Origin of the sequence: Mesorhizobium sp. M1A.F.Ca.IN.022.06.1.1, from assembly GCF_003952605.1 — a bacterium.
Lineage (GTDB): Bacteria > Pseudomonadota > Alphaproteobacteria > Rhizobiales > Rhizobiaceae > Mesorhizobium.
Window position 1 is genome coordinate 3,395,152 of the sequence record NZ_CP034455.1, and the last position, 56,476, is coordinate 3,451,627.

51 protein-coding genes and 1 tRNA gene (2 of these 52 running past the window's edge) are annotated in these 56,476 nt (G+C 64.3%); 26 read left to right on the forward strand and 26 right to left on the reverse strand.

Annotated features, from left to right (window positions below; translation table 11 throughout):
• Positions 1–197, forward strand: the end of a protein-coding gene (locus tag EJ078_RS16210) for a hypothetical protein (protein ID WP_208720736.1). The gene continues 298 nt to the left of window position 1, outside the view; only the last 197 of its 495 coding nucleotides appear in the window; the start codon falls outside the window, past its left edge; the stop codon is at positions 195–197.
• Positions 198–251: 54 nt separating this feature from the next.
• Here EJ078_RS16210 and EJ078_RS16215 read toward each other — a convergent pair whose 3' ends face one another.
• Entirely contained in the window at positions 252–431 is a 180-nt protein-coding gene (locus EJ078_RS16215) for a hypothetical protein (RefSeq protein WP_127216927.1), read from the reverse strand.
• 276 nt (positions 432–707) lie between these two features.
• Between EJ078_RS16215 and EJ078_RS16220 the strand changes: the two genes are divergently transcribed.
• Entirely contained in the window at positions 708–1,043 is a 336-nt protein-coding gene (locus tag EJ078_RS16220; RefSeq protein WP_127216928.1) for a hypothetical protein, read from the forward strand.
• A 37-nt stretch (positions 1,044–1,080) separates the two neighbouring features.
• On the opposite strand, the gene EJ078_RS16225 is transcribed toward EJ078_RS16220, so the two are convergent.
• Positions 1,081–1,156: transfer RNA gene (locus EJ078_RS16225), tRNA-Ala, on the reverse strand.
• A 140-nt stretch (positions 1,157–1,296) separates the two neighbouring features.
• Here EJ078_RS16225 and EJ078_RS16230 point away from each other — a divergent pair.
• Positions 1,297–1,587: a YggT family protein gene (locus tag EJ078_RS16230; protein WP_067002157.1), complete on the forward strand. Its 291-nt coding sequence runs from the start codon at positions 1,297–1,299 to the stop codon at positions 1,585–1,587.
• A 9-nt stretch (positions 1,588–1,596) separates the two neighbouring features.
• Positions 1,597–1,908 (forward strand): DUF167 family protein, encoded by a 312-nt coding sequence (locus tag EJ078_RS16235; RefSeq protein ID WP_127403780.1) that lies wholly within the window; start codon positions 1,597–1,599, stop codon positions 1,906–1,908.
• Between the two features lie 107 nt (positions 1,909–2,015).
• Here EJ078_RS16235 and EJ078_RS16240 read toward each other — a convergent pair whose 3' ends face one another.
• From EJ078_RS16240 to EJ078_RS16250, 3 genes are read right to left on the reverse strand one after another with little or no spacing between them, the layout of a single operon-like run.
• The gene (locus tag EJ078_RS16240; RefSeq protein WP_067001412.1) at positions 2,016–2,897 is read right to left on the reverse strand and encodes a MurR/RpiR family transcriptional regulator; all 882 of its coding nucleotides are present in this window, start codon (positions 2,895–2,897) and stop codon (positions 2,016–2,018) included.
• Between the two features lie 9 nt (positions 2,898–2,906).
• A complete protein-coding gene (ugpC, locus tag EJ078_RS16245; RefSeq protein ID WP_208720737.1) occupies positions 2,907–3,974 on the reverse strand; it encodes a sn-glycerol-3-phosphate ABC transporter ATP-binding protein UgpC in 1,068 nt (355 codons plus the stop codon).
• Positions 3,975–3,976: 2 nt separating this feature from the next.
• Entirely contained in the window at positions 3,977–4,747 is a 771-nt protein-coding gene (locus tag EJ078_RS16250; RefSeq protein ID WP_095799691.1) for an SDR family oxidoreductase, read from the reverse strand.
• 170 nt (positions 4,748–4,917) lie between these two features.
• Between EJ078_RS16250 and EJ078_RS16255 the strand changes: the two genes are divergently transcribed.
• The 4 genes from EJ078_RS16255 to EJ078_RS16270 all read left to right on the forward strand — a co-directional run bounded on the left by EJ078_RS16255 (position 4,918) and on the right by EJ078_RS16270 (position 9,752).
• Complete coding sequence (locus EJ078_RS16255; RefSeq protein ID WP_127215912.1) at positions 4,918–6,147, forward strand: sugar ABC transporter substrate-binding protein; 1,230 nt, start codon at positions 4,918–4,920, stop codon at positions 6,145–6,147.
• Positions 6,148–6,452: 305 nt separating this feature from the next.
• Positions 6,453–7,322 (forward strand): sugar ABC transporter permease, encoded by an 870-nt coding sequence (locus EJ078_RS16260; RefSeq protein WP_127215915.1) that lies wholly within the window; start codon positions 6,453–6,455, stop codon positions 7,320–7,322.
• Positions 7,319–8,146, forward strand: a complete 828-nt coding sequence (locus EJ078_RS16265; RefSeq protein WP_128294548.1) for a carbohydrate ABC transporter permease — start codon at positions 7,319–7,321, stop codon at positions 8,144–8,146. Before EJ078_RS16260 ends, EJ078_RS16265 begins: the two co-directional genes overlap by 4 nt.
• Before the next feature lie 79 nt (positions 8,147–8,225).
• The gene (locus tag EJ078_RS16270) at positions 8,226–9,752 is read left to right on the forward strand and encodes a M81 family metallopeptidase (protein ID WP_127215913.1); all 1,527 of its coding nucleotides are present in this window, start codon (positions 8,226–8,228) and stop codon (positions 9,750–9,752) included.
• A 109-nt stretch (positions 9,753–9,861) separates the two neighbouring features.
• Here EJ078_RS16270 and EJ078_RS16275 read toward each other — a convergent pair whose 3' ends face one another.
• The 6 genes from EJ078_RS16275 to EJ078_RS16300 all read right to left on the reverse strand — a co-directional run bounded on the left by EJ078_RS16275 (position 9,862) and on the right by EJ078_RS16300 (position 15,120).
• Entirely contained in the window at positions 9,862–11,916 is a 2,055-nt protein-coding gene (locus EJ078_RS16275; RefSeq protein ID WP_127215916.1) for a M3 family metallopeptidase, read from the reverse strand.
• Positions 11,917–11,998: 82 nt separating this feature from the next.
• Positions 11,999–12,415 carry a hypothetical protein gene (locus EJ078_RS16280; protein WP_095799694.1) on the reverse strand — a complete coding sequence of 139 codons (417 nt, stop codon included), beginning with the start codon at positions 12,413–12,415 and terminating at the stop codon, positions 11,999–12,001.
• A gap of 10 nt (positions 12,416–12,425) precedes the next feature.
• A complete protein-coding gene (locus EJ078_RS16285) occupies positions 12,426–13,067 on the reverse strand; it encodes a carbonic anhydrase (protein ID WP_067001427.1) in 642 nt (213 codons plus the stop codon).
• 140 nt (positions 13,068–13,207) lie between these two features.
• Positions 13,208–13,975 (reverse strand): DUF429 domain-containing protein, encoded by a 768-nt coding sequence (locus tag EJ078_RS16290; RefSeq protein WP_127215914.1) that lies wholly within the window; start codon positions 13,973–13,975, stop codon positions 13,208–13,210.
• Positions 13,972–14,856 carry a pyridoxal kinase PdxY gene (gene pdxY / locus EJ078_RS16295; RefSeq protein ID WP_095827482.1) on the reverse strand — a complete coding sequence of 295 codons (885 nt, stop codon included), beginning with the start codon at positions 14,854–14,856 and terminating at the stop codon, positions 13,972–13,974. Before pdxY ends, EJ078_RS16290 begins: the two co-directional genes overlap by 4 nt.
• 12 nt (positions 14,857–14,868) lie before the next feature.
• The gene (locus tag EJ078_RS16300; RefSeq protein WP_067001435.1) at positions 14,869–15,120 is read right to left on the reverse strand and encodes a hypothetical protein; all 252 of its coding nucleotides are present in this window, start codon (positions 15,118–15,120) and stop codon (positions 14,869–14,871) included.
• A 155-nt stretch (positions 15,121–15,275) separates the two neighbouring features.
• Here EJ078_RS16300 and EJ078_RS16305 point away from each other — a divergent pair, with 155 nt between their 5' ends.
• The 5 genes from EJ078_RS16305 (at position 15,276) to ppa (ending at position 18,998) form a co-directional block, all read left to right on the forward strand.
• Positions 15,276–15,920, forward strand: coding sequence for a LemA family protein (locus EJ078_RS16305; protein WP_095779831.1), 645 nt, complete (start codon positions 15,276–15,278; stop codon positions 15,918–15,920).
• Positions 15,921–16,149: 229 nt separating this feature from the next.
• Positions 16,150–16,947: a YgcG family protein gene (locus tag EJ078_RS16310; protein ID WP_245458847.1), complete on the forward strand. Its 798-nt coding sequence runs from the start codon at positions 16,150–16,152 to the stop codon at positions 16,945–16,947.
• Positions 16,948–16,953: 6 nt separating this feature from the next.
• A complete protein-coding gene (locus tag EJ078_RS16315) occupies positions 16,954–17,592 on the forward strand; it encodes a TPM domain-containing protein (RefSeq protein ID WP_127215291.1) in 639 nt (212 codons plus the stop codon).
• A 150-nt stretch (positions 17,593–17,742) separates the two neighbouring features.
• Complete coding sequence (locus EJ078_RS16320) at positions 17,743–18,249, forward strand: GNAT family N-acetyltransferase (RefSeq protein ID WP_067324917.1); 507 nt, start codon at positions 17,743–17,745, stop codon at positions 18,247–18,249.
• A 215-nt stretch (positions 18,250–18,464) separates the two neighbouring features.
• Positions 18,465–18,998: an inorganic diphosphatase gene (ppa, locus tag EJ078_RS16325; protein WP_067001447.1), complete on the forward strand. Its 534-nt coding sequence runs from the start codon at positions 18,465–18,467 to the stop codon at positions 18,996–18,998.
• A gap of 282 nt (positions 18,999–19,280) precedes the next feature.
• Here ppa and EJ078_RS16330 read toward each other — a convergent pair whose 3' ends face one another.
• Both EJ078_RS16330 and EJ078_RS16335 read right to left on the reverse strand, forming a co-directional pair.
• Complete coding sequence (locus tag EJ078_RS16330) at positions 19,281–19,871, reverse strand: hypothetical protein (RefSeq protein ID WP_127324608.1); 591 nt, start codon at positions 19,869–19,871, stop codon at positions 19,281–19,283.
• Between the two features lie 213 nt (positions 19,872–20,084).
• The gene (locus EJ078_RS16335; protein ID WP_095824171.1) at positions 20,085–20,702 is read right to left on the reverse strand and encodes a TetR/AcrR family transcriptional regulator; all 618 of its coding nucleotides are present in this window, start codon (positions 20,700–20,702) and stop codon (positions 20,085–20,087) included.
• A gap of 78 nt (positions 20,703–20,780) precedes the next feature.
• Here EJ078_RS16335 and EJ078_RS16340 point away from each other — a divergent pair, with 78 nt between their 5' ends.
• Both EJ078_RS16340 and EJ078_RS16345 read left to right on the forward strand, forming a co-directional pair.
• The gene (locus tag EJ078_RS16340) at positions 20,781–22,064 is read left to right on the forward strand and encodes an MFS transporter (RefSeq protein WP_127324609.1); all 1,284 of its coding nucleotides are present in this window, start codon (positions 20,781–20,783) and stop codon (positions 22,062–22,064) included.
• Between the two features lie 136 nt (positions 22,065–22,200).
• Entirely contained in the window at positions 22,201–23,775 is a 1,575-nt protein-coding gene (locus tag EJ078_RS16345) for an alkaline phosphatase (RefSeq protein WP_127215288.1), read from the forward strand.
• A gap of 98 nt (positions 23,776–23,873) precedes the next feature.
• Here the strand turns inward: EJ078_RS16345 and EJ078_RS16350 are convergent, their stop codons facing one another.
• The gene (locus tag EJ078_RS16350) at positions 23,874–24,158 is read right to left on the reverse strand and encodes a hypothetical protein (protein WP_245457033.1); all 285 of its coding nucleotides are present in this window, start codon (positions 24,156–24,158) and stop codon (positions 23,874–23,876) included.
• Between the two features lie 194 nt (positions 24,159–24,352).
• Here EJ078_RS16350 and typA point away from each other — a divergent pair, with 194 nt between their 5' ends.
• Positions 24,353–26,182: a translational GTPase TypA gene (gene typA / locus EJ078_RS16355; protein ID WP_067001463.1), complete on the forward strand. Its 1,830-nt coding sequence runs from the start codon at positions 24,353–24,355 to the stop codon at positions 26,180–26,182.
• Between the two features lie 56 nt (positions 26,183–26,238).
• On the opposite strand, the gene EJ078_RS16360 is transcribed toward typA, so the two are convergent.
• From EJ078_RS16360 to EJ078_RS16370, 3 genes are all read right to left on the reverse strand, one after another.
• Positions 26,239–26,865 carry a DUF1062 domain-containing protein gene (locus EJ078_RS16360; RefSeq protein ID WP_067324929.1) on the reverse strand — a complete coding sequence of 209 codons (627 nt, stop codon included), beginning with the start codon at positions 26,863–26,865 and terminating at the stop codon, positions 26,239–26,241.
• A gap of 362 nt (positions 26,866–27,227) precedes the next feature.
• On the reverse strand, positions 27,228–27,551 hold the full coding sequence (locus EJ078_RS16365; RefSeq protein WP_127215287.1) for a hypothetical protein: 324 nt from the start codon (positions 27,549–27,551) through the stop codon (positions 27,228–27,230).
• 218 nt (positions 27,552–27,769) lie between these two features.
• Positions 27,770–28,333, reverse strand: coding sequence for a peroxidase-related enzyme (locus EJ078_RS16370; protein WP_067001468.1), 564 nt, complete (start codon positions 28,331–28,333; stop codon positions 27,770–27,772).
• Positions 28,334–28,458: 125 nt separating this feature from the next.
• Here EJ078_RS16370 and EJ078_RS16375 point away from each other — a divergent pair, with 125 nt between their 5' ends.
• Together EJ078_RS16375 and EJ078_RS16380 are read left to right on the forward strand one after the other, a co-directional pair.
• A complete protein-coding gene (locus EJ078_RS16375; RefSeq protein ID WP_127215286.1) occupies positions 28,459–33,255 on the forward strand; it encodes an NAD-glutamate dehydrogenase in 4,797 nt (1,598 codons plus the stop codon).
• 247 nt (positions 33,256–33,502) lie between these two features.
• Positions 33,503–34,879 (forward strand): MFS transporter, encoded by a 1,377-nt coding sequence (locus EJ078_RS16380; RefSeq protein WP_127215285.1) that lies wholly within the window; start codon positions 33,503–33,505, stop codon positions 34,877–34,879.
• Between the two features lie 177 nt (positions 34,880–35,056).
• Here EJ078_RS16380 and purH read toward each other — a convergent pair whose 3' ends face one another.
• From purH to htpX, 4 genes are all read right to left on the reverse strand, one after another.
• Complete coding sequence (purH, locus tag EJ078_RS16385) at positions 35,057–36,673, reverse strand: bifunctional phosphoribosylaminoimidazolecarboxamide formyltransferase/IMP cyclohydrolase (RefSeq protein ID WP_208720738.1); 1,617 nt, start codon at positions 36,671–36,673, stop codon at positions 35,057–35,059.
• Between the two features lie 96 nt (positions 36,674–36,769).
• On the reverse strand, positions 36,770–38,494 hold the full coding sequence (locus EJ078_RS16390; protein WP_067324937.1) for a heparinase II/III family protein: 1,725 nt from the start codon (positions 38,492–38,494) through the stop codon (positions 36,770–36,772).
• A gap of 147 nt (positions 38,495–38,641) precedes the next feature.
• Complete coding sequence (locus tag EJ078_RS16395) at positions 38,642–40,027, reverse strand: RsmB/NOP family class I SAM-dependent RNA methyltransferase (RefSeq protein ID WP_245458849.1); 1,386 nt, start codon at positions 40,025–40,027, stop codon at positions 38,642–38,644.
• Positions 40,018–41,031, reverse strand: a complete 1,014-nt coding sequence (htpX, locus tag EJ078_RS16400; protein ID WP_127247289.1) for a zinc metalloprotease HtpX — start codon at positions 41,029–41,031, stop codon at positions 40,018–40,020. The genes EJ078_RS16395 and htpX overlap by 10 nt, the downstream gene beginning before the upstream one ends.
• Positions 41,032–41,136: 105 nt before the next feature.
• On the opposite strand from htpX, the gene EJ078_RS16405 reads away from it, so the two are divergent.
• Positions 41,137–41,346, forward strand: coding sequence for a DUF1674 domain-containing protein (locus EJ078_RS16405; protein ID WP_067324941.1), 210 nt, complete (start codon positions 41,137–41,139; stop codon positions 41,344–41,346).
• Between the two features lie 102 nt (positions 41,347–41,448).
• On the opposite strand, the gene EJ078_RS16410 is transcribed toward EJ078_RS16405, so the two are convergent.
• Positions 41,449–42,114 carry an HAD-IA family hydrolase gene (locus EJ078_RS16410; RefSeq protein WP_127403766.1) on the reverse strand — a complete coding sequence of 222 codons (666 nt, stop codon included), beginning with the start codon at positions 42,112–42,114 and terminating at the stop codon, positions 41,449–41,451.
• Positions 42,115–42,302: 188 nt separating this feature from the next.
• Between EJ078_RS16410 and EJ078_RS16415 the strand changes: the two genes are divergently transcribed.
• The 3 genes from EJ078_RS16415 to EJ078_RS16425 all read left to right on the forward strand — a co-directional run bounded on the left by EJ078_RS16415 (position 42,303) and on the right by EJ078_RS16425 (position 46,521).
• Positions 42,303–43,172 (forward strand): transglutaminase family protein, encoded by an 870-nt coding sequence (locus EJ078_RS16415; protein ID WP_127403765.1) that lies wholly within the window; start codon positions 42,303–42,305, stop codon positions 43,170–43,172.
• A 301-nt stretch (positions 43,173–43,473) separates the two neighbouring features.
• Positions 43,474–44,847: a pilus assembly protein gene (locus tag EJ078_RS16420; RefSeq protein WP_127403764.1), complete on the forward strand. Its 1,374-nt coding sequence runs from the start codon at positions 43,474–43,476 to the stop codon at positions 44,845–44,847.
• A 405-nt stretch (positions 44,848–45,252) separates the two neighbouring features.
• Positions 45,253–46,521 (forward strand): cyclopropane-fatty-acyl-phospholipid synthase family protein, encoded by a 1,269-nt coding sequence (locus tag EJ078_RS16425; protein WP_208720739.1) that lies wholly within the window; start codon positions 45,253–45,255, stop codon positions 46,519–46,521.
• 13 nt (positions 46,522–46,534) lie between these two features.
• Here the strand turns inward: EJ078_RS16425 and EJ078_RS16430 are convergent, their stop codons facing one another.
• Positions 46,535–47,281 (reverse strand): MOSC N-terminal beta barrel domain-containing protein, encoded by a 747-nt coding sequence (locus EJ078_RS16430; RefSeq protein WP_095799710.1) that lies wholly within the window; start codon positions 47,279–47,281, stop codon positions 46,535–46,537.
• The gene (acs, locus tag EJ078_RS16435; protein ID WP_095799711.1) at positions 47,281–49,236 is read right to left on the reverse strand and encodes an acetate--CoA ligase; all 1,956 of its coding nucleotides are present in this window, start codon (positions 49,234–49,236) and stop codon (positions 47,281–47,283) included. The genes EJ078_RS16430 and acs overlap by 1 nt, the downstream gene beginning before the upstream one ends.
• 304 nt (positions 49,237–49,540) lie before the next feature.
• Between acs and EJ078_RS16440 the strand changes: the two genes are divergently transcribed.
• On the forward strand, positions 49,541–49,813 hold the full coding sequence (locus tag EJ078_RS16440) for an aspartate-semialdehyde dehydrogenase (protein ID WP_067001506.1): 273 nt from the start codon (positions 49,541–49,543) through the stop codon (positions 49,811–49,813).
• Between the two features lie 163 nt (positions 49,814–49,976).
• Here the strand turns inward: EJ078_RS16440 and EJ078_RS16445 are convergent, their stop codons facing one another.
• On the reverse strand, positions 49,977–50,639 hold the full coding sequence (locus tag EJ078_RS16445; protein ID WP_095799960.1) for a YggS family pyridoxal phosphate-dependent enzyme: 663 nt from the start codon (positions 50,637–50,639) through the stop codon (positions 49,977–49,979).
• A 147-nt stretch (positions 50,640–50,786) separates the two neighbouring features.
• On the opposite strand from EJ078_RS16445, the gene leuS reads away from it, so the two are divergent.
• On the forward strand, positions 50,787–53,429 hold the full coding sequence (leuS, locus tag EJ078_RS16450) for a leucine--tRNA ligase (protein ID WP_127214110.1): 2,643 nt from the start codon (positions 50,787–50,789) through the stop codon (positions 53,427–53,429).
• A complete protein-coding gene (gene lptE, locus EJ078_RS16455) occupies positions 53,416–53,997 on the forward strand; it encodes an LPS assembly lipoprotein LptE (RefSeq protein WP_067324955.1) in 582 nt (193 codons plus the stop codon). The genes leuS and lptE overlap by 14 nt, the downstream gene beginning before the upstream one ends.
• A gap of 91 nt (positions 53,998–54,088) precedes the next feature.
• Here lptE and fsa read toward each other — a convergent pair whose 3' ends face one another.
• On the reverse strand, positions 54,089–54,745 hold the full coding sequence (gene fsa, locus EJ078_RS16460; RefSeq protein WP_095799713.1) for a fructose-6-phosphate aldolase: 657 nt from the start codon (positions 54,743–54,745) through the stop codon (positions 54,089–54,091).
• A 90-nt stretch (positions 54,746–54,835) separates the two neighbouring features.
• Here fsa and EJ078_RS16465 point away from each other — a divergent pair, with 90 nt between their 5' ends.
• Positions 54,836–56,476, forward strand: partial view of a primosomal protein N' gene (locus EJ078_RS16465; protein WP_067324959.1) — the 5' portion only. The gene runs 543 nt beyond the window's last position; only the first 1,641 of its 2,184 coding nucleotides appear in the window; its start codon is at positions 54,836–54,838; its stop codon lies beyond the right edge, outside the window.

Sequence of the window (56,476 nt, forward strand, 5' to 3'; positions counted from 1 at the left end):
GAGCGTCCGTCAACGTCGCGCCCGGCGGCTATTGCAACACGCAGATTCGCATGCTCGGCGGCCGTGTCGCGGAAGTGACCTATGCCGGCGACAATAATTTGCCCAACAGCATCGATGCGCTCTGCGTCAGCACGGTGGACGCCTGCGTGGCCTATGCGCGACAGCGCAATCGCAAAGCGACGGCGGTCTCCAGGTGATCGGGCAATACCGGCCACGCGGAGCCTCCAGTTGGCACTTATCCTGGAGCTGTCTTAGCGTCCGCCGGGATGAATGGCGCCGGGCTCTTTTTCGGAGGCGCCGGGTGAAACTTGCCGGCCCATGTCTCTGCGGGTTTCGGGCGGCGAGGCATCCATCAGGTTCCTGACCTTGGCGTTGTTGTGCGCATGGATGATGGCACGGCCGAGATGGAGCAGGATTCCCACCGCTGACATTGATACTTCCTCCGTTGGGATGGCGGATATGTCGGCGGCGGGACGCCCAACCCAATGCGCCCCGTCTGTTTCGTGGGAATGACGCGGAAGATGGCTTCTCGTTGCCAATTCGTGACCTGGAAACAGAGCAGGCCGGCGTGCAGGACGCAGGATGCAAGTGGAAACATGATCTGACGCTCATATGTGCGGCGGGAACGAAAAGTGATGCTGGTCGCCGCAAATCGTCCTGAATCCGAAGGTCTTTCGGCCGCCCAATTCGAGACGATGGAGAGGTCGATGAAATTGTCCGTCCTTACCCTTGCCGGCACCATGCTGGCGCTGGCGCCCGCGGTTCAGGCGGCGGCGATGATCGGTATCCCGGCTGGAGACGGCCTCGTGCAGCAGGCGCATGTGACATGCGCGTACCTGACCGAAGACGGCTATTGCGTGCGCCCGCACAAGAAGCACAAGCATTGGAAGCGCGAGCGGCACTACCGGCCGGTCTTTCGCACCTACGAGCCGCAGCCGTCGGACGAGTATTACTGGCGCTACGAGCGCCAGCGGCGGATTGTCCGCGTCATCCCCGGCTATCCGCGGCAGGATGAAGACAATTGGGACGATTGGGATGACTGAGCGACTGGCGGGCCCAGAGCCCGCCCCTGCTTTCGGCTGGTGGAGCTGAGGGGGATCGAACCCCTGACCTCATCATTGCGAACGATGCGCTCTCCCAGCTGAGCTACAGCCCCGTTCCAGCGGATCGGCTTGTATCGGTCGCGGCGGTTTGATGTCAAGGCGAAACGGCTGCCCGGCATCGAGCGCCGAAACGGCCGGGCCTTGCCGGTTCCGCGCGCAATGGCTACATGTCGGCGACAATTTGGAGACCGGCATGATCGCCCTTATTCAAACCATCGTCATGGCGCTTGATATCTACTGGTGGATCATCATCGCCTCGGCGATCTTTTCCTGGCTCTATGCCTTCAACGTCGTCAACTCGCGCAACCAGTTTGTCGGCACCGTCGGCAATATGCTTTACCGTCTGACCGAGCCGGCGCTGCGGCCGATCCGCCGCTACATGCCCGATCTTGGCGGCATCGACATCTCGCCGATCATTCTTCTTTTGATCATCTTCTTCATCCGCCAGTTTTTGATCACCACCGTCTTCTCCTGGGTCGCTTAAGGCCGATCCATGGCCTCGCCGTTCCGTCCGCGCGACGACGGCATCGACCTTTTCGTGCGGCTGACGCCGAAGGCGGCGGTGGATCGGATCGAAGGCATTGAGACGGCCGCCGACGGGCGCAGCCATCTCAAGGCGCGTGTGCGCGCGGTGCCGGAGAACGGCGCCGCCAATACGGCGCTGGAGCGGATGATGGCGAAGGCGCTTGGCGTGCCGGGATCGGCGGTTTCGGTGGTGGCCGGAGGCACGTCCCGGCTGAAGACGCTGCGGATCTGGGGTGATGCGGCTGAGCTGGCGAAGCGCGTCGAGGCGCTTTCCGGGTAATCCAAACTTGAGAGGCGAGGCGGGCCAGCGCCCGCCTCTGTCCTGCCGGACATTCCCCCCGCTTGGGTTCCTACTCGGGGGAGATCGGCAGTTTCAGCCCCGGCGCTTCAGTCTCCCAGCGGCAGCTTCGGATCGTCGACCTTCAGCGTATTCACGCTCTGCTTGATGCGGCGCAGGTTCTCCAGCACCTTCGGCCCGCGCGATTCCGCCACCGTGGTGGCGATCATGTCGAGAATGGCAAGCAGCGCGTAGCGCGACGAGGTCGGCTTGTAGATATTCCCGTCCTCGAAAGACTGCAACTGGATGACCGTGTCGGCGACCTTGGCCAAAGCCGAATCGGGCGCGGTGATGGCGACGGTGGCTGCGCCATATTGCTGCGCGACCTCGACCGCCTCGATGACCGAGCGGGCATAGCCCGAGACCGAGAAGGCGACCAGCGTCGTCTCCGGTGTCGCGACCGCCGCATACATGCGCTGTAACTGGCCGTCGACCTGGGCGAGCGCCGAGAGGCCCAGCCGGAACAGCCGATTTTGCATCTCCGTCGCCATCATCGAGGAGATGCCGCCGGAGCCGATGCACAGCACATTGCCGGAACCGGCGATGCGGGCGCCGACAGCCATCAGCGTGGTCATGTCGAGATTTTCGCTGGCGCGCTGGATGGCGGCGACCGCTGCCTCGGTAATGGCGGAAGCGATGCGCTGCTCCCGCGCGTCGCGGCTGAGCGGTTCCGGCGACAGGTACTGACCGCCGATGGCGATCGCCTGCGCCAAATAGAATTTGAAATCGCGCAGGCCCTCGCAGCCGAGATTGCGGCAGAAGCGGGTGACGGTCGGCTCGCTGACGCCGACACGCGCGGCAATCTCCGAAATCGCTGCCTTGGAGGCGAAATCGAGATCGGAAAGCACCAAGCCGGCCAGCCGGCGGTCCGATTTGGTGCCGTCCTGCGACATCAGTTGCAGGCGGGTGATGATGTCGGCCGGGGTCTTCATCCTTTCATCTCACAGCGGCAGGCCCGTCGCCTTGTCGAAGAGATGGATGTTGCGCGGGTCGACGCTCACTGGCAGCCGGTCACCCGGCTTCACCTGCAGCCGGTCGCGGAACACGGCGCGTACCGTGTCGTCGCCGATCGAGCCATAGACATGGGTCTCTGAGCCGGTCGGCTCGACCACGTCGACGTCGATGGCGATGGCATCGTCACGCGCGCCGATGATGAAATGCTCGGGGCGGATGCCCGCCTCGACCGTGTCGCCGCCGGACGCTGTCTTGCCGGCAAGCGCCAGCCGGCCGCCGCCTTTGGTCTCGAACCAGGACTTGGCGTCGGCGGTCTTCAGCGCGCCGGAAACAAAACTCATCGACGGCGAGCCGATGAAGCCGGCGACGAACTTGTTGGCCGGCCGGTCGTAGAGTTCGAGCGGCTGTCCGACCTGTTGGATGCGGCCACGATCCATCACGACGATGCGGTCGGCCATGGTCATGGCCTCGATCTGGTCGTGGGTGACGTAGATGATGGTCGATTTCAGCCGCTGGTGCAGCGCCTTGATCTCGGTGCGCATCTGCACGCGCAACTGCGCGTCGAGATTGGAGAGCGGCTCATCGAACAGAAAGACGGAGGGCTCACGCACGATGGCGCGGCCCATGGCGACGCGCTGACGCTGGCCGCCGGACAACTGCCTGGGATAGCGGTCGAGATAGGAGAAGAGGTTGAGCACGCCGGACGCTTTCTTCACCTTGTCGTCGATCGCGGCACGCGTCTCGCCGCGGATCTTCGGGCCGAAGCCGATATTGTCGGCGGCCCTCAGATGCGGGAACAGGGCATAGGACTGGAAGACCATGGCGATGTTGCGCTTCTGCGGCGGCAGGTCGTTGGCACGGGTGCCGCCGATCACGAGATCACCGGCGGAGATCGTCTCCAGCCCGGCCAGCATGCGCAGGAGCGTGGACTTACCGCAGCCGGACGGACCAACCAGCACGACGAACTCGCCGCTTTTGATCTCGAGGTTGATGTCCTCGAGGATTTTATGCTGGCCGAAGGATTTCGACAGGTTGCGAAACTGGACATCGGTCATGGTCACGCTCCCAAAATGTCGTCGATGAAAGGCAGGTAGCCGGCTGTCAGTCCGGCGTCCACCGGCACCACGGCGCCCGTTATGCCGGATGCGCGGTCGGAGGCAAGGAAAGCCACGGCCTCGGCCACTTCCGACGCATTCACGATGCGGCCGAGCGGATAGAGCCGCTTCAGCCGGCCGAGGATCTCGGGATCCTTAGCCAGGCGATGATCCCAGGCGGCAGTGCGGATCGAGCCAGGGCAGACGACGTTGGCGCGCACGCCGCTGCGGCCAAGCTCGACGGCGATCGACTTGGCGTAGGCGTTGATGCCGGCCTTGGCGGCGGCATAGGCCGGATTGCCGAAATGCGCGATGGCGTTGACCGAGGAGATGAAGACGACGCTGCCCGAGCCGCGCGCGGCCATCGCCTTGACCAGCGGATCGGCGAAACTCATCACACCGGCGAGGTTGAGATCGAGCTCCTGTTCTATTCTCTCCGGCGTCAACGCTTTCAGCGTCTCGGCGCGCGTCCAGCCGGCATTGTTGACAAGGATATCCGGCACGCCGTCCTTGTCGAGCAGGCTTGAGATCGCCGCTTCGATCGAGGTGCGGTCGAGCAGGTTGAAAACGTGACACGAGGCGATGTGCGGGCTGGTCAGCGCCTCGGCCGACTGGTCGCAGCCGACGATGCGGCCGCCGCGCTCGGCCATCAGCGCCACGATCGCCGAGCCAAGACCGCCGCCGGCGCCGGTGACGACAATTGTCTTGCCCTCGAAATCGCCCTGCGACACCACGATCAGTGCTCCTCGCCACTTCCGACAGGGAGAGAACGCTACTCAACGAAATGTAATTAAGCAACATGATAAACTGCTTGCTTCCCCGAAAACCATCGATAATGTAGGAAAGTAACATAAATCCTGTGCCAACCGGCCAGGCGCGAATGCGCATTATGGGAGGAGATCAGATGAGCCTTGCGAAATGGACTGTCGGCCTGTTGGCCGGAATGAGCATGCTGGCGCTTGCCGCGCCGGCCGATGCGGGCGAGGTGCGCGTCACCGTCGCCGAATACAGCGCCAAGACTGGCCCCTATTTCGAAGAGGTGAAGAAGGAGTTCGAGGCGGCCAATCCCGGCATTACCATCAAATATGAAGTGGTGCCGTGGGACGTGCTCCTACAGAAGCTGACCACCGACATCACTGCCGGCACCAATGCCGATCTGTCGATCATCGGGACGCGCTGGCTGATCGACTTCGTGCAGCAAGACGTCGCCGAGCCGCTCGACAGCTACATCAAGCCCGAGTTCAAGGACCGCTTCATAGATACCTTCCTGCAGCCCTCGATCATGAACGGCCATACCTATGGCCTGCCGATCGCCGCCTCGGCGCGTGCCATGTATTACAACAAGGAGCTGTTCGAGAAGGCCGGCATAGCCAAGCCGCCGGCAACCTGGACCGAGTTGCAGGAGGACGCGCGCAAGATCAAGGCGGTCGGCGCCTTCGGCTACGGCCTGCAAGGCAAGGAGATCGAGACGGACGTCTATTACTACTACGCGATGTGGTCATTCGGCACCGAGATCCTCAACAAGGACGGCACGTCGGGTCTGAGCACGCCGGGCGCGCTTGAAGCGGCCAAGCTTTACAAGTCGATGATCGACGAGGGCCTGACCGAGCCTGGCGTGACCTCCAACAACCGCGAGGACGTGCAGAACCTGTTCAAGCAGGGCAAGGTCGGCATGATGATCACCGCGCCATTCCTCTCCAACCAGATCAAGGAAGAGGCACCGAGCCTGAAATACGGCGTCGCCGCCATTCCGGCCGGGCCGACCGGCGCGCGCGGCACCTATGGCGTCACCGATTCCATAATCATGTTCAAGAACTCCAAGAACAAGGACGAGGCCTGGAAGCTGCTCGACTTCCTGTTTATCAAGGAGCAGCGCGCCAAGTTCACGCAAGGCGAAGGCTTCCTGCCCGTGAACAAGGAAGAGGCGAAGATGGAGTATTACGTCAACAACGCCGACCTCGCCGCCTTCACCGCGCTGTTGCCCGACGCTCGCTTCGCGCCGGTCATCCCGGGCTGGGAAGAAATCGCCCAGATCACTTCCGACGCCATGCAGAAGATCTATCTCGGCAGCGCCGAGCCGGAGGCCGCTTTGAAGGAGGCGGCAGACAAGGCCAACGGCGTACTGAAGAAATAGGGCGTATCTCCCTGCGCCCGTGGCGCGCCCCACCCCGTCGGGGCGCGCCACATCTCTCCGGCTTGGCAATCCCAGGAGAACGGGCGCGGTTTTCTGTCGGATTGCGGAAGAACGACCGGGCAATCGGTTCAGACAAGGACAATCATCGATGTCGGCTCAAACGCCGGCGAGGAATGCAAATCCTGAAGCAATTGCCCAGGAAGAACGACAGCCAAGCCGGCAGGCCAGCGAAATTCCAATGCGGGGACCGTGCCTTGAGCACCAATGCCACTGCCATCTACCCGCAACGCGGTGCAAGCCAGCCGATGCAAAGCCGTGTCGTGCCCTATCTGCTGACGCTTCCCAGCCTTTTGCTGGCGGCGGTGGTGATCTTCTGGCCCGTCTGGGATCTCGTGCAGATCTCGACGCATGACGTGAATCGCTTTGGCCAGCTGCGCGACTTCAGCGGCCTGGCCAATTTCCGGGCGCTTGCTGCCGATCCCGATTTTGTCGCCGCCCTGTGGCGCACCGGCCTATGGACCGTGCTGGTGGTCGGCGGGGCGCTGCTCTTGTCGATCCCGGTGGCGATCATACTCAATACCGACTTCTACGGCCGTGGGCTGGCCCGCGTCATCATCATGCTGCCCTGGGCGGTGTCGCTCACCATGACGGCGGTGGTATGGCGCTGGGCGCTCAACGGCGAAAGCGGCATGCTGAACTCGGGGCTGATGAAGCTCGGCCTGATCAGCCAGAACATCCAGTGGCTGGCGAGCGCCGAGACCGCCTTCCCGATGCAGGTGCTGATCGGCATACTGGTGACGGTGCCGTTCACCACCACGATCTTCCTCGGCGGCCTGTCGTCGATCCCCGACGATCTCTACGAAGCCGCGGCGCTGGAGGGCGCGACCCCCTTACAGCAGTTCCGCGAGATCACCTTTCCGCTCCTAAAACCGTTCATCAACATCGCGATCGTGCTCAACACGATCTACGTCTTCAACTCCTTCCCGATCATCTGGGTGATGACTCAAGGGGGACCGGCGAACTCCACCGACATATTGGTCACCCATCTCTACAAGCTCGCCTTCCGCATCGGCAAGCTGGGCGAGGCTTCGGCGGTGTCGCTGGTGATGTTCGTCATCCTGCTCATCTTCACCATGATCTATGTGCGGCTCGCCATGCGGGAGCAACGCGCATGAGAAACGGCAAGCTGAAACGCTCGATCATCGCCTGGCTGCTGCTTGCGCCATTGATCGTGGTGACGATCTTCCCCTTCGCGGTGATGTTCCTCACTGCGGTCAAGCCGCGGACCGAAGTGCTGACGCCAACATGGTGGCCGAGCGAATTCCGCTGGTCGAATTTTGCCGATATGTGGGTGGCGACCGGTTTCGGCCAGGCGCTTCTCAATTCGCTCTATGTCTCGGCGCTCGCCACGATCGGCGCCATCCTGATCTCGGTGCCGGCGGCCTATGCCATGTCGCGCTTCCCCTTTGCCGGTTATGGCGCGTTCCGCCAGTTCCTTCTGATCTCGCAGATGATCTCGCCGATCGTGCTGGTGCTTGGCCTGTTCAGGCTGATGGCCGCCTGGGGGCTGGTCGAGAGCACGACGGCACTCGGCTTCATCTACATGGCCTTCAACGTCGCCTTCACCGTCTGGATGCTGCAGAGTTATTTCGACACCATTCCGCGCGACCTCGAGGAGGCCGCCTGGATGGAAGGGGCCGGCCGCTGGCTGACGCTGCGAAAAGTGTTCCTGCCGCTTTGCCTGCCGGCAATCGCTGTGACGGCGATCTTCACCTTCATCAACGCCTGGAACGAGTTCGTCGTGGCGCTCACCATGTTGCGCAGCCAGGAAAGCTACACGCTGCCGATCCAGGTTTTCTCGCTGGTCGCCGGGCGCTACACGATCGAATGGCACCATGTCATGGCGGCAACGCTGCTGGCGACGCTGCCGGTGGCGATCCTCTTCATCTGGCTGCAACGCTACCTGGTCCGCGGGCTGGCATTAGGAGCGGTGAAATAGCAATCCCGGCAATTCCAGGAAAACTGTGGAGCGGTTTTCCGTCCGGAATTGCCAAAAACAAATAGTCCACGGAGTTTTGATGCGCATCTTCACCGCCTCCCTGGCGACGGAAACCAACACCTTCTCGCCGGTGCCGACCGACCGGGCCTCGTTCGAGATGGCCTTCTATGCCGGCCCGGGAAAACATCCGGAGACGCCGACGCTGTGCTCCTCGCCGATCGTGGCGCTGCGCCGGCGTGCGGCCAGCGAAGGCCTGACCGTCATCGAAGGCACCGCCACCTGGGCGGAGCCCGGCGGGCTGGTGCAGCGGCAGGCTTTTGAGGCGCTGCGCGACGAGATCCTCGACCAGCTCAATGCTGCCCTGCCGGTCGATGCGGTGATCCTCGGCCTGCACGGCGCGATGGTGGCGCAGAGTTATGACGACTGCGAGGGCGACCTGCTAGAGCGTGTGCGCGCTATCGTCGGGCCGAAGGTGGTGATCGCCTCGGAATTCGATCCGCACAGCCATCTGACGCCCAAGCGCGTCGCGGCCTCCGACATCATGGCCTATTTCCTCGAATTCCCGCACACCGATTTCTACGAGCGCGGCGAGCATGTGGTCGAGCTCGGCCTTGCCGCGGCGCGGGGCGAAATCAAGCCGGTGATCTCGACCTTCGACTGCCGCATGATCCAGGTGCTGCCGACCAGCCGCGAGCCGATGCGCTCCTTCGTCGACAAGATCAAAGCGCTGCACGGCAAGGACGGCGTGCTGTCGGTCTCGGTCATCCACGGTTTCATGGCCGCCGACGTGCCGGAAATGGGCACGCGAATCCTGGTCATCACCGACAACGACAAGGAAAAGGGCGAGAAGCTTGCCGAGACGCTGGGACGCGAGCTCTATGCGCTGCGCGAAAAGACGGCGATGACGATGCTCTCCGCCTCCGCCGGCATCGAGCGGGCGCTTGCCGTGCGTGCGGCACAGAAGGACAAGCCGGTCGTGATCGCCGATATCTGGGACAATCCGGGCGGCGGCGTGCCGGGCGACGGCACCATCGTGCTCTCCGAATTGCTGGCGCGCGGGATCGACAGGGTCGGCGTCGCCACGATCTGGGATCCGATCGCGGTGACCTTCTGCCAGGCCGCCGGCGAGGGCGCCGTCATCGACCTGCGCTTCGGCGGCAAGGCCGGGCCGCAGGCGGGCGAGCCGATCGACGCGCGCGTCACGGTGCTCAAGGCCGTCAGCGAGGGCTGGCAAAGCTTCGGGCCGAGCCGGGTGACGCTCGGGCCGGCTGCGGTGGTTCGCATCGAGGGCACCGAGGTCGACGTCATCCTCAACACCAACCGCACCCAGACCTTCGAGCCGGACATCTTCTCCAATATCGGCGTCGATCCGATGTCGAAGGACATTCTGCTGATCAAGTCGACCAACCATTTCTACGCCGGCTTCGCGCCGATCGCCGCCGAGGTCATCTATGTCGCGGCGCCGAGTTCTTATCCCAGCAATCCGGCGGTGACGGATTACAGGAAGCTGAGGAGACCGATATGGCCGAGGGTGAAGGATCCGTGGAAGGATGAGGCTCCTCCTTCTCCCCCTGTGGGAGAAGGTGTCGCCGCAGGCGACGGATGAGGGGTGCTCCAAGGAATGCTGACGTCTCACTCCGCTGGAACACCCCTCATCCGTCTCGGCGCTCCGCGCCGATCCACCTTCTCCCACATGGGGAGAAGGGAGGGGCGCGCTACACCAACCCTCTTTTCACCATCATCGCCTCGGGCGAAGGCATTTTCCCACGGAAGGCCGTGTAAAGCTCTTCCGGGTCCTTGGAGCCGCCGGCGGCGTAGATGTTCTTCCTCAGCCGCTCGGCAAGGTCCGGGTTGAAGGGATCGCCTGTTTCCTCGAAGGCGGAAAAGGCGTCGGCGTCCAGCACCTCCGACCACATGTAGGAATAGTAGCCGGCTGAATACCCCTCGCCGGCGAAGATATGCCCGAAATGCGGGGTGCGGTGACGCATGGCGATGGTGTTGGGCATATGCAGCTTTTCCAGCGTTTCAGCCTCGAACGGAAGCGGCTCGGCCGGCGCGTCCGGCCTTGCGTGATAAGCCATGTCGATCAGCGCCGAGGCGGTGAACTCGACCGTGGCGAAGCCGGCGCCGAAGGTGCGTGCGGCGAGCATCTTGTCGAGCAGGTCCTTCGGCATCGGCTTGCCGGTCTTGACGTGCAGCGCATGCTTTTCCAGCACCGCCGGCACCGTCAGCCAATGCTCATAGAGCTGCGAGGGCAGTTCGACGAAGTCGCGGCTGACCGAGGTGCCGGAGACCGACGGCCAAGTGACGTCGGTCAGCATGCCGTGCAGCGCATGGCCGAATTCGTGAAACAGCGTCTTTGCTTCGTCGACGGAGAGAAGGGCCTGCTCGCCGGCCGGCGGCTTGGCGAAGTTCATGATGTTGTAGATGACGGGCTTCGCGCCTTTCCCAAGCTTGTAGCCGGATTTCAGCGCGCTCATCCAGGCGCCGGAGCGTTTCGAGGGCCGCGCGAAGTAATCCGCCAGAAACAGCCCGCGCTCGCTGCCGTCCGCGTTCTTGACCACGAAGACGCGCGCGTCGGGATGCCAGGCGGCAATGCCCTTCTTCTCCTCGAAGCTGACGCCGAACAGCTTGGTCGCGACATCGAAGCAGGCGTCGATGATGCGCTCAAGCTGCAGGTAGGGCTTCAGCTCGGCTTCGTCGAAAGCGAATTTCTCCGTGCGCAGCTTCTCCTGGTAGAAGCGCCAGTCCCATGCCGCGAATTTGTCGTTGCTGCCGGCTTCGGTGGCCAGCCGCTCCAACTCCTTCTGATCGGCGGCCGCTTTTTCCAGCGCCTTTTCCCAGACCGGATCGAGCAAGTTGTGCACCGCCTTCGGCGTCTTCGCCATCGTGTCGTCGAGCTTAAGCGCCGCGAAAGACTCATAGCCGAGCAGCTTCGCCTTCTCGGCGCGCAGCTTCAGCATGTCGCGCACCACATCGGTATTGTCGCTGGCGCCGCCATTCTGGCCGCGCATGATGAAGGCGCGGAAGGCGATCTCGCGCAGGTCGCGGCGCTCCGAGAAGGTCGAGAACGGCTCGTAGATCGAGCGCGACAGCGTCACCGCATAGCGACCTTTCTGGCCACGCATCTCGGCCGCCTCGGCCATCGAGCTCTTCAAGAAATCCGGCAGGCCGACGAGATCAGCCTCGTCGAGGAACAGCGCCCAGTCGCGTTCGTCGGCCAGCACATTCTGGCCGAATTTGGTGCCGAGCGAGGAGAGTTCCTCGTTGATTGCCGCCAGCCGCTTCTTGCCTTCCGCATCGAGCTTCGCACCGGAGCGGACGAAGCCTTTCCAGGTCTTTTCCAGCACACGCAACGTCTCGGGATCGAGGCTCAGCCTGTCGCGGCGCTGGTAGAGGTCGTCGATGCGGGCAAACAGCTTCTCGTTCATCGAGATCGCGGAGAAGTGCCGCGACATCTTGGGCGAAATCTCGCGCTCCAGCTGCTGGATGGTGTCGTTGGTGTGGGCGCCGGCACGACAGCAGAAGATCGACGAGACATGGTCGAGCGGCTCGCCGGCGAGCTCAAGTGCAGCCAGCGTGTTTTCGATCGTTGCCGCCTCGCTGTTGCCGGCGATCGCGTCGATCTCAGCCTGGTGCGCTGCCAGCGCCGCGTCGAAGACCGGCCCGAAATCATTGTCGCCGATGCGGGTGAAATCGGGCAGGCCGAGCGGGCCTTGCCAAAGCGTCAGCGGATGGGCGGCGAGGTCGACGGTCTTTGACATGGGCAAATCCATAGGCGCTTTTGGTGGGGCTGAATGCAGGCGGGTTATCCCGATGTAGGGCGGTGCTCGGCACCGCGCAACAACAGGATCAGTAGGCGCTGCAGTCCTGCGCGACCGCCGTCTGGGTGCTGGCGGTAATGCGGCCGCCGACGACGGTGAAGGTCTCGCGCATCAGCGTGTCGTTCTCGGGGAAATCGTAGCAGGCGAGCACCGTGGTCTCGCCCTTTTCGCTCTTCTCGATGCGATGGCGGATGGCGGCGCCGGCAACCGCGCCTTGCCATTCGTCGATCGAAGCGAGGAATTCCTGCTTGTCCTGGACGACGCCGACATCGTCGAGCTTCATGTGCACCTCTTCAGAAAGCAATTCGGAAAGTTCGGTGCGGTCGGCGACCAGGAGTGCCGAATACCAACGATCGATGACGGCGCTGTCATCGGCGCTGGCGCTGATCGTTGCGGACAGCAGCAGCGCTGCCGCAAGGAAAAACCTACACCAGATCCGCTCCATCAACCCTCCATCAAAGCTCCGGCCGCTCGAAATCGCCGGTCTCCTTGTTCATCACCCAGAGCTCGCCGGTCGAGATGTCGAACCAGGCGCCGTGCAGGGTAAGCTTGCCCTTGCCCTCGAGGATCGAAACGCAAGGGAATGTCCTGAGATTGGCGATCGAATAGCGGATCGAGATGCGCTCCAGCGCCGTCTGGCGCTCGGTCGCCGTCATGAAGGTGCTGGACGAGACGGTCTCGGCAGCCGGCGCGATCAGGCTCATCCATTTGCCGATGAAATCGCCGGGCGACAGCGGCGCAAAATTGGTATCGAGCGCGGCGCGGATGCCGCCGCAGCGGCCGTGGCCCATCACCACGATGTTCTTAACCTTCAGGCTCTGCACGGCGAACTCGAGCGCGGCAGAGGTCGAGTGGAACTCGCCGTCCGGCTCATAGGGCGGCACGAGATTGCCGACATTGCGCAGCACGAAGAGCTCGCCCGGCCCGGCATCGAAGATCGCTTCGGGGGCGGAGCGGGAATCGCAGCAGGCGACGATCATGGTCTCGGGCGCCTGGCCCTCGCGCGCCAGCGAGCGGTAGCGGTCGCTTTCGGCGGGATAGCGGCCGCTCATGAAGTTGCGATAGCCGGTCAGCAGATGTTCGGGAAGGTGAGGCATTGGCGGCTAGAGCCTTTCCGAGGGTTTGGGGGCGGCAGCTCGTTGCGATCGAAAAAAGCCTCTAGCGGCAAAAGCCGGTCGCGGGCAATGCCGAATTGCGGATGGCGGCGTCGCAGACGCATGCCGGCCGCCCCGATCGGTCATGCCCAGATGGCGACCTGAATGCCGAACCGGTCGGTAAGCGGCGGATCGGGAGAGGGCCGCGCCTCGCCGCTGGCGATGCGGCCGGCGATCAACATCATGGCGGCCGCGTCGAGGAAGTCGTCGCTGGCGGCACCCTTCGGCGGCGCCTGGTCGAGGAAGGTCTTGTCATAGCCTTGCCGGCAAAGCAGCGCCTTGCGCTCCTCCATGCCGGCCGGGTTGATAGTGCCCTTGATCTTCTTGGGCAGGATCATCGCGGTGCCGCCGTTCATCCGGCAGAAGGCGACTTCTGGGTGCGATTCGAAGATGCGGCCGCGCAAATCCGGTCGCGCGATCAACAGCTGGTCGATCTCGCGAATCTTCGAAAAAATACCGAAGGCCTGGATGGAAACGCCGCGCGGCGGATTGGAAGTCGTCATCGCCACCTCGCTCGCCCGCCGGTGCGCGGCATACCAGGCTTCGACCGTGGTGAAGTTGCCGGTATCGGCGTAGAGCGCCGCGCGCGATGGTATGGCAAAGACGCTCGACTGCCGTGCTCCGAGCAGCGGACGCACCAGCGCTTCGGGCCCGCGACCGCCGCGGCTGGAAAAATCAGGCAGGCCGATCGGCATGTCGACGGCGATCGTGGCATCGGGTAGGGCGTGTAGCAGAGCCTCGAAAGTCGCGAAGACCGATGCCGATGGCGGCGCGCCAGGCTGGCGATGGACGGCGATCCAGCCGGCCTTGCAGCCGTCGACGCCGGCCAGCACGCCGCCGCCTGGCCTCACGCCCGCTTGTCCCGCCCGGGGTGGAGGAGATGGCGAAGCTGCACCATGGCCATCGGATGCGACAGGCTCTGCGCGTCGGTCTCGAGCTGCAGCTCGTCGCCGCCGCGTTTCGCCGTGCGCGCCAGGATCTCATAGACGGCGGCGGTGGTCGACTGCAGCGCCTTCGCCGCCGGCTGGCCGGAAAGGATGCGGGCGAGATAGACGGCGGCCGTCAGGTCGCCCAACCCGTTCGGCGGCTTCTCGATCAGGCGGTGCTCGGCAAGCAGCGCCTGTCGGTCGTCGAGCAGGAAATTGCCGGTGCCGCCCGCCATCATCGAGGGTGCCGAGGTGACCAGCATGGTGGAGGGACCGGCGTGCAGGGCGGCCGCCGTCACCGACTTGATGTCGGGCAGCGGCGCTCCGGCCATCCATTCGAGCTCGTAGCGGTTGGGCGTGGCGATGTCGGCGATCGGCATCAGCCTGTCGCGCAGCGCGACGGCCGTCGGCTCCGGCACATAGAGCCCGCCCGAATCGCCCATCACCGGGTCGCAGACATAAAGGGCATCCGGCGTCCTCGCCTTGACGGCCGCAACCAGCGAAGCGACGGCCTCCGCCTGGCCGGCCTCACCGAGATAGCCCGAGAGCACCGCGCTCACCTCGCCCAGCCACGGCGCGCGCTCGAGGTCGGCCATCAGCGCCTTGAACTGATCGAGCGGCGGCACGATGCGGGTGGCGCGGCTGTGGCCTGGGTGCCAGGGCAGGATCACGGTCGGCACCGCCCAAACCGGGAAACCCAGCGTCTCCAGCGCGAAGACCGCGGCGCGGTTGCCGACCGAGCCGCGGGCGACATGACTGGAGATGACGATGACCGCGCGCGGCGCGTCGGTTTTATCAGCATTCATGAAATTCGGTTCCTAGCCACCCTGCGTGGCGGCATACACCAGCCAGACCAACAGCCCAATGGCGATGATGAGGCCGAGCGTTCGGCCAATGCGGGTGCCCCAAACTTCGATCGGATCGGAACGGTCGGCATCGGCCGCGGTCACGTGGTCGCGTGCGTCCTTCGCGGTGCGGGCGACGAAGGAAGCGCCGCCCGGCGTCGTTTCGCGCGCCACGCGCTCAAGGATGCGGCGCGATTCATTCTCGTCGTCCCGGCGCTCGGCCATGGCAAATGTCCTTTCCGGCCCGGAGCTTAGCCTGTTCGGTCGCGTATTCACAGGGGCGAGCGACCAAGATCAGAGCGCTGCCACGACCGGGTCATTTTCTTGCGCACGGATTGTGGTAATGCTTCGCATCACAACTTCTGTCGAGGGGACCAATCATGTTCGCCGAGCGCCTTCTTCTACCCTCCGCTTTCCGCAATTTGCCGGCCTTGCTGATGATGGCCTTCGTGCTGCCGCTGCTTGCCGGCTGCGGCTACAACACCATCCCGACGGCGGAGGAGAATGCCAGGGCGGCCTGGAGCGAGGTGCTCAACCAGTATCAGCGTCGCGCCGACCTGATCCCCAACCTGGTCGAGACGGTGAAGGGCTACGCCTCGCACGAGAAGGACACGCTCGACGCGGTCGTCCAGGCGCGCGCCAAGGCGACGCAGATCACGGTGACGCCGGAGACGCTGAAGGATCCGGAAGCCCTCAAAAGATTCCAGGATGCCCAGGCCGGGCTGACGGGCGCGCTGTCGCGGTTGATCGCGGTCTCGGAAAACTATCCCGACCTCAAGGCCAACCAGAATTTCCTCGCGCTGCAGGCGCAGCTCGAGGGCACCGAGAACCGCATCGCGGTGGCGCGTCGCGACTACATCCAGGCGGTCAGGGAGTACAATCTGACGCTGAGGACCTTCCCGTCGGTGCTGTGGGCGACATTCTGGTTCCGCGGCAATGAGCCGTTTGCGAACTTCACCGTCGAGGAAGACAAGATGCAGGTGCCGAAAGTGGATTTCGGCACGAGCACCAAGCAGGGCGGGTGAGCGGCGCGACTGAAATTTAATCGAGCTTGCAGGCCTTGCGTACCTTCGCGCCCCCCTCTGTCCTGCCGGACATCTCCCCCTCTTGGGGGAGATCGGCAGTTTCGCTGACCGTGCATCTCCTGCAACGCAGGCGGTTGGCGAAGGCGGCGGTGACATCCAATCTCCCTCCTTGCGGGGGAGATGGCCGGCGGGCCAGAGGGGGGTGGGACGGAGTGCCTTCATTGGCCTTTTGCTGAGCATCTTCTGCCTCCTCCTCCCCATCGCCGCCCTTGCCGCCGACCTGCCCCCGCTTAGCGGCCGTGTCGTCGACAATGCCGGCATTATCGATGCCGGCACGCGCGCGGCGCTGACCCAGAAACTCGCCGATTTCGAGAAGAAAGGCTCCGATCAGATCGTCGTCGCGACCATCCCTACCCTCGGCGGCGAGGAGATCGAGCCCTACGCCAACCGGCTGTTCCGCTTCTGGAAGCTCGGCCAGGCCAAGGAGAACAATGGTGTTCTTCTCCTGGTTGCGCCGAACGATCGCAAGATGCGCATCGAGGTCGGCTATGGGCTGGAAGGCACGCTGACCGACCTGCACACCAAGCTGATCATCGAAAACGACATGGTGCCGGCCTTCCGCGCCGGAGACTTCTCCGGCGGCATCAGCAAGGCCGTCGACGACATGATCATGGTGCTGGAGGGCAATCCGGAGGAGCTGGAGGCGCGCGGCAAGCGCAACGAGCAGGCGCCGTTCAACTCCGACGACCTGTTCTTCGCCATCTTCATCACCCTCTGGGCGCTGATCTTCTTCGGCAGCATCGCCCTGACGGTGCTGCCGCCGATCTTCGGCCAGAAGATCGGGCCCGGCCGCTACCGCTGGCTCGGCATGACCTTCGAGCCCAGCCGGCGATCCTCCGGCGGATGGTCGTCCGGTGGCGGAGGCTGGTCGTCGGGCGGTGGAGGTTGGTCCTCCGGTGGCGGCGGTGGCGGGTTTTCCGGCGGCGGCGGTTCGTCGGGCGGCGGCGGCTCCTCTGGAAGCTGGTGAGAAACCATGGCAACGCGACCGATCAGCCCCGAGGACCATGACCGCATCGCCGAGACCATCCGTGCCGCGGAAGCAAGGACCGACGGCGAGATATACTGCGTCGTGGCGGGGTCCAGCGACGGCTATTTCTTCCCGGCCGCGTTCGCGGCGGCGCTCGCCACGATTGTCGTCAGCCTCGCAGTGGCCTACGGGCTGGAAGCCTTGTGGCTGACCATCCGTTTGCCGCATTTCGTGCTTGCTCAGCTTCTGGCGTTTGGCTGCATCCTTGCGCTCCTCTGGGCGCTGCCCGGCTTGCGCATTCACCTCGTGCCGAAACGGCTGCGCTACCAGGCGGCGCATGCCAATGCGATGAAGCAATTTCTCGCGCGCAACGTCCACCGCACCCAGGCGAGGACGGGCGTGCTGATCTTCGTCTCGATCGCCGAGCGCTATGCCGAGGTGGTGGCCGACAGCGGCATCGATGCTAAGGTCGGCCAGCATGTCTGGGATGGCGTGGTGCGGGACCTGACAAAGCACGCGGGCGACGACCGACTCGCCGACGGTTTCGCCAAGGCGATCGAATCGGTCGGCGCGGTGCTGGCCGAGCATTTCCCGGTTACCGCCGGCGACACCAATCAATTGGATGACCATCTCGTCGAGATCTGACGGAACTGACTGAAAATCTGCTCTGCCGGGGCCGGGTGAGGGCTGGTTTTCGGCGCCTCCGATGCCGCCAAGCTCGTTTGTGAGAAAGCGCGGGCGCGACAGCGCGGGACTCTTTGCAGTCGGGCCAAGCGGGTTTATGATTAACAAATCATGAACACGCTGACGATCGACATCCGGAAAGCCGACCCTCGCGATGCAATGGCTATCGCGGACGTGCACCAGGAGGCATGGCGCGGCGCCTATTCCGGCATCATCCCGCATCGCACGCTGACGGCCATGATCAATCGCCGCGGCCCCGATTGGTGGGCGAACGCAATTCGCAAGGCGGCTACCGTGCTGGTGGTCGAGATCGGGGGCACGATCGCCGGCTATGCCACGATCGGCAGGAACCGCGCCCGCGAGCTCAGGCAGCAGGGCGAGATCTACGAGCTGTACCTGCGTCCGGAATATCAGGGCATCGGCCTCGGCAGCAGGCTGTTCAAGGCGGCGCGGACGCGCCTTGCCGACCATGGGCTCAGAGGCCTGGTGGTGTGGGCGCTGGAAGACAATTACAACGCGCTGGCCTTTTATGCCGGCAATGGCGGCCGCGACGTCGCCGAAGGCGTCGAGGTCTTCGAGCAGAAGGCGCTGAAGAAGGTTGCCTTCGTCTGGGAATGATGGCCGCCACTTAAAACGCGTTGGGGTGACGTGCTTCAAGTCTTCGTTTGATGCATATCGTTCGCCCAAAACCGCTGCGCAGTGTTGGGCGACATGCATTGGGTTACAATCCATCACAAACTGTGCGCTTCCGTTAGCGTCCAGTGCTATTCGCCGCATTGCACCATGACGCGCCGCCCGCTATCGATCTCACAAATCGAGAGAGGGATTTCAGCATGCGCATCGAAGCCGTACCAACGGGGAAGAATCCGCCCGAGGACATCAACGTCATCATCGAGGTGCCGATCGGCGGCGAGCCGATCAAGTACGAGATGGACAAGGAGGCCGGCACGCTGTTCGTCGACCGCTTCCTGCACACCTCGATGCGCTATCCCGGCAATTACGGCTTCGTGCCGCACACTTTGTCGGGGGACGGCGACCCGATCGACGTGCTCGTCTGCAACACGCGCGCGCTGGTGCCGGGCTGCGTCATCAATGTGCGGCCGATCGGCGTCTTGATCATGGAAGACAATGCCGGCCAGGACGAGAAGGTGATCGCGGTTCCCTCGCCGAAGCTGACGCTGCGCTACGAGAATGTCACCGAATACACGCACCTGCCGGAAATCACCCGCCAGCAGGTGCAGCACTTCTTCGAGCACTACAAGGATCTCGAGCCCGGCAAATGGGTCAAGATCGAGGGCTGGCACGATTCCAACTATGCCAAGAAGATGATCGTCGAGGCGATCGAACGGGCGAAGGCGGTCAAGTAAGTAAGCGGCAGCCAACGGCTGGGCGATGGGGCTTGGGCGAAGCCCTCAACGTCGTCATCCCAGGGCGAAGCAGGAGCGCAGCTCCGTCGCGGAGACCCTGGGATCCATGCCGTGAGGTCGCGCGAAGATCGTTACGGAACAGAATTACTGCACCGTGGCAACGCCTTGATGTAACGGCATGGATCCTTGGGTCTGCGCCGCGTCGCTTCGCTCCTTGCTCCGCCCAAGGATGACGGATGCGCAACCTTCGCCGTCTCGCATTCGTCGAACACCCTCTGATTTCTAGTTATCTACTCGCCCGAAGTCCGGCACGTTGCCGATCACCTCGCGCTTGTCCTTGCCGCAAGCAAAACCCTTCGCCTTTTGGTCGGCGAGCTTGCGGGCCTGATCGTTGGCCTGAGGGTTGCCGGTAGCGAGCACGAGGCCGATTGTGCAGCCCTCATGCTCCTCCGGCTGCGCGACCTTGGCGACGACCAGCACCTCGGTCGGCTTGTTTTCGTTTTCGGGATTGCTGATCTCGCGACGATGAATGACGGCGAAGGGCACCGCCTTGTCGCCATTGGTTTCGATGCGCCACTCGACCTTCGCCCCAGCGGTGTTGAACCCGGAGAAACTCTCCCAGATGGCGGTCATGTCGTCGGAGGGAAAACCGTAGTAGACGGACTCGCGCGCGTCGTCATAGCCGATCAGCACCGGATAGCCGCGATAGCCCGCGCAGGCGAGGTTCGCCCAGTCGCCGTCGCCTTCTTCCGATTGCGCGTAGGTCACGCAGTCCTTCTTCCAGTCGAGGTCGGTATAGTCGCTGGAAATGTCGCCGGCATGGGCCGAGCCACCAAGGATGACAAAGGCAGTAAGAGCAAGGCAGGCGCGCATCCGAAGACCTCCGTTTGGTGCAGCAGCGTAGCGTTAAAACCCGCGTGAGCCTAGGAAGCCGGGTTGGCGCGAAGGGTCAATTGTCTAGGCCGGTGCTGCTCCTCACCTGCCTGCCGGCATCCTCTCCCTGTATAGCGACGGGGAGAGGGGCGCTCTCCTCGATGGTTTCGCCAACAGCCGACGTTGCAGGAAAAGCGCCGAAGCAGCGGACCACTAGTTCTTCAAGCTGGCTTCAATCAGCAGATCGGCGTTACGGGCGACTGATGCCGCCGGTCCGCCGAGGCCGAACAATTGGCCGCTGATATAGGCGCCCTCGATCAGCAGCAGCAGCCCATCGCCCAGCGTGTCGGAATCACTCGCACCCATCGCTGCCGCCATGGCGCGCAGGCGCCGGCGCAATTCCTGCTTGTTGTTCTCGCTCACCACCCGCGCGGGATGGCCGTGCTCGGGATATTCGACCGCCGCATTGGTCATGCCGCAGCCGCGATAGTCCGGCCTCTGCGTGCGTTTGCCCACGCGGGTGAGGAAAGCGATGATCTGAGCGCGCGGGTTGCCAGGATGCGCGTCCACGGCGTCGTCGAACCGCTGCCAGAATTCGAGGTCGTACTTGCGCAGATAGGAAGCGGCGAGTTCGTCCTTGGACGGGAAGGTCCGGTACAGGCTGGGCTTGGTGACGCCGGCGCGCCTGACGATCTCGTCGACGCCGATCGCCCGGATGCCTTCGCGATAGAACAGATCGCGCGCCACGTCGAGGATCTTGTCGGCAGCCTTCGGCGCCGGTGCCGTGCCGGCTCCGCTGATCGACGCTTCAATTTTATTGTCCGATGGCATTCAACAAACTCGCTTGACAATGTTACTGACCGGTACGTATGAATGGCGCCGCTCCATTGCAACGTACCGGTCAGTAACATGATAGCTCATTCCCGTCCCTTTGGCCAGCGCTACGCCTTCGTCGTCGTCGCAGTCATCTTCTTCTGCCTGCTGATCGCCGCCGGGCTTCGTTCCGCGCCGGCGGTCATGATGCTGCCGCTGGAAAAGAGCTTCGGCTGGCGGCGCGATGTCGTCTCGCTTGCCGCCGCTGTCGGCATCTTCCTCTATGGCCTCACCGGGCCGTTTGCCGCGGCGTTGATGGAGCGGATCGGGCTACGCCGCACGCTGCTTGCCGCGCTGCTGATCATGTCGGGTTCCACAGCGCTCAGCCTGCTGATGACCAAGCCGTGGCATCTGCTGCTCACATGGGGGGTATTTTCGGGCATCGGCTCGGGCGCGGTCGCCACCGTGCTCGGCGCCACCATCGTCAATCGCTGGTTCAAGACCAATCGCGGCCTGGTGATGGGGCTGATGTCCGCCTCGAGCGCGACCGGCCTGCTGGTGTTCCTGCCGCTGCTCGCCTCGTTGGCTCAGTCGGGAGGTTGGAAGCCGGTCGCCGTTGCCATCGCCATTGCCACGGCGGCTCTCGTGCCGCTGGTCTTTCTGCTGGTGCCGGAGCGCCCGGCTTCCATCGGCCAGGTGCGTTATGGCGCCGATGCCGACGACGTGCCGCCGGTGTCGCCGGCCGCGCAAGGCAATTTCCTGGCGCATACGCTGAACACGTTGCGCCGTGCCGCGGGAACCAGGGTGTTCTGGTACCTGTTCGCCACATTCTTCGTCTGCGGTTTCACCACAAACGGCCTCGTCGGCACGCACCTCATCGCCTTTTGCGGCGACATGGGCATCGGCGAGGTGCAGGCAGCCGGGCTGTTGTCGATGATGGGCATCTTCGACCTGATCGGCACGACGCTGTCCGGCTGGCTCACCGACCGTTTCGATCCGCGCAAGCTGCTTGGCGTCTATTATGCCGTGCGCGGCCTGTCGCTGATCTATCTGCCCTATTCCGGCTTCTCGGCCGTCAGCCTGATCATCTTCGCCGTGCTCTATGGGCTCGACTGGATCGCCACCGTGCCGCCGACGCTCAGGCTCGCCAACGAAGCTTTCGGCGACCGCAGCGGCCCGATCGTGTTCGGCTGGATCGTCGCCGGCCACCAAGTGGGCGCCGCGGCGGCGGCGGCCTTCGGCGGCACGATGCGCGAATTGCAGGGCAATTACGAGCTTGCCTTCCTGATCGCCGGCATGACCGGCATAGCCGCGGCCTGTATTTCGCTCTTGATCAACACGAGCAAGCCGGCTTTTGAGCCGGAACCGCAGGCGGCGTAAGCGCGACTTCCCCTTCTCCCGCAAGGGGAGAAGGGGAGAGCTGTGACCTGTTATCAAAATTTCATGGTTCCGATATGCGCCTGAAACATTGAGGCCGGAGGTTGGCGGTCCCGTTCAACGCCATCCGGAGACAGCCATGAACAAGCTCTCGTTAACCCGCCGCGCTTTCGTCACCTCGGCCAGCGCCTTTGGCCTAGTCGGCGCCTCCGGACTCGCGTTGCCTTACTATTCGCGCGCCAATCAGCGCCCGGCCTTCACCCACGGCGTCCAGTCCGGCGATGTCGACGCCACCTCCGGCATGGTCTGGACCCGCACCGACCGGCCGGCGCGCGTGATGTACGAAGTGTCGACCACCGAAAGCTTCGCCGACGCCGTCAGGCTGGCGCCGCTCGATACCTCGCCCGCCAGCGACTATACGGTGAAGCGGCTGCTCACCGACCTCGCCGCCGACCAGGACATTTTCTACCGGATGACGGCCGCCGATCTTTCCGACATCAACGCCGTCTCCGAGCCGATCGTCGGCCGTTTCCGCACCGCGCCGGCGTCGAAGCGCGACGTGCGCTTCGCGTGGTCGGGCGACACCGCCGGCCAGGGCTGGGGCATCGACGAGACCGGCATGAAGATCTACTCCACCATCGCCAAGCACACGCCTGACTTCTTCCTCCATTCCGGCGACACGATCTATGCCGACGGCGCCATGAAGGACGAGGTCGACCTGCCCGGCGGCGGCAAGTGGAAGAACGTCGTCATGATCGACGGCAAGCGCAAGGTTGCCGAAACGCTGGACGAGTATCGCGACCAGTGGAAGTACAACATGATGGACAAGCACGTGCTCGCGCTTAGCGCCATCTGCCCGACCTTCTACCAGTGGGACGACCACGAGGTGGTGAACAACTGGTCGGATTCGAAGGACCTGACGACCGACAACCGCTACACGGAAAAATCCATCCCTGTGCTGGCGGCCCGCGCGGCGCGCGCCTTCCATGAGATGACGACCATCCGCTACGAACCTTCGGAACCGGGACGCGTCTATCGCAAGATCGCCCACGGGCCGCTGCTCGACGTGTTCTTCCTCGACATGCGCTCCTATCGCGGCCCGAACGGCCCCGACATGGAGGACACGCTGACGCCGAAGTCGCGCATGCTCGGCGAGCAGCAGACGCAGTGGCTGAAGCGCGAGCTGGCGAATTCCAAGGCGACCTGGAAGATCATCGCCGCCGACATGCCGCTCGGCCTCGTCGTCTGGAACGACGCGGCCAAAAAGGCCGGAGCCGAGGCGGTCAGCAACGGCGACAATGGCACGCCAAAAGGCCGCGAGCTCGAGTTCGCCGACCTGCTGCGCTACATCAAGAACGCCGGCATCACCAACACGGTGTGGCTGACCGCCGACGTCCACTATACGGCGGCGCATTACTACAATCCGGACAAGGCGCAGTTCCAGGATTTCAACCCGTTCTGGGAATTCGTCTCCGGCCCGATCCACGCCGGCACCTTCGGTCCCAACGATCTCGACATGACCTTCGGGCCCGAGCTGAAGTTCATCAAGGCGCCGAGCGCCGAGCAGGGCCAGAACCTGCCGCCATCAGCGGGCCTGCAGTTCTTCGGCCTGGTCGACATTTCCGGCGCCACCGAGCAGCTAACGGTGCGGCTGATGGATCGCGACGACAACGAGCTCTACAACGTCACGCTCGATCCGGTGCGGTCGGCTTAGGGTCGGCGCCAGGCACCCCCCTGTGCCCTGCCGGACAGTCCGGCAGGGCACAGGGGGGTGTCCCGGAGTGCCACCTTTGTCAGGTAGCCGTCGCAATATTAATCCGGATAGCAGGTCGCGGGAATGTTCGGCCAGACGGCGGTGTCGCAGTTGACTGCCTTCTGGCGCTGCTTGAAGGCGGCGCTGACCGGGCCGGTGACGATCGGGTCGACCCCGTCCGGGGCGTCGGCAAACATCTGCTGCGCGGTTTTGGCATCACGGGGCGAGGGGTCAGCTTCTCTCAGGGCGGCCGCCGACTGTGCGGCGCCAGCCGCAACAAGCACGCCAAGCGCTGCCCACGCGAAAACCGGACGCAATCTGGACATCTGATCGGTCATGAACATGAAATTGCCCGGCCCCTCAAAGGTTCCGCCTTGGTTAACAGAATCATTTCACACCAAGACGTTTAAGAATCAGTGACCATTTATTTGGGGCGGGGCCTCCCCTTTCGCAATTGCGAAAAACCTTGTATGAGCCGCCCAACCGAAAAAGGCGGCGCTTTCGGGCCTGCTGCCTGCAACGCTCCCGAGACCAGACAATGAACCTCCGCAATATCGCGATCATCGCGCATGTCGACCATGGGAAAACCACGCTCGTCGACCAACTCCTGAAACAGTCCGGCGCCTTCCGCGAAAACCAGCGCGTCGCCGAGCGCGCCATGGACTCCAACGACCTCGAAAAAGAACGCGGCATCACCATCCTGGCCAAGGCGACCTCGGTCGATTGGAAGGGCACCCGCATCAACATCGTCGACACGCCCGGACACGCCGACTTCGGCGGCGAGGTGGAGCGCATCCTGTCGATGGTGGATTCGGCGATCGTGCTCGTCGACGCCGCCGAAGGGCCGATGCCGCAGACCAAATTCGTCGTCGGCAAGGCGCTGAAGGTAGGTCTGCGGCCGATCGTCGTCATCAACAAGATCGACCGCCCGGACGCCCGTCACATCGAGGTGGTCAACGAGGTGTTCGACCTGTTCGCGGCGCTCGATGCGACCGACGAACAGCTCGACTTCCCGATCCTCTACGGCTCGGGCCGCGACGGCTGGGTGTCGGAAAATCCTGAAGGCCCGAAAGACCAGGGCCTTGCGCCGCTGTTCGATCTCGTCGTCAAGCATGTGCCGGCGCCGACGGTGCATCCCGGTCCGTTCCGCATGATCGGTACGATCCTCGAAGCCAATCCGTTCCTCGGCCGCATCATCACCGGCCGCATCGAGTCCGGTTCGCTGAAGCCCAACCAGGCGGTCAAGGTGCTGCACCATGACGGCACGCAGATCGAGACCGGACGAATCTCGAAAATCCTCGCCTTCCGCGGGCTCGAGCGCCAGCCGATCGAGGAAGCCCAGGCGGGCGACATCGTCGCCATCGCCGGCCTGTCGAAGGGCACCGTCGCCGACACCTTCTGCGATCCGAGCGTGAGCGAGCCGCTGCATGCGCAGCCCATCGACCCGCCGACGGTGACCATGTCCTTCCTGGTCAACGACAGTCCGCTTGCCGGCACCGAGGGCGACAAGGTGACCAGCCGCGTCATTCGCGACCGGCTGCTGCGCGAGGCCGAAGGCAATGTGGCGCTCAAGATCGAGGAATCGCCGGAGAAGGATTCCTTCTTCGTCTCCGGTCGCGGCGAGTTGCAGCTTGCCGTGCTGATCGAGACGATGCGCCGCGAAGGCTTCGAGATCGCCGTGTCGCGCCCGCGGGTCGTCATGCAGAAGGGCGATGACGGCCAGTTGCTGGAGCCGGTCGAGGAAGTCGTCATCGACGTCGACGAGGAGCACGCCGGCGTGGTCGTGCAGAAGATGTCGGAACGCAAGGCCGAGATGGTCGAGCTGCGCCCCTCCGGCGGCAACCGCCAGCGCCTTGTCTTCCATGCGCCGACCCGCGGCCTGATCGGCTATCAGTCGGAACTGTTGACCGACACGCGCGGCACCGCCGTGATGAACCGGCTGTTTCATGCCTACGAGCCCTACAAGGGCGAGCTGCCCGGCCGCACCAATGGCGTGCTGATCTCCAACGAACAGGGTGAGTCGGTCGCCTATGCGATGTGGAACCTGGAGGATCGCGGCCCGATGATCATCGATCCGGGCGTCAAGGTTTACCAGGGCATGATCATCGGCATCCATTCCCGCGACAACGACCTGGAAGTGAACGTGCTGAAGGGCAAGAAGCTCACCAACATCCGCGCCGCCGGCAAGGACGAGGCGGTGAAGCTGACGCCGCCGGTCCGCATGACGCTGGAACGCGCGCTGGCCTGGATCCAGGACGACGAGCTGGTCGAGGTGACGCCGAAGACCATTCGGCTCAGGAAGCTCTATCTCGACCCGAACGAGCGCAAGCGCTTCGAGAAGTCGGCCAAGGTGATGGGCGCGGCGTAGGGTTTTAGCCCAGGCAGTTACTCAAGGGAGGGGGCATCGCTCCCTCTCTTTTCACTTCATGCACATGCGGCCGAAACGACAGCGTCACGGCCGGTCTCGCCGGAGAGGTCGACGCGTACCACCATGCCGTCGCGCACCGGCCTGCGCAGGGCTTTGGCGCCGCACGGTTCGATGGCGAGCAACCGCCGCGCTTCCCAGGCCTGCAGCCTCGACCGGGAGATGCCGAGCTCGCCGGCGAGCAAGCGGTCAAGCCGCAAGGGCGTTGCGGCATCGAGCCGAAGCTCAAGCCAAAGCGCCGTCGCGCCTTCCGGCCTGCCATCCAGCGGCTCCTTTCGCACCGTGACTTCGGGAGATTCTTCGATCCGCCCGACCCGATTTCTGAGCGCCACGGCATCGAAGCCATAGTGTCGGACCAGCGTCGGATCGTTGCGCTCCAGTGCAGCCATCAGCGCCGGTGCGATGTCGCGACGGTTGCATCGCTCGAAAATGGTTCGGTTCCAGGAATTGTCGCAGTCGGTGCAGCGATAGATCAGCCAGGCATCGATGCGCTTGCCGTTGGCGTTGACGCGGAACTTTCCGCTGCATTGGTAAGGTTTGACGCCGCCGCAGCGATTGCAGTTGATGAGAGGTCGAGGCGCGACTGCGGGCGCGACCACCCAGCGAATGCGCAAAGTTCGAGACATGCCGATAGGCCCTTCCCGTCGGGAAGTCCGTCAGCGCGGCAATGTCCGAGATGCCCATGCGGGCACGGTGTGGCGAAAGGCTGTAGTGGTTGAAAATCAGGCGCCCGCGCAATTGCGCGACGGCGGCTCAGCAATGCCAAACCGGTCTCGAGCCGCCGCCTGAAGAACACATGAAATGATGCAGGCGCCGCCAAAGCGCGCCTGCGCGTGCTTTCGGGGAGTAGACGAGACCGGCGTTTACTGAGGCAAAGTGAAACTCGAAATCGGGAAGGATCGGCTCTTCTAGCCGTGCGACGGCGGGCGGGCAAGACGAGTATGCCGCCCGCCGTGTTTCACTGTGACGACCTTCGGGCGCTTTGGCGCTACATCATCTCGATGATCGGCGCGACCTCGACGCTGAAGGCCGGGTTCATCAGGATCGGACAATCCCTTGCCTTGGCGACGGCATCGTCGATATCCTTCGCTTCGACGATCGTGTAGCCGGCGGTTGGATTGCTGCCGCCATTGTTCTCGACCACGCCGCCGGGCAGCACCGTTCTCGACATGCCGACAGGATTGCCGCCGTCGATCACAGCCGAACCCAGCTTGTCGTACCAGCCGGTCCAGGCATCCATCGCGGCTTTGCGCTCGGCCTCGTCGGTCGGCATCTTGCCGGAGCCGTGATAGACATAGAGAAATTTCGCCATGTTCTCCTCCCTTTCGGCAGCGTCGAGCCGGGATGCGGCAGCGCCGCCTAGCGGTATGCGGCTATGCCGCAATCCGATATGCGGCTACGCCGCAATCGTTGATATGCGAGCTAGCCGCAATCATCGATATGCGGGCTAACCGCAATCGTTGATCATCGACCCAAACGGCGGGGCGGGCAACGAGAAATTCGACGTTGCTAATGTGAGGCCGGTGAGCCTCACCTTGCCATGGCGTGGTATTCGGGGTTCGGTCGCATGTCGACCGCGGCGGCCACCCGGTTCGACATGTTGAAGAAGGCGGCAGTCGAGGCGATGTCCCAGATGTCGCGATCGCTGAAGCCCACCTGTCGCAACGCGGCGCGGTCGCCCTCGACGATCTTGGCTGGCTCCTCCGTCAGCTTGACCGCGAATTCCAGCATCGCCGTCTCCCTTTCGGGCAAGCCGGCGGCGCGGAAATTCATCACCATCATCTCGCCAAGAGCGGGCTCACCGGAAAGCTGGCGCACCGCCGCGCCATGCGCGGTCAGGCAGTAGTAGCACTGGTTGATCGAGGAAACGGCGACCGCGATCATCTCGCGCTCCAGCTTCGACAGGCCGGACTCGCCCAGCATCAGCTCGTTGTACATGTCGGTGAAGGCGCGCAGCTTCTTCTCGTCGAAGGCGTAGGCCAGAAGTACGTTGGGCACGAGGCCGAGCTTTTCCTCGCATTTGGCGAAATAAGCCTTCGTCGCTTCGCTCAGCTCCGCCCGGGCCAGGTCGAGCGCCGTAATCCTGTCGGTCATATCCGTTCTCCTCGCAGGGTGAGCGTCGGTTCGATTTTCTTAAAGCGTCGTCAAACCTTTGTCGCCAAATAGCGCTCATCTGCTACCATAGACCCAAAAGCATGTGACGGGAGGGACTTCACATCATGGCCAGCCTGAAAACCGCAAGCCAGCCGAAAAAAACCAGTCCGGCAAAAGGAGGCGCGGCAAGGGCAGGCGAAAAGCCCGGCAGGCTCGCCGACTATCTCCTCGCCCGCACGCCGGCCGAAGACATCGCCGCCTATGACGTCGCCGACCTCGAACGCGCCGCCGATCTCGCCGGCCGGGCGGTCGTCAGGCACAGAAAGGGCGATTGCATCATTGCCATAGACGTGGATTCCGGCGTGACGCGCCAGGGCCGGCCGATGACGGTCATCACCGTCGTCAACGACAACATGCCGTTCCTGTTCGATTCCATCCTCGGCGAGATCACCGAGAGCGCCGGCGAGCCGCTTTTGGTCACCCATCCCGTCATCGTCGTCCGGCACGGCAAGAGCGGCATCGAGGAGATCCTCGGAGACGGCGGCTCCGTCAAGGGCGAAACCAGCCATGACCGGCTGAGCGTCGTCCACGTCCATATCGGCCGCCTTTCGGCGGATCAGGCCGAAGCCCTGGCCGGCCGCCTGAAGAAGCTGCTGGACCAGGTGCGCGCCGCCGTCGCCGATTGGAAGCCGATGCTTGCCCGGCTCGATCAGGCCATCTCGGAATTCCGCTACGCGCCGGTGCCGCTCGACAAGGCGCATGTCACCGAGGCGATCGCCTTCCTCGAATGGCTGCGAGACGACAATTTCACCTTCCTCGGCATGCGCGAGTTCAACTACACCGGCGGCGAGAAGAGCGGCATGCTGGAGCGCGCCGACAAACCCGGCCTCGGCATCCTCGCGGATCCCGACGTCCTGGTTCTCAGGCGCGGCACCGAGGCGGTGTCGACAACGCCGGAGATCCGCGCCTTCCTGCATGGGCCGGAACCGCTGATCGTCACCAAGGCCAATGCCAAGTCCCTGGTGCACCGGCGCATCTATCTCGACTATATCGGCGTCAAAACCTACACCGCCAAGGGCGTGCTTTCAGGCGAGCTGCGCATCGTAGGCCTGTTCACCTCGACCGCCTACACGCGTTCGGTGATGAAGATCCCCTATCTGCGCTCGAAGGCCGAGACGGTCATCGCCAAGTCCGGCTTCAATCCACATGACCATTCCGGCAAGGCGCTGATCAACGTGCTGGAGAGCTATCCGCGCGACGAGCTGTTTCAGGTTCCGGTGCCGATCCTCAGGAAGCACGCCGAAGCCATCCTCGGACTGATCGAACGGCCGCGCGTCAGGGCGCTGGTGCGGGTCGATCAGTTCGACCGGTTCGTCTCGATTCTCGTCTTCGTGCCGCGCGACCGCTACGACAGCGTCGTGCGCGAGAAGATCGGCACCTACCTGAAGACAGTATTTCAGGGCCGGCTGTCGGCATATTATCCGGCCTTCCCAGAAGGCGGGCTGGCGCGTGTGCATTTCGTCATCGGCCGCTCCGGCGGCAAGACGCCGAAGGTCGAGCCGGCAACGATAGAGGCAGCGATCCGCGACATCGTGCGCACCTGGGACGATGCGCTGCGCGAAGCAGTGTCGGAATCGGGCGCCGATGCAACGCTTACGGCAATTGCCTCGCGCTTTTCGGAAAGCTATCGCGATTCGTTCTCGCCAGCCGTGGCGCTGGCCGATGCAGGACGCATCGCCAGGATCGATGCGGCCAATCCAATCGCCATCGACTATTACCGCCATGCCGACCAGAAGCCGCACCAGGCGGCGCTGAAGATCTATCACCACGGCAGTCCGGTGGCGCTGTCGCGGCGCGTGCCGGTGCTGGAGAATATCGGCTTCCGCGTCATCAGCGAGCGCACCTTCGAGGTTGGCGACGAAGCCTCCGGCATGGTGTTCATCCACGACATGGAGCTGGAGAACAGCTACGGCAAGCCGATCGACCTCGGCGACGGTGCGCTGTTCGAGGATGCCTTCCTGTCGGTCTGGCGCGGCGACGTCGACAATGACGGCTATAACGGCCTTGCCCAGACCGCGGGTCTCTGGTCGGGCGAAATCACGATCCTGCGCGCCTACGGCCGCTATTTGCAGCAGGCCGGTATCCCGCAGAGCCAGGATTTCATCGCCGCCGCGCTCAACCGCTATCCGGAGATCGCGCGCGGCCTGCATCAGCTGTTCGTTGCCCGCCTTGGCCCGACGGCCGAGACCGAGGGCGTGGTCGCCGCCAAGCACCTCAAGGCCAAGATCAAGGACGCGCTGGAAGAGGTGCCCAACATTGATGACGACACCATCATCCGTCGTTATCTCAACCTGATCGAAGCCTCGCTGCGCACCAATCATTTCGTTGCCGATACGAAAGACAAAGGACAGTCGCTGGCGATCAAGCTGGATTCGCAGGCGGTCGACGGGCTGCCGGCGCCCCGCCCCTGGCGCGAGATCTTCGTCTACGGCTCGGAGGTCGAGGGCGTTCATCTGCGCTTCGGCCCGGTGGCGCGCGGCGGCCTGCGCTGGTCTGACCGCGCCCAGGACTACCGCACCGAGGTGCTGGGTCTGGTCAAGGCGCAGCAGGTCAAGAACGCGGTCATCGTGCCGGTCGGCGCGAAGGGCGGCTTCTATCCGAAGAAACTGCCGATGAGCGCCGGCCGCGACGCGATCTTCGAGGCCGGCACTTCGGCCTACAAGAATTTCGTCTCCAGCCTGCTTTCGATCACCGACAATATCGGTGTCGACGGCATCATCCCGCCGGCCGGCGTGGTGCGGCGCGACCAGGATGATCCCTATTTCGTCGTTGCCGCCGACAAGGGCACGGCGACCTTCTCCGATACGGCCAACGCCATTTCGGAGACGCACAATTTCTGGCTGGACGACGCCTTCGCCAGCGGCGGCTCGGCCGGCTACGACCACAAGAAGATGGGCATCACCGCCAAGGGCGCCTGGGAAGCGGTGAAGCGGCATTTCCGCGAGATGAACCGCGACATCCAGACCGAGCCCTTCACGGTCGTCGGCGTCGGCGACATGTCGGGCGACGTGTTTGGCAACGGCATGCTCCTGTCACCGGCAACCAAGCTGATCGCCGCCTTCGACCACCGCGACATCTTCATCGACCCCGACCCGGACATGGCGGCCTCGCTGGCCGAGCGCCAGCGCATGTTCGGACTGCCGCGCTCGTCGTGGCAGGACTATGACAAGTCAAAGCTGTCGGAAGGCGGCGTCATCGTCTCGCGCAGCCTGAAGTCGATAACGCTGCCGCAGGCGGCGGCCGCCGCGATCGGCCTCGCCAAGACCACGGCAACGCCGGTCGAGATCATGAACGCCATCCTCAAGGCGCCCGTCGATCTTTTGTGGTTCGGCGGCATCGGCACCTATGTCCGGGGCTCCGGCGAGACCAATGCCGATGTCGGCGACCGCGCCAACGACGCCATCCGCGTCACCGCGCTCGACGTGCGCGCCAAGGTCATCGGCGAGGGCGCCAATCTCGGCGTCACGCAGCGGGCGCGCATCGAGTTCGGCATGAAGGGCGGCCGCTGCAATTCCGACGCCATCGACAATTCGGGCGGCGTCAACTGCTCGGACGTCGAGGTCAACATCAAGATCGCGCTGGCGTCGGCCATGCGCAAAGGCTCGCTGGCGCGGCCGGCGCGCAACAAGCTGCTTGCCGAGATGACCGACGAGGTGAGCACGCTGGTGCTTTCCAACAACTACCAGCAGACGCTGGCGCTGTCGCTGGCGCGCAAGCGCGGGCTGGCCGACATCGCGCACCAGGCGCGCTTCATGACGGCGCTCGAAGCGCGCGGCCTGCTCGACCGCGCCGTCGAGACGCTGCCTTCGCCGGCGGCGCTTGCCGAGCGCGAGGCTCGCGGCGAGCCGCTGACCAGGGCCGAGCTCGGCGTGCTGCTTGCCTATGCCAAGATCGTGCTCTTCTCCGACATCGTCGCCAGCGACGTGCCGGACGATCCGCATTTCGACCGCGATCTGATGGGCTATTTCCCGGAGCGGATGGCGAAGAAATTCGCCGGCGAGATCCGTGCCCACCGGCTGCGGCGCGAGATCATCGCGCGCGTCGTCGCCAACGATCTCGTCAATCGCGGCGGGCCGTCTTTCGTCAACCGGCTGCAGGAAGCGACGGGCCGCACAGCGGGCGCCGTCGTGCGCACTTTCGCCCTGGTGCGCGACGGTTTCGCGCTGCCTTCGCTCTACAAGGAGATCGATGCCCTCGACAACCAGATCGACGGCCAGACGCAGCTCGATCTCTACCAGGCAGTCAGCCGGCTCATCTTCATGACCAGCGGCTGGTACCTGAAGAACGACCTCTCCTCCGCGCCGCTGGGCCAGCGCATCGCCGACTTGCAGGAAGCGCGCAAGGCTTTGGAGCCGAAGCTCATCTCGCTGCTGCCGGCCTTCTCACGCGAGCGGATCGAGGCGCGGCGCCATGACCTGTTTGAGGGCGGCGCGCCCGACAAACTTGCCGAAAAGCTGGCGCTGGCCGAGGTGAGCGACCTGATCCCGGACATCGCGCTCACCGCACGCACGGCCAATGCCGACATCGTCAGCGCCGCCAGGGCCTTCTTCGCCGTCAGCGACGCTTTTCGCATCCCTCGCGTCGAGGAGGCCGCGCGCTCGATCATGCCGCCGGACTATTACGACCAGCTGGCGCTGTCGCGCGCGACCGACACGATCGGCGCCGCAAGGCGCGGCATCGCGGTGGCGGCGCTCACCGGCCACGGCAAGGCGGCGGATCCGGTGGCGGCCTGGCTGGAAGCCGGCGGCGAGCAGGTCGGGCGCATCCGCGAGCGGCTGCAGGCGCTGACCGAAGGCGGCGACATCACCGTGTCTCGGCTGTCAGTGGCGTCCGGCCTGATGAGCGACCTGACGGGGATGTAGGTTTACCCTGCCCCTTGCGGGGAGGGTCGCTGCGAAGCAGCGGGTCGGGAGGCAGCGCCGACCCCCATGCGGACCTGAGGTGCGACTTCCCCAGAAGGAAGAGGTCGCGGCCGGCGCTCTTGTTCCCGCTGACGCGGAGTGGAAACGCGCGAGCCACTGAGCGGCGGCGCCGTGCTTGTTCATTTGCATCGCCGCCCGAAAACATGCAGACATGCGCGGGTCGCGGGCGGACGATGCCGGAGGGGACATGGCCGAAGTAGCAGTGCAGCGGGCAACGGGGCGCGGCATCTGGGGCTGGATGTTCTTCGACTGGGCGGCGCAACCCTTCTTCACCGTCGTCACCACCTTCATCTTCGGGCCATACTTCGTCTCGCGCATGGCGAGCGACGCCACAACCGGGCAGGCTGCCTGGGGTTACGGCATCGCTGCCGCGGGTCTCGTCATCGCGGTGCTTTCGCCGGTGCTCGGCTCGATTGCCGACCAGACCGGGCCGCGCAAGCCATGGATCGCCTCCTTCGCGGCGGTCAAGATCATCAGCCTTACGCTGCTTTGGTTCGCCGCGCCCGGCTCCAGCCTATTCCTGATCGTGCTGCTCTTCTCGCTCGCCTCTGTGGCCGCGGAATTCTCCACCGTCTTCAACGATTCCATGATGCCGCGCCTAGTGCCCAAGGAGGATATCGGCAAGATCTCCAACATCGCCTGGGGGCTCGGCTATCTCGGCGGCATGGTGGCCTTGATCTTCGTGGTGCTGTTCCTGGCCGGCAATCTGGAAACCGGCAAGACGATCATCGGCCTCGACCCGCTGTTCGGGCTCGATCCTAAGCTCGGCGAGGACGCGCGCTTCACCGGGCCGATGTCGGCCGGATGGTACTTCCTGTTCATCCTGCCGATGTTCATCTTCACGCCGGACGCCATCAAGGGGCTTTCAATGGGCCCGGCGGTGCGGGAGGGCCTGTCGGAATTGAAGTCCACGCTCTTCGAGGTGCGCAAGCGCGTCAGCATCTTCCGCTTCCTCGTCGCCCGCATGATCTATCAGGACGGCGTCAACGCGCTCCTGGCGCTCGGCGGCACCTTCGCCGCCGGCATGTTCAACTGGTCGATCACCGAGATCGGCATGTTCGGCATCATCCTCAACGTCGTCGCGATCTTCGGCTGCTGGATCGCCGCGCGCCTCGACACCGCGCTCGGATCGAAGGCCGTGGTGATGATTGCGCTGATGCTGCTTTTGCTGGCTACGATCGGCGTCGTGTCGACCGGGCCAGGCTTCACGCTGCTCGGCCTAATACAGCTGCCCACCACCGATTCCGGCGGCCTCTTCGGCACCGCGGCCGAAAAGGCCTACATCCTCTACGGCCTGCTGATCGGACTCGCCTTCGGGCCGGTCCAGGCCTCCTCGCGCTCCTACATGGCGCGCAGCGTCACGGCCGCCGAGTCCGGCCGCTATTTCGGCATCTACGCGCTGGCCGGCAGGGCAACGAGCTTCCTGGCGCCGTTCCTGGTGTCGACGATCACGCTGGCCAGCGGCTCGGCACGGCTCGGCATGGCGGTGATCGCGCTGTTCCTCGGCCTCGGCATGGCAATCCTGGTCAGGACGCCATATCCGGCGGACAAGCCGGTGGAATAGCGCTCTCCTTCTCCCCTTGTGGGAGAAGGTGTCGCCGAAGGCGACGGATGAGGGGTGCTGGACGGAATGAGGCGGCGGCAATTTCAAGCGCATTGCCAAGCTGGAACACCCCTCATCCGTCTCGGCGCTAAGCGCCGATCCACCTTCTCCCACAAGGGGAGAAGGGAAGAAGGGCCCTCAATGCCTGAAGTGCCGCACGCCGGTGAACACCATGGCGATGCCGTGCTCGTCGGCGGCGGCGATCACGTCCTCGTCGCGCATCGAGCCGCCGGGCTGGATCACTGCCGTGGCGCCGGCCTCGATGGCCGACAGCAGGCCGTCGGCGAAGGGGAAGAAGGCGTCGGAAGCGACGACCGAACCCCTGGTCAGCGGCTCGGCCAGGCCAGCCGCCTCGGCAGCGTCGAGCGCCTTGCGGGCGGCGATGCGCGAGGAATCGACGCGGCTCATCTGGCCGGCGCCGATGCCGACGGTCGAGCCGTCCTTGACATAGACGATGGCGTTCGACTTGACGTGCTTGGCGACGCGGAAGGCAAATTTAAGGTCGGCCATCTCGGCCGGAGTCGGCGCGCGTTTCGTCACCACCTTGAGCTCGAGGTCGTCGACCACCGCATCGTCGCGGCTTTGCACCAGCAGCCCGCCGGCGACCGATTTGGCAACCGTGCCGGCGGCGCGCGGGTCGGGCAGGCCGCCGGTGACCAGAAGGCGCAAGTTCTTCTTCGCCGCTATGATCGCCGCGGCCTCGTCGGTGGCATCGGGCGCGATGATGACCTCGGTGAAAGTCTTCACGATCTCTTCCGCTGCCTCGGCGTCGAGGATGCGGTTCATGGCGACGATGCCGCCATAGGCCGAAACCGGATCGCAGGCCACCGCCTTGGCGTAAGCCGCCTTCAGCGTCGCGCCCTCGGCCACACCACACGGGTTGGCGTGCTTGATGATGGCTATCGCCGCTGACCGGGTCGGATCGAATTCACCGACCAGCTCGAAGGCGGCGTCGGTATCGTTGATGTTGTTGTAGGAAAGCTGTTTGCCCTGCAGCTGCCTGGCGGTCGCGACGCCCGGGCGCTTGTCGCCGGAGAGATAGAAGCCGGCGCCCTGATGCGGGTTCTCGCCATAGCGCATCACCTGGTCCAGACGGCCGCCAAAGGCCCGCCAGGTCGGATGCTCGATTTCGAGCGTGTCGGCAAACCAGCCGGAGATCGCCGCATCGTAGGTCGCGGTGCGGGCAAAGGCCTTCGCCGCCAGCTTCTTGCGGAAATCGAGCGACAGCGAGCCGAGATTCATCTCGAGCGCGTTGAGCACCGAGGCATAGTCGGCAGGGTCGGTGACGATGGCGACATAGGCGTGGTTCTTGGCCGAGGCGCGGATCATCGCCGGGCCGCCGATGTCGATGTTTTCCACGATCGAGGCGTAGCCGGCGCCAGAGCGGCGGACCTCCTCGAACGGGTAGAGGTTGGACACGACGAGGTCGATCGGCTGGATGTGGTGGTCGTGCATCGCTTTCGCGTGCTCTGGGTCGTCGCGCACGCCGAGCAGGGCGCCATGCACTGAGGGATGCAAGGTCTTGACGCGGCCGTCCATGATCTCGGGAAAGCCGGTCAGCTCCGAAACATCGCGTACGGCCAGGCCGGCCGCGGCGATCTCCTTCGCGGTGCCGCCGGTGGAGACCAGCTCGACGCCGGCGGCGGCAAGGGCTTTGGCAAAGTCGATCAAACCGGTCTTGTCGAAAACAGAAAGCAGCGCGCGGCGAATCGGAACGAGGTCGGGCGCCGGAATGTTCTTGGCGGGGACGGCCATGGCTGGCGGCCTTTCAAGGCTGGTTGGGAACGTTCGCGGGCCGTAGCATATGAGGCTCGGAAATCAAGCGCGCAACTCGGGTTCCTTGGCCGCGAATCAGTTGTTCTCGGGATAGCCGGCGACGGCGGCGCGCGTCAGCTGCCAGTGCACCTCGGCGATCTCCGAGGCCTTGAAGGCAAGCACGATCTGCCGGCTGCGGCGCGGTCCGCCGAGCCCGGCGAAATAGATCGATTCCTCGATTTCCGGCGCCACTTCGGCACAAGTGAACACCCAGGTGTCGCCCTGGGAGGCCGCCAGGGTCAGGCGGCCCTGCTCGTCGTGCAGCAGGCCGATGTCGGGATGGATATGGAAGCGCACGGTGACGAAATCGCGGCCATTGTTGCGGATCGCCGCACCTCCGGGGCGAAGGAAGCGGTCGCGGCCGGTCAGCACATTGCCGTTCTCCGCCAGCTTCACCTCCCGCTCGTGCAGCAAGCCGAAGCGCGCGGCATAGCCGTCGTGGCGCGCGACAAAGCCCTGCACACCCTTCTGGTCGATGCGCTTGCAGGGCACGTGCTGCGGGCCGCCGATCAGCGGCGAGCCGAGTAGGTCGCTGACCCGCAACGAGTGACTGAAGCGCGCCGAGGACGTGTCGTTGACGGTGGCGGTCGAATGCGCGGCGGTGGCGCGGGCGAGCGGCCGGAATTCGGCGGCGCCATAAGTGTCGATGCCTGCGTTGACGATGAAATGCTGGCGCCCGGAGGAAAGCTCGAAGGCGAGGCAGCCGGCATGCGCCGCGTTGGAGATGTCGACAGGCGGCGGCAGGCCGGTGTCGGCAATCACCGTGACGCCGCCCATCGACAGGCGCTCATAGCCGGAATGGGGCGCGTGCAGCAGCGGCGCGCCGACCGTGTCGTCATGACGCAGGATGGTGGCAATGCGATCGTGGATGGTGGCGCCCATGCCGTTGAAGCGGGCAAGGCTGCCGTCCTGGTGGCGGAAGAAGCGCAGCGCCGGCAGCATGCGGTCGATGGCATTGATCAGCGCCGGCGGCGGCGCCTCGGCCTGGTTGGCATAGGTCTGGCGCAACGGCAGAAGGTCGGCCAGCAATTCCAGCACCGTCATCGGGTTGCGCGAGATGTGACCGCCGTCCGGCAGGATCTGGTGGTCGAGCTCCTCGGCCAGGTTGCGCGTGGCGGCGCGCAGCGCCGAGGCCGGCGCGGGTAGCGACAGGGTGGAGAAGGCGAGCGCGATGCGAGCGCGCAGCCTGTCCTTGCCGTCCGGCATCTCGCGCGCCATCGATCTGAGATAACGGATCTGCATGGCGAGCGATTTGAGGAAGGCGCGGTAGAACGGGAATTCGGCGCCTTGCAGCACGACCGAGGAATGCTGCAGCCAGGCAATCACCCGCTTGGCTGTCGTGCCAGGCTCCCAGGCGACGCCCGATATCTGGTTGCCGTGCATGACGATCCAGTCCGAGACCAGGGCGCGAGCATTGGCGGCGGCGAGCTCGGTGCCGGCAGCGCGCATATGGCGCAGCCAGCGGAAGCCGTGCAGCGACTTTTGCCAGCCGCGGTTGGGCACATTGATCTGGAAAGGCGATTTGCCGCCGGTCTCGACCATGTGGCCGGACAGCGGATAGCGGCCATAGTAGATTTCGAGCGCAATCTGCGGGTCGGCGAGCCTCAGATCCGGCGGCGCGATGAGGACGCGCTCGGGCGTGCGGCCGGAATAACGCCAGCGATAGATAGGACCGGCACGAAGGCGCCGGCGCGTTTTGCGCCAGAACTCCCTCGCGACAAGCGTCCAAAGACGCGTCGTGCTGCCGGCAGCAAGTGCCAAAACCCCTCCTGATAGTCGTCAGCCCCTAAGCACAAGCTTATATGATTCAAGAACTTATGCGAAGGCGGATTCCACGAAGTGAACCCCTTCACGCGGCCATGACCTGGGCGTCGCTAAAAAAGTCGGCAAGATTTATGCAATAACGTCCTAAATCGTCCTTCTCATCCGGGCGGCAAAGAAGCCGTCGAGTCCCGAAACCCCCGGTGAATTCAGTACCAAATCGGCGGGGGTGGTGCGCAGCGTGCCATCGGGCGTGAGGAAGGGATCGAGGCCGGCGAATTCACCCGCTTGGATCGGATCGGCGATCACGCCGCGAGTTCCGGCAAGGAAGACGCGATAGAGCTCCTCGCCCTCGATCGGGTCGAGCGAGCAATTGGAAAAGACGAGCCGTCCGCCCAGTTTGACGAGAGTGACGGCGTGAGCGAGCAGGCGCCGCTGCAGCGTGGCGAGCTTCTCGACATCGGCCATGGTTTTGGTCCACGGCACGTCGGGATGCCGGCGCACGGTGCCGGTCGAGGAGCAGGGCGCGTCGAGCAGCACGGCGTCGAACGGCTCCGCCGGCCGGTAGTCGAGCAGGTCGGTGTGCGCCAGTTCGGCCGAAAGGCCGAGGCGTTTTAGGTTCTCACCCAGCCTGGCCAGCCGGTTCTTTGAACTGTCGACGGCGGTGACGTTCGCGCCGGCGAGGATCAGCTGGGCCGTCTTGCCGCCGGGCGCGGCGCAAAGATCGGCGATGCGTTGTCCCTTGATGTCGCGGAAAAGGCGCGCGGGCAGGGCTGCCGCCGCATCCTGCACCCACCAGGCGCCGTCGGCGAAGCCGGGCAGATCGGTGACGCCGGTCTGCAGCTTCTCGACGCGCACCGTGCCGGTCGGCAGCACGATGCCGCCCAGCTTCTCCGCCCAGAGCGAAGGGTCGGTTTTAACGGTGAAATCGACCGGAGCCTCATGGCGATGGGCGGCAAGAATGGCCTCCGCCCTGGCGGCGCCATAGGCTGTGGCCAGTCGGTCTGCGAACCACTGGGGCGCCTCGGTCGTCGCGGCGAGCGTCGGCGCCAGCTCGGCGCCCTTGGCACGCGCCAGCGAGCGCAGCACGCCGTTGACGAGACCGGAGAAACGCAGCGTGCGTGGGTCGGACTTGGCGTGGGTGACGGCGAGGTCGACGGCGGCGCTGTCGGGGATGTCGAGAAACAGGATCTGCGCGGCGGCCACGTGCAGGATGTGCGAGAGCACGGTGGCGTTGGCCGGCAACGGCCTTTCCAGACGCCTTGCAAGCAGTCCGGCAATGGTCATGCGGTGACGCAGCGCCGTGACCAGAATGGCGCGCACCAATGCGCGGTCGCGCTGGTCGAGCGCCTTGTATTGCGGGTGGCCGTGCTCGTTGTCGGTCAGGCCGTCGAGCGGGGTATGGGCATCGATGATGGCGGCAAGCAGGCGGGCGGCCGCCTTGCGCGCCGCGAGGCCGGCGACCGTTTCGCTCGCACTTGCGTCACCTCTGCCTTGGGTTTGCGGTCGGCGCTTCGCTCCGCTCACGACCACGGACCTTTGGATCCTGTGCCGCGGGGGCCGGTCGGGTTGCGACCCCAGGGATTGGGCTTCGGCCGCTCCGGCTCGGCCGGCTGGCTCCATGGTCCTGCCTGCGGCTCGTCCGGCTGGCCTGGCGCAGGGGCTTCGCGCCGCGCGGCTTGGGCGGCACCGCTCATCTCGCGCGCCATCTGCTGCAGGGCGGCGATGCGGTTCTCTGTGCTCGGGTGGGTCGAGAACAGATTGTCCATGCGCTCACCGTGCAACGGATTGATGATGAACAGATGTGCCATCGCCGGATTGCGCTCGGCATCCGGATTGGGAATGCGCTCGGCGCCGCGCGCGATCTTGTCGAGCGCCGAGGCGAGCCACAACGGATTTCCGCAAATTTCGGCGCCGCGCCGGTCGGCCTCGTATTCGCGGGTGCGGCTCACCGCCATTTGCACGATCATGGCGGCAAAGGGCGCAACGAGCATGGCGACAAGCACGCCGACGAAGCCCAGCGGATTGTTGTTTTCGCGGCTGCCGCCGAAGAAGAAGGCGAAATTGCCGAGCATCGAGATCGCGCCGGCAAGCGTCGCGACAATCGTCATGGTAAGCGTGTCGCGATGCTGCACATGGGCAAGTTCATGCGCCATCACCGCCGCGACCTCTTCGTGGCTGAGCCGCTCCAGCAGGCCGGTCGATGCGGCTACAGCAGCGTTTTCGGGATTGCGGCCAGTGGCGAAGGCGTTCGGCTGCGGACTGTCGATCAGATAGGTCTTCGGCATCGGCAGGCCGGCCTGCTTGGCCAGCGCCTCAACGATCGCATAATATTCGGGAGCGTTCCTCTCGTCGACCTCGATGGCGCGGTTCATCGACAGCACCATCTTGTCGGCATTCCAGTAGCTGAACAGGTTCATGCCGGCGGCCAACAGCAAGGCGATCACCATGCCGCCGGTGCCGCCGATCAGAAAGCCGACGCCCATGAACAGCGCGGTCATCGCAGCAAGGAGCATGGCGGTGCGAAGCGTATTCATCGTCTCTTCCGTCTGGCGTGGTGGCGAATAGGGGTCGATCCTGCCATTGTCATGGCTATATGATGGGAAAGGCTGGTCCCCGTTTCAATCGGCAGGAAGCATCGCATGACCGATCAACCCAACAAAACCGAAGGCGCCAAGCCGCAAAGGACGCTGTCGCCTGAGGCGCAACGCGCATTGGCGGAAGCGGAAGCCAGGCGGAAGGCATACCGCGAGGCGGAAGCCCGCCTGCCGAAAGAGTTCGGCGGACGCGGCGGCAAGGAACCCGGGCGCTACGGCGACTGGGAGGTGAAGGGTCTGGCCACTGATTTTTAATGACACTCAAGGCGCGTCGCGCTGAAGCGGATTCAGGCGACGCGCTTTAAGTCATTGTTCGTGCTGTCGTCTTCGCAAAACCGCTGCACACCGCGACATGCATCAGGCCGCGTCGCGCTGCGGCTCGATGATCATCCAGCCATTGTCGTCAGTGGCGACGCCGAGCGTATCGTAGGTGGCGATGCTGGCGTGCTGCGTCACGACCGGATGGACATGCGTGGCGCTGATCACCATGACCGAGGCGCCGGAGGCTTCGCCCGCGGCGATGCCGGCCGGGGCATCCTCGAAGACGAGGCATTCGCGCGCCTCGACGCCGAGACGCTTTGCCGCCAAAAGAAAACAGTCGGGCGCCGGCTTGCCGCGGGTGACGTCCTCGGCCGAGACTATGATGGCGGGCACCGGAATGCCGGCCGCCGCCATACGCAGCAGCGCGAGTTCCCGCGGCGCCGAGGTGACGATCGCCCAGCGCTCCGGCGGCAGCGACTTGAGAAACGCCACAGCACCCGGAATCGGAACGATGCCCTCTAGGTCGGCCGCCTCGGCCTTGAGCAGCGCATCGGCTTCCACGACGGGATCGACGCCAGGAAGCTTCAGCGCGGCGATGGTCTCGATCGCGCGCTTGCCATGGATCGTCGGCAGGAAGCTCGCGACGTCGAGGCCGAGATGGCGAGCCCACTTGGTCCACACGCGTTCCGCCGCGGCGATCGAATTGAGGACCGTGCCGTCCATGTCGAAAAGGAAAGCGGCGAACTTTCTGCCTGGGAACATCGCATATCCTGGGGGAATCGTCTTCGGGGAGCGCGAAACGCACCGCTATCCTAACCTCCGAAGTGGAGCCTGCAAAGGCGCATGCCGGCATTTCGACTCGCCGCCGGAACAACGCTCCTCATTGCGGCGTTCTCCAACCAGTCTTGCGAGACCACCAACAAGGGCAAGACCACCAACAAGGGGAAGTGATGCTGATCAGGCTCGGCTACGAAATCGCCATCGAATGCGATGCCGCGACGCCGATCATCGCGCTTCTCGACATCCACCCGGATCGCCATGCCGACATCAAGCGGCAGACTCGCTTTCTCACCTCGCCTTCGGTGCCGACGACCACCTATCGCGACACCCATGGCAATATCTGCCGCCGCTTCACGGCGCCGGCCGGCGGTTTCCGCATCCTCTTTGATGGGGTGGTCGAGGACAGCGGCGAGGCCGACGAGATCAACACGCTGGCGCGCGAAATGCCGGTGGCGGAGCTGCCGGACGAGGTGCTCGTCTACCTGCTCGGCAGCCGCTATTGCGAAACCGATCACCTCAGCAACCTCGCCTGGGAGCTGTTCGGCCACCTGCCGCCCGGCTGGGCGCGCGCGCAGGCGATCGTCGACTATGTCCATAGCCGGCTTTCGTTCGGCTACGGCTATGCCCGCGCCACCCGCACGGCGGCGCAGGCGCATGAGGAGCGCGTCGGCGTTTGCCGCGACTTCGCGCATCTCGCGATCGCGCTCTGCCGCGCGATGAACATTCCAGCGCGCTATGTGAACGGCTATCTCGGCGACATCGGCGTGCCGGCCGATCCGGCGCCGATGGATTTCTCAGCCTGGATGGAAGTGTTCCTCGACGGGAAATGGTACGCGTTCGATCCGCGCCACAATCGTCCAAGGATCGGCCGCGTCGTGATCGCGCGCGGCCGCGACGCCACCGACGTGCCGCTGCTGCACAGCTTCGGCCCGCATCGGCTTACCCTGTTCAAGGTGTGGACCTATGAGCAGCAAGGCAATCTGTTCAAGCCGCCGCATCACGGCATCGACAGGACCGCGAGCGCCCAGATGCTCGCCTAAGCCAGGCGGCTGTTTCACTGCGGCGCCAGCACCAGCGCTGACCCGCTTTGGCACAGGGCGCCCTGTGCCGAAGCGGGAAGGGCCGCAATCGCTCCGCCACTCATGGTAAGCGCTTTATTAACGGCATTTCCCTATTGCGTTTCCATTTACCCGCCATTCACCTTCCTGTCTGCCGTGTTCCAGCAAAAACAATGAGTTAACTGTCGCTCCGCGCCTTCGAACAGAAGGGTGGCCGTGTCTGGCCGAAATCCTGCAGCGCTTCCGTTGAGCGGCACCGAAGCCGCAGCAGGCGGGGGTGAGGATGCGGCAGTTGAAAGGTCTCGCTCGTGGGGTGGACGGCTTTGCGCGGGATCGCGGAGGCAATTTCGCGGTTCTGTTTGGGGCTGCCGCATCGGTGCTGGCGCTGGGGAGTCTGCAGAGCGTCGTCGATGCCGCTGTGACTTCGACGGCACGCGATCTCACCCTAGGCATCATCAAGGAAGCCGATGCCAACGCATCGGTACAGGCATTTCTCGACGCCAACAGCGCGGCCGGCATCTTGCAGGCCGACCAGATCGTGCTCGACAAGCTCACCATCGACAGGACATCGAAGACCGTGCAGGTGAATGCGCATGCCGATGTCGGCCTCTATTTTCCGCTGTTCAGCGTTGGCGATATGCAGCGTGTCGGCGCCTCGACTACCGCGCTCTATTCCGACAAGAAGATCGAGGTGGCGATGATGCTCGACATCACCGGCTCCATGGCGGCCAACAAGCGCGCCAAGACCAATAAGATCGGCGACCTGCAGGCAGCCGCGTCGCAGACGGTCAAGGATCTCTTGGGACAGAACCGGGATCCCAGCGAGCCCCGGGTCCGGGTGGCGATCGTCCCCTATGCCGAGGCCGTCAACACTGGCGGCCTCGCCGACACCGTCTTCGTCGAGACGTCGACCGGACCGAAGCTGCCGCCGCCGATCGATGCTCCGCTTGCCGTTTCCGTGACGACCGCGCCTGACAAATGCGCCACTGAACGCACGGACAAGGACGGCTATGCCGATTATTCGTCCGACGGCCCGTATACGCTGCGGCAGGACAAAAATGGCAGGACCTATGAGGCCAAGGTCAACCGCGACTACCGCATGAAAGTGTGTCCATCCGCGGCGCTGGTTCCGCTGACGGCCGATCAGAACAAGCTGCTCACGGCCATCGGTCATTTCCAAGCTGCGGGCGTGACGGCAGGTGGCATTGCCGCGCAATGGGGCTATTACATGCTTTCGCCGTCCTGGCGTTCGGCCATCGCCGATGCCCGCCTGGGCGCCGGTCCGGCGAATTTCGATCCGAAGAAAGTGGCAAAGATCGCCATCCTGATGACGGATGGCCAGTTCAACACCGCCTTTGCCCGCGGGCGCGGCACGTCCGCGTCCGACGACGAGGGCCGGAGGTCGCGCGCCAATGCCGAAGCCATTTGCGAGAATATGAAGCACGACGGCATAGAGGTCTTCACCATCGGCTTCGATCTCAACGATCCGTCGATGACGACGATCGAGAGGGATCAAGCGAGATCCGTATTGAAGGACTGTGCGACCGACGACACGTCGTCGCTGAAGCATTTTTACGAGGCCGCCACAGGCGCCGAACTGTCAGATGCCTTCGATCAGATCACCCGCAACATCGAGAAGCTCACCATCAATCGCTGATCCACAGGTCAGCCCGCAGAAGGAAAAGGCCGCCGCTTCTTGACGAAGCAGGCGGCCTTCCGTGTTTCCGTCCATGACGCGGCTCCTGGCGGCGACCCCTTCGGGTCACCTGCCGCGCGTCTCGCGCCTTAACGGGAAGACTGCTTCCCGGAAGTGCAATCCGCTGAGCTCACGTTATGGAAAACGAAATCACTCGACATCGGATCACCTCCTTTCGGTTTGTTGAACACAGCCAAATGATGGGGTGCGTCGCGGCAAAACACAAGATGACGCGACGGAATGGCCGTGCTCCGGACGAGGATCATCCTCGCGCGATGCTTTTGCGCAACAGATCGGGATTGCGGTCGACGGGCCGGTGGACGACAGTGGCGCTCGAGGGTCGGGTTGGCCGTATGGGAGGTGGGAATGGACGCCGCCGACAGAGCCGCGCGGATCGTACGCAGGGTCGTCGAGACGTTGAAGCCGGGTTTTGCGGTCAGGCTTTGGACCGGCGAGCGGATCGGGCCCGCCGGCGGTCCGGTGCTTGCCATCAACGATCAGGACATCGTCTGGCAACTGGTGCGGCGTCCCGCCTTCTCGACGCTTGTCGAGATGTGGATTTCCAAGACCGTCGACATCGAAGAGGGCACGCTGTTCGACTTCTACGCCGTGCCCTCGCAGGGCAAGCTCAAGACGAAGCTCAGATCATTGCCCAAGCTGGAGATCCTGCGCGACCTGCCGGTGGTGCTGTTCTCGCGAAAACAGATGACGGCGCGCAGCGATCTCTCCGGCCGCAACCCTTATGTCAGCGGGTCGAACAAGGAAGCGATCCAGCATCACTACGACATCTCGAATGCCTTCTACCGGCTCTTCCTTGACGAGCGCATGGTCTATAGCTGCGGCTATTTCAAGGATTTCGCCAACGGCATCGACCAGACGCAAGTCGACAAGCTCGACCATATCTGCCGCAAACTCAGGCTGAAGCCCGGCCAAAGGCTGCTCGACATCGGCTGCGGCTGGGGCGCGATGCTGATCCATGCGGCGAAGCATTACGGCGTCGTCGGCCATGGCGTCTCGCTGTCGCGGGCCCAGACGGAGCTTGCCCGCGAGCGCATCCGCGCCGAGGGTCTCGAGGACCGTATCACCATCGAGATCAAATCCTACGCCGAGCTCTCCGGCACGTTCGACAAGATATCGTCCATCGGCATGTTCGAGCATCTGGGTATCGCCAATCACGACGCCTACTTTTCGGCCGTCCATCGTCTGCTCAAGCCCGGCGGCGTCTATCTGCACCACGCCATCACCAGGCGCAGCAAGGGCGACATCCGCAAGACGTTGCGCAAGGGTCCGGAATACAAGGCGCTGATCAAATACATCTTCCCAGGTGGAGAGCTCGACACGATCGGCATGACGCTCGGCAATCTCGAGGCGCGTGGCTTCCTCGTCCATGATGTCGAGAACCTTCGCGAGCATTATCAGCGCACCTGCCGGCTGTGGGCCGAGCGTCTCCATGCGCGCTTCGACGAGGCGATCGCCGAGGTCGGCGAGGCGAAAGCTCGGCTATGGCTGCTCTATCTCACCGGCTGCTCGATCGCCTTCGAACGCGCCTCGGCGCAGATTTTCCAGACGGTCGCCACCAAGCGCGCGCGCGGACCAAGCGGCCTGCCGCCGACGCGTGAGGATTTGTATCGGTAGGGACAAAGGCGGGTCAGGCGAACCGCACCTCCGCGCCGATCTCGACGCGTGCCGGCCGGTCGACGGTGCAATAAACGCCGATATTGTGGGCGTTGTAGCGGACCAGGTTGCGCAGGATGCCGGGGTCGTTGTCGAAGCCGTCCTGGGCGATGATGGTGAAGCCGCAGCGGCGGCAGGGCTCGGAGATCGTGAGCAGAAGATCGCCGATCGCGAGCTTGCGGCCGAGCCATTCCGTCTCCGGGAAGGAGCCTTCCACCGGCTCCATGTCGACGACGATGTTGGGGCGAAAGCGGCGCGAATCTGGCACGCCTTGCGGATGCAGCGCCTTCAGCCGCGCCAGCGAGGCGGTGGTGAGCAGATGGATCGGCGTCCTGCTGTATCGCTCGGCCGTCAGCGAGCCGGCATAGCCCGGCGCGTGCTCGCGGAAGTAAGGCCGGATCGAGGCGTCGAAGCCAAGAAATCCGGAAAGAACCCGGTCGCTTTCCGGGTCGGGCGCCGGCAGCCAGTCGCCGCCGGGCACAGCCACTTCGAGCCGGCGGTCTTCGGTCAGCCGGGTGCGGATCAGCGGCACCTTGTGCCATTTCGGTCCGCGGTCCGGCCTGGCGATCTCGCCATCCGAGGCATCGACCAGGCCGAACAGCCGGTCGCCGTCGACAGTCGACGTGCCGACGGAGATGGTGTCCAGCCGCTCGCCGGCGAGCGAGCTCGCCGGATAGCGCCATAGCTGGCTGACGGTGCCGAGTGCGGACTGCGCGTTCATCAGGCCCTTTTATTCTGCCGGTTGGCAACGAGATCGTCGACCACGGCCGGATCGGCGAGCGTCGAGGTGTCGCCGAGCGCGCCGTAATCGTCCTCGGCGATCTTGCGCAGGATGCGCCGCATGATCTTGCCTGAACGGGTCTTGGGCAGGCCCGGCGCGAACTGGATCTTGTCGGGCGTTGCGATGGCGCCGATCTCCTTGCGGACATGGGCGACAAGCTCCTTGCGCAGATCCTCGCTCGACGTCGTGCCGGACATCAGCGTGACGTAGCAGTAGATTCCCTGACCCTTGATATCGTGCGGATAGCCGACGACGGCGGCTTCCGAGACCTTGTCGTGGCTGACCAGCGCCGATTCAACTTCCGCCGTGCCCATGCGGTGGCCTGAAACGTTGATGACGTCGTCGACGCGGCCGGTGATCCAGTAGTAGCCGTCGGCGTCACGGCGGCAGCCGTCGCCGGTGAAGTATTTGCCCTTGTAAGTCGAGAAATAGGTCTGCACGAAACGGTCGTGATCGCCATAGACGGTGCGCATCTGGCCGGGCCAGGAATCGGTGATGCAGAGATTGCCGTCGGCCGCGCCTTCCAGCACCTTGCCTTCGCCATCGACCAGCTGCGGCTTGACGCCGAAGAAGGGCCGTGTCGCCGAGCCGGCCTTAAGGTCGGTGGCGCCCGGCAGCGGCGTGATCAGGATGCCGCCGGTCTCGGTCTGCCACCATGTGTCGACGATCGGCACCTTGGCGTTGCCGACGACGTTGAAATACCACTCCCAGGCTTCCGGATTGATCGGCTCGCCGACCGTGCCCAGCACGCGCAGCGACTTGCGCGAGGTCTTCTTCACATGGGAATCGCCGGCGCCCATCAGGGCGCGCAGCGCCGTCGGCGCGGTGTAGAAGATGTTGACCTGGTGCTTGTCGACGACTTCCCAGAAGCGCGACTGCGACGGGTAGTTCGGCACGCCCTCGAACATCAGCGTCGTGGCGCCGTTGGCCAAAGGGCCATAGACGATGTAGCTGTGGCCGGTGACCCAGCCGACATCGGCGGTGCACCAGTAGATGTCGCCGTCATGGTAATCGAAGACATACTGGTGCGTCATCGAAACATAGACGAGATAGCCGGCGGTGGTGTGCAGCACGCCCTTCGGCTTGCCGGTTGAGCCCGATGTGTAGAGGATAAACAACGGGTCCTCCGCCTTCATCTTCTCGGGTTTGCAGTCGGCCTTAACGGTCGCGGCCTCATCGTGGTACCAGACGTCGCGGCCCGGCACCCAGCCGGTCTTGCCGCCGGTGCGTCGCACCACCACCACTTTTTCCACCTTGGTGCCGGCCTTGGCGGCGATGTCGATGGCCTTGTCGGTGTTGTCCTTCAGCGCAATCGGCTTGCCGCCGCGCAGGCCCTCGTCGGCGGTGATGACGATGGTCGACTTGCAGTCGTCGATGCGGCCGGCCAGCGCATCGGGCGAGAAGCCGCCGAAGACGACCGAATGGATGGCGCCGATACGCGTGCAGGCAAGCATCGCGTAAGCCGTTTCGGGGATCATCGGCATGTAGATGGTAACGCGGTCGCCCTTCTTGACGCCGTGCTTCTTCAGGACATTGGCGAAGCGGCAGACATGCGCATAGAGCTCGTTGTAGGTAATCTTCCTGTCATCGTAAGGGTTGTCGCCTTCCCAGATGATGGCGGTCTGGTTGCCGCGCTTCTTCAGATGCCGGTCGATGCAGTTGTAGGAAACATTGGTCTGGCCGTCCTCGAACCACTTGATCGAGACCTTGCCGTCGAAGGAAGTGTTCTTGACCTTGGTGAAGGGCTTGAACCAGTCGATGCGCTTGCCGTGCTTGCCCCAAAACTTGTCCGCGTTCTTCACGCTGTCGGCATACCATTTGAGATAGGTGTCGTTGTCGATCAGCGCGTTTTTCTTCCACGCCGGCTGGACGCGGTGGACATGGACATCGGACATTTTTTAGCTTTCCTCCGAAACCGTTCCGCCGGCTTGATGTGCCGACGGCATCACGGCGAAGCAGCCGTGAATTCGCGGCATTATTAACAGTTCCGCCGTGACGGCAATATTAGACGTTGGATTCGCGCGGCGGGATGACGCAGGGGCAAGTGCAAACGCCTGTCAGCACTCTCGCCCTAGGGCTGCTAACCGTCTGTTTTTCCGATGGAAAACTTGGGTCTGATGTGCGAAAATCAATAGACGGTTAAGCAACGAGGCGCAGAGTTTCGCGTTGGGAGGAAAGGAGAATCAACTGAGGACGGCAATGCGCCATCATCTCGAAATGGACTTGATGCTCAGCGGCTATGGGCTGACCACGGCCAAGATCCTTTATCACTTCCCAGACCATCCACATCTGCTGCAAAGCTATATCTGGCAGGATTACGACATCGCGCCGGAGTTTCCGGTGCTGATCCGCTTCATCGAATTCTGGAAGACCAAGCTCGACGGCCCGCTGCATTCGGTGACGTACACGCACCAGAAGCTGATCGCGCCGAACGAGTGGCGGAAAGTGGACGGGGAGTTCGTGCTGCACTGAGCGGCGCAGAGGTTCTCTGTACGTCGAATGTTTGGCGGAAACGCCCATCACTCGTCATCCGCGGGCTTGGTAGGAACGGCCCGGTTCGTTTCAAGCGCTGGCGGAAGCGTTATCGATCGATTGTCGGGTCGGTAACAAGATCGCTACCAGCGTCTCGAGGCGCTTAGCGACTGCCGAAAATCGCCGAGCCCAGCCTGACGCTGGTCGCGCCGAAGGCGATCGCGGTCTCGTAATCGCCGGACATGCCCATCGAGAGCATTGCGACGCCGGCCTCGCCAGCGATCTTTTCCAAAAGCGCGAAATGCGGGCCGGGATTCTCGTCCGCCGGCGGGATGCACATGAGGCCCTCAATGGCGAGGCCGTGCACCTCGCGGCAGCGTTTGACGAAAGCGACGGCGTCGCGCGGCTCGATGCCGGCCTTCTGCGGCTCGGAACCGGTGTTGACCTGGACATAGAGTTTCGGCGCCCGGCCTTGCCTGGCGGTCTCCTTGGCAAGCTCGGCGGCGATCTTCTCGCGATCGACGGTCTCGATGACATCGAAAAGCGCCACCGCTTCCTTCGTCTTGTTGGACTGCAGCGGCCCGATCAAGTGCAGCTCGATGTCGGGAAACGCCGCTTTCAGCGCCGGCCATTTACCTTGAGCTTCCTGCACGCGGTTCTCGCCGAAAACACGCTGGCCCGCCTCGATGACCGGGCGGATATCTTCGGCCGCGAAGGTCTTCGAGACCGCAACCAGCATGACGGCGCCGGGCTCACGCTTTGCCTCGCGTTCGGCGCTTGCGATCTTCGCCTTGACCGCGCGAAGCTGTTCGACGGGGCTCGTCATGTCCATATCCTGCCCATAGTTTTAGCACCAACGCCGGATCGCCACAGTTGACGGGTCTGGCAATCCATGGTGAACACCGCGACGACATTGTCTCGGCTGCCGGCCTTGCCCAGCGCCGCGCACCCGCTTTTAAGTGAAAAACATCTGATGGCAACCGAACGATACAATCCGCGCACGTCAGAGCCCAAATGGCAGAAGGCCTGGGCCGAAAAGAAGCTGTTCGAGGCCAGGAACGAGGACCCGAAGCCGAAATACTACGTGCTCGAGATGTTCCCTTATCCCTCGGGGAAGATCCATATCGGCCACACCCGCAACTATACGATGGGCGACGTCGTCGCGCGCTACAAGCGGGCCAAGGGCTTCAACGTGCTGCACCCGATGGGTTGGGACGCCTTCGGCATGCCGGCCGAGAATGCCGCGATGCAGAACAAGGTCCATCCCAAGGACTGGACCTACGAAAACATCGCCGTCATGCGCGAGCAGCTCAAGATGATGGGCCTGTCGCTCGACTGGGCGCGGGAGTTCGCCACATGCGACGTCGACTACTATCACCGCCAGCAGATGCTGTTCCTCGACTTCGTCGAGAAGGGGCTGGTGACGCGCAAATCCTCCAAGGTCAACTGGGACCCGGCAGACATGACGGTGCTCGCCAACGAGCAGGTCATCGACGGCCGCGGCTGGCGCTCGGGCGCGCTGGTCGAGCAGCGCGAGTTGACGCAGTGGTTCTTCAAGATCACCGATTTCGCGCAGGACCTGCTGGATTCGCTCGGCCGTCTCGACGAATGGCCGGAGAAGGTCAAGCTGATGCAGCATAACTGGATCGGCCGCTCGGAAGGGCTGCTGATCCGCTGGCCGCTGGCGGCTGCAAGCTCTGCCAAGATCGGCGGCGACATGCACGAGCTGGAAGTCTACACGACCAGGCCGGACACCATCTTCGGTGCCTCCTTCATGGCGGTCGCGGCGGATCATCCGCTGGCCAAACAAGCCGCCGAGAACAATCCGGCGCTGGCCAAGTTCATCGACGAGGTCCGCCATATGGGCACCTCGGTGGCGGCGCTTGAGACGGCCGAAAAGAAGGGTTTCGATACCGGCATCCGCGTCGTCCATCCTTTCGACGACGGCTGGACGCTGCCTGTCTACGTCGCGAATTTCGTGCTGATGGAGTATGGCACGGGCGCCATCTTCGGCTGCCCGTCGGGCGATCAGCGCGACCTCGACTTCGCCAACAAATACGGCCTGCCGGTAGTCCCGGTAGTGATGCCGGAAGACGGCGACGCAAAAAGCTTCCAGATCACCGAGGAGGCCTATGTCGACGACGGCGTGATGATCAATTCGCGCTTCCTCGACGGCATGAAGCCGCAGCGCGCGTTCGACGAGGTGGCGAAGCTGCTCGAACAGAAGACGATCGGCGGCCGGCCGATGGCGGAGCGCAAGGTGAATTTCCGCCTGCGCGATTGGGGCATCTCGCGCCAGCGCTACTGGGGCTGCCCGATCCCGATGATCCACTGCGAGGCCTGCGGCGTGGTGCCGGTGCCGAAGGCCGATCTGCCGGTGAAACTGCCTGACGACATCGAGTTCGACCGTCCGGGCAATCCGCTCGATCGGCATCCGACATGGCGTCACGTGAAATGCCCGCAATGCGGGCGCGACGCGCGGCGCGAGACCGACACGATGGATACATTCGTCGATTCGTCGTGGTATTTCGCGCGCTTCACCGCCCCCTGGGCGAACGAGCCGACCGAGCCGAAGGCGGCCGACGAGTGGCTGGCGGTGGACCAGTATATCGGCGGCATCGAGCACGCGATCCTGCATCTGCTCTATTCGCGCTTCTTCACGCGTGCCATGCGCGAGACCGGCCATTTGAACCTCGCCGAGCCGTTCAAGGGCCTGTTCACGCAAGGCATGGTGGTACACGAGACCTACCGCGTCGGCGGTCCGTCGACAAATGGGCGCTGGCTGTCGCCGAGCGAGGTCAGGATCGAGGATGCCGGCGGCAAGCGCCGCGCCATCGAGATCGCGACCGGCGAGGAAGCGTCGATCGGCGCGCTCGAGAAGATGTCGAAATCGAAGAAGAACACGGTGAGTCCGGAGGAGATCACCGACGGCTACGGAGCCGATACCGCGCGCTGGTTCATGCTGTCGGATTCGCCACCCGAGCGCGACGTCGAATGGACCGACGAAGGTGCCGCCGGCGCGCATCGCTTCGTGCAGCGCGTCTGGCGCCTGGTGCAGATCGCGGCCGAACAGCTTGGCGACGTGAAGCCGGCCGCGGCGAGCGAAGGCGAGGCAGGTGCCGTTTCCAAGGCCGCGCACAAGATTCTTAAGGCGATCGGCGAGGACATCGAGAAGCTCGGCTTCAACCGAGCTATCGCCCGCATCTACGAGCTTGCCAATGCGCTGGCCGTGCCGCTCAACGACGTCGCCGAAGGCAAGGCTGACGCGGCGCTGAAGGGCGCCTGCCGCGAGGCCGTCGAGATCCTGGTGCATGTGATCGCGCCGGTGATGCCGCATCTGGCCGAGGAATGCTGGGAGGCGTTGGGCGGCACCGAGATGGTCGCCGAACGGCCGTGGCCTGCCTACGATCCGGCCCTGGTCGTCGACAACGAGATCATGCTGCCGGTGCAGGTCAACGGCAAGAAGCGCGGGGATTTGACAATTGCCCGCGACGCGGATCAAGGTGCCGTCGAAAAAGCGGTGCTGGCTCTCGACTTCGTGCAGAAAGCGCTCGATGGTAAAGCCCCGCGCAAGGTGATCATCGTCCCGCAGAGGATCGTCAATGTCGTTGCCTGATCCGGAAAAGTCACAGGCGGCGCGTTTGCTGCGTCGCGCTGCTCTCAGCGGCCTGATCGCCTCGCTGGCACTGGTCTCCGCCTGCACGGTGCGGCCGCTCTATTCCAGCGCGCCGCTCACCGCCGGCTCGCAGGTCGGGGCCGCCGCCGAGCTGGCGTCGATCTCGATCAAGCCGGTGAGCACGCGCCCTGCACAGCAGGTGCGCAACAACCTGATCTTCGCTTTCGGCCAGGGCTCGGGCGAGCCGGCATCGCCTGCCTATACGCTCGACCTCGGCGTCACCGAGCTTGTCGAGTCGGCGGCCATCGTTCAGGTGCAGACCGAAGAGGACGAGCCGACGGCCGGCACCGTGACCCTCACCGCCAATTATGTGCTCAGAGACGCCGCGACCGGCACTGTGGTCGCGCTCGGCAAGCGCTCGATTCCTTCCTCCTTCGACCGGCCGCGCCAGGAGTTTGCGGCCTACCGGGCGCAGATCGACGCCGAGAACCGCGCCGCCCGCGAGCTCGCCGATCTGCTCAGGCTGGCGATCGCCCAGGACCTGGCCAAGAATGGCAAGAAGGCCTGAGCTGGTCTCTGAGCGCCGCCGCGCTATTTCCCTATTCGATGCAACAAAAAGGCCAGGTTATCCCGGCCTTTTTGTTGTCTGATCTCGGGCCTCAGCCAATCTTCTGGCCGGTCTTGGCCCAGTCGGCGAGGAAGGCGGCGAGGCCCTTGTCGGTGAGCGGATGGTTGACCAGCGCCTTCAACGTCGCCGGCGGCGCGGTCACGATATCGGCGCCGATCAAAGCCGCCTGCTTGACGTGGTTCACCGTACGCACGGAAGCGGTCAGAATCTCGGTCTTGAAATCGTAATTGTCGTAGATGGTGCGGATTTCCGAGATCAGCTCCATGCCGTCCGAGCCGGTGTCGTCGATGCGGCCGACGAAGGGCGAGATGAAGGAGGCGCCGGCCTTGGCGGCAAGCAGCGCCTGGTTGGCCGAGAAGCAGAGCGTGACGTTGACCATGCGGTTCATCTCGGTGCGGATCGTCTTGCAGGCCTTCAGACCATCCAGCGTCAGCGGCACCTTGATGGCCACATTCGGTGCGATCTTGGCCAGCACCTCGGCCTCGGCCATCATCTCCTTGTACTCGGTCGCCACGACCTCGGCCGAGACCGGGCCTTCGACAATGTCGCAGATCTGCTTGGTGACCTCGGCGATCTTGCCGCCCGATTTCAGGATTAGCGACGGGTTGGTGGTGACGCCATCGAGCAGCCCCAGATCGTGCAGCTCCTTAATTTCCTTGATGTCAGCGGTATCGACAAAAAACTTCATGGCTGTCTCCTTGGGGATTGCCTGACGCCGGCCAGGCAGATGCGGGGGTCCCCTTTGATCTAGAGCAAAGTCGGGGCAAGGTCACGCCCGATGATCGAAGATTCGCCCTTTGTCGCGGCCGCGCCGGTGCTGGTGCCGATGCCGGCCGAACGGCCCTACACATATGCCGTGCCGCCAGGCATGCGCGTGGTGCCGGGCTCGATCGTGCGCGTGCCGCTGGGGCCGCGGCAGGTCGCCGGCATCGTCTGGGACGCCGTCGTCGAATCCGTCGATCCGAAAAAGCTGCGGCCGATCGAGGAGGTCTTCGACTGCCCGCCGATCGACAAGGCGATGCGCCGTTTCGTCGACTGGATCGCCCAATACACGCTGTCGGCGCCCGGCATGGTGGCGCGGATGTTGTTGAGGGCGCCGGAAGCTTTCGACCCGGAGCCGTGGATCGAAGGCCTGCAGCGCACGCTTGCCGAGCCCGACCGATTGACCGACGCGCGACGCCGCGTGCTGGAGACGGCCGAAGGCGGGCTTGCCTGGACGCGCTCCGGTCTCGCCCATGCGGCGGGTGTCTCCTCGACCGTCATCGATGGCTTGAGGGCACAAGGCGTGTTCGAGACGGTGATGATCCCGCCAAGGCCGGTGGTCGCCGCACCCGATCCCGGCCATGCTGTGCCGGCATTGATGCCGGACCAGAAGGCGGCGGCCGAGAAGCTGCGCGCGGCGACCGCCGCCGGCGCCTTCAACGTCACCCTGCTCGACGGCGTCACCGGATCGGGCAAGACGGAAGTCTATTTCGAGGCGGTGGCGGCGGCGCTCGACAAGGGCAAGCAGGTGCTGATCCTGCTGCCGGAGATCGCGCTGACGCACGCTTTCCTCGAGCGCTTCCAGGACCGCTTCGGAGCCAAACCGGCGGAGTGGCATTCGGACCTGCCGCCCCGGATGCGCGAACGCGTCTGGCGACAGGTGGCGGAGGGTGGCGTGCGCGTCGTCGCCGGGGCGCGCTCGGCGCTGTTCTTGCCGTTCAAGGAGCTAGGCCTGATCGTCGTCGACGAGGAGCATGACCCGGCCTACAAACAGGAAGACCGCGTCTTCTATAATGCGCGCGACATGGCGGTGGTGCGCGGCCATATCGGCGCTTTCCCGGTCGTGCTCGCCTCGGCGACGCCGTCGGTCGAGAGCCGCGTCAACGCCAGCCAGGGCCGCTACCAGCGCGCGGTGCTGTCGGCGCGTTTTGCCGAGGCGGCGCTCCCCGACCTGAAATCGATCGACATGCGGCGCGCGCCGCCGGCGCGCGGCGGTTTTCTGTCGCCTCTCCTTCTGGAGCAGATGGAGCGCACGCTGGAGAGACAAGAGCAGTCGCTGCTCTTCCTCAACCGGCGCGGCTATGCGCCGCTGACGCTCTGCCGCGTCTGCGGCCATCGCTTCGGCTGCCCGGTCTGCTCGGCCTGGCTGGTCGAGCATCGCTTTCGCGGCCAGCTCGTCTGCCATCATTGCGGCCACAATGAGCGGCGGCCGGAAGCCTGCCCGGAATGCGGCACGCTCGATCATCTGGTCGCCTGCGGGCCGGGCGTCGAGCGCATCGCCGAGGAAGTGGTGGCGCATTTCCCGGAAGCCCGCACGATCGTATTGTCGTCCGATCTCTTGGGCGGCGTGCGCCGGCTGCGGCTCGAGCTCGAGGCCGTCGCCAATGGCGAGGCCGATATCGTCATCGGCACGCAGCTCGTCGCCAAGGGTCACAAC

Excerpts from the sequence above, each read along its gene's own strand:
- EJ078_RS16350 (WP_245457033.1), bottom strand. The coding sequence starts at position 24,158 with ATGTTCATGACCGATCAGATGTCCAGATTGCGTCCGGTTTTCGCGTGG.
- EJ078_RS16280 (WP_095799694.1), bottom strand. The coding sequence starts at position 12,415 with ATGGAGCGGATCTGGTGTAGGTTTTTCCTTGCGGCAGCGCTGCTGCTG.
- EJ078_RS16315 (WP_127215291.1), top strand. The coding sequence starts at position 16,954 with ATGGCAACGCGACCGATCAGCCCCGAGGACCATGACCGCATCGCCGAG.
- EJ078_RS16240 (WP_067001412.1), bottom strand. The coding sequence starts at position 2,897 with ATGAAGACCCCGGCCGACATCATCACCCGCCTGCAACTGATGTCGCAG.
- EJ078_RS16270 (WP_127215913.1), top strand. The coding sequence starts at position 8,226 with ATGCGCATCTTCACCGCCTCCCTGGCGACGGAAACCAACACCTTCTCG.
- typA (WP_067001463.1), top strand. The coding sequence starts at position 24,353 with ATGAACCTCCGCAATATCGCGATCATCGCGCATGTCGACCATGGGAAA.
- EJ078_RS16345 (WP_127215288.1), top strand. The coding sequence starts at position 22,201 with ATGAACAAGCTCTCGTTAACCCGCCGCGCTTTCGTCACCTCGGCCAGC.
- EJ078_RS16375 (WP_127215286.1), top strand. The coding sequence starts at position 28,459 with ATGGCCAGCCTGAAAACCGCAAGCCAGCCGAAAAAAACCAGTCCGGCA.
- EJ078_RS16265 (WP_128294548.1), top strand. The coding sequence starts at position 7,319 with ATGAGAAACGGCAAGCTGAAACGCTCGATCATCGCCTGGCTGCTGCTT.
- EJ078_RS16380 (WP_127215285.1), top strand. The coding sequence starts at position 33,503 with ATGGCCGAAGTAGCAGTGCAGCGGGCAACGGGGCGCGGCATCTGGGGC.
- EJ078_RS16220 (WP_127216928.1), top strand. The coding sequence starts at position 708 with ATGAAATTGTCCGTCCTTACCCTTGCCGGCACCATGCTGGCGCTGGCG.
- EJ078_RS16260 (WP_127215915.1), top strand. The coding sequence starts at position 6,453 with ATGCAAAGCCGTGTCGTGCCCTATCTGCTGACGCTTCCCAGCCTTTTG.
- EJ078_RS16425 (WP_208720739.1), top strand. The coding sequence starts at position 45,253 with ATGGACGCCGCCGACAGAGCCGCGCGGATCGTACGCAGGGTCGTCGAG.
- EJ078_RS16420 (WP_127403764.1), top strand. The coding sequence starts at position 43,474 with ATGCGGCAGTTGAAAGGTCTCGCTCGTGGGGTGGACGGCTTTGCGCGG.
- purH (WP_208720738.1), bottom strand. The coding sequence starts at position 36,673 with ATGGCCGTCCCCGCCAAGAACATTCCGGCGCCCGACCTCGTTCCGATT.
- EJ078_RS16320 (WP_067324917.1), top strand. The coding sequence starts at position 17,743 with ATGAACACGCTGACGATCGACATCCGGAAAGCCGACCCTCGCGATGCA.
- EJ078_RS16230 (WP_067002157.1), top strand. The coding sequence starts at position 1,297 with ATGATCGCCCTTATTCAAACCATCGTCATGGCGCTTGATATCTACTGG.
- EJ078_RS16360 (WP_067324929.1), bottom strand. The coding sequence starts at position 26,865 with ATGTCTCGAACTTTGCGCATTCGCTGGGTGGTCGCGCCCGCAGTCGCG.
- EJ078_RS16215 (WP_127216927.1), bottom strand. The coding sequence starts at position 431 with ATGTCAGCGGTGGGAATCCTGCTCCATCTCGGCCGTGCCATCATCCAT.
- EJ078_RS16440 (WP_067001506.1), top strand. The coding sequence starts at position 49,541 with ATGCGCCATCATCTCGAAATGGACTTGATGCTCAGCGGCTATGGGCTG.
- EJ078_RS16300 (WP_067001435.1), bottom strand. The coding sequence starts at position 15,120 with ATGGCCGAGCGCCGGGACGACGAGAATGAATCGCGCCGCATCCTTGAG.
- EJ078_RS16415 (WP_127403765.1), top strand. The coding sequence starts at position 42,303 with ATGCTGATCAGGCTCGGCTACGAAATCGCCATCGAATGCGATGCCGCG.
- EJ078_RS16285 (WP_067001427.1), bottom strand. The coding sequence starts at position 13,067 with ATGCCTCACCTTCCCGAACATCTGCTGACCGGCTATCGCAACTTCATG.
- EJ078_RS16405 (WP_067324941.1), top strand. The coding sequence starts at position 41,137 with ATGACCGATCAACCCAACAAAACCGAAGGCGCCAAGCCGCAAAGGACG.
- ppa (WP_067001447.1), top strand. The coding sequence starts at position 18,465 with ATGCGCATCGAAGCCGTACCAACGGGGAAGAATCCGCCCGAGGACATC.
- EJ078_RS16305 (WP_095779831.1), top strand. The coding sequence starts at position 15,276 with ATGTTCGCCGAGCGCCTTCTTCTACCCTCCGCTTTCCGCAATTTGCCG.
- EJ078_RS16365 (WP_127215287.1), bottom strand. The coding sequence starts at position 27,551 with ATGGCGAAATTTCTCTATGTCTATCACGGCTCCGGCAAGATGCCGACC.
- EJ078_RS16430 (WP_095799710.1), bottom strand. The coding sequence starts at position 47,281 with ATGAACGCGCAGTCCGCACTCGGCACCGTCAGCCAGCTATGGCGCTAT.
- EJ078_RS16410 (WP_127403766.1), bottom strand. The coding sequence starts at position 42,114 with ATGTTCCCAGGCAGAAAGTTCGCCGCTTTCCTTTTCGACATGGACGGC.
- EJ078_RS16335 (WP_095824171.1), bottom strand. The coding sequence starts at position 20,702 with ATGCCATCGGACAATAAAATTGAAGCGTCGATCAGCGGAGCCGGCACG.
- EJ078_RS16340 (WP_127324609.1), top strand. The coding sequence starts at position 20,781 with ATGATAGCTCATTCCCGTCCCTTTGGCCAGCGCTACGCCTTCGTCGTC.
- EJ078_RS16370 (WP_067001468.1), bottom strand. The coding sequence starts at position 28,333 with ATGACCGACAGGATTACGGCGCTCGACCTGGCCCGGGCGGAGCTGAGC.
- lptE (WP_067324955.1), top strand. The coding sequence starts at position 53,416 with ATGTCGTTGCCTGATCCGGAAAAGTCACAGGCGGCGCGTTTGCTGCGT.
- EJ078_RS16330 (WP_127324608.1), bottom strand. The coding sequence starts at position 19,871 with ATGCGCGCCTGCCTTGCTCTTACTGCCTTTGTCATCCTTGGTGGCTCG.
- fsa (WP_095799713.1), bottom strand. The coding sequence starts at position 54,745 with ATGAAGTTTTTTGTCGATACCGCTGACATCAAGGAAATTAAGGAGCTG.
- EJ078_RS16235 (WP_127403780.1), top strand. The coding sequence starts at position 1,597 with ATGGCCTCGCCGTTCCGTCCGCGCGACGACGGCATCGACCTTTTCGTG.
- leuS (WP_127214110.1), top strand. The coding sequence starts at position 50,787 with ATGGCAACCGAACGATACAATCCGCGCACGTCAGAGCCCAAATGGCAG.
- EJ078_RS16445 (WP_095799960.1), bottom strand. The coding sequence starts at position 50,639 with ATGACGAGCCCCGTCGAACAGCTTCGCGCGGTCAAGGCGAAGATCGCA.
- pdxY (WP_095827482.1), bottom strand. The coding sequence starts at position 14,856 with ATGAATGCTGATAAAACCGACGCGCCGCGCGCGGTCATCGTCATCTCC.
- acs (WP_095799711.1), bottom strand. The coding sequence starts at position 49,236 with ATGTCCGATGTCCATGTCCACCGCGTCCAGCCGGCGTGGAAGAAAAAC.
- htpX (WP_127247289.1), bottom strand. The coding sequence starts at position 41,031 with ATGAATACGCTTCGCACCGCCATGCTCCTTGCTGCGATGACCGCGCTG.
- EJ078_RS16255 (WP_127215912.1), top strand. The coding sequence starts at position 4,918 with ATGAGCCTTGCGAAATGGACTGTCGGCCTGTTGGCCGGAATGAGCATG.
- ugpC (WP_208720737.1), bottom strand. The coding sequence starts at position 3,974 with ATGACCGATGTCCAGTTTCGCAACCTGTCGAAATCCTTCGGCCAGCAT.